General features: G+C 62.0%; 31 protein-coding genes (1 of these 31 running past the window's edge). 7 read left to right on the top strand and 24 right to left on the bottom strand.

All coding sequences use genetic code 11. The features are described from left to right. Window positions 1-638: 638 nt before the first annotated feature. Window positions 639-1,634, bottom strand: coding sequence for a pentapeptide repeat-containing protein (locus tag J3U87_RS04225; RefSeq protein WP_237381784.1), 996 nt, complete (start codon window positions 1,632-1,634; stop codon window positions 639-641). Between the two features lie 297 nt (window positions 1,635-1,931). On the opposite strand from J3U87_RS04225, the gene J3U87_RS04230 reads away from it, so the two are divergent. Both J3U87_RS04230 and J3U87_RS04235 read left to right on the top strand, forming a co-directional pair. Next, window positions 1,932-4,076 (top strand): thioredoxin domain-containing protein, encoded by a 2,145-nt coding sequence (locus tag J3U87_RS04230; RefSeq protein ID WP_237381785.1) that lies wholly within the window; start codon window positions 1,932-1,934, stop codon window positions 4,074-4,076. Between the two features lie 126 nt (window positions 4,077-4,202). After that, window positions 4,203-5,405, top strand: a complete 1,203-nt coding sequence (locus J3U87_RS04235; protein WP_237381786.1) for a tetratricopeptide repeat protein — start codon at window positions 4,203-4,205, stop codon at window positions 5,403-5,405. On the opposite strand, the gene cas6 is transcribed toward J3U87_RS04235, so the two are convergent. Both cas6 and J3U87_RS04245 read right to left on the bottom strand, forming a co-directional pair. Further along, a complete protein-coding gene (gene cas6, locus J3U87_RS04240; RefSeq protein WP_237381787.1) occupies window positions 5,368-6,432 on the bottom strand; it encodes a CRISPR system precrRNA processing endoribonuclease RAMP protein Cas6 in 1,065 nt (354 codons plus the stop codon). The genes J3U87_RS04235 and cas6 overlap by 38 nt on opposite strands. Before the next feature lie 424 nt (window positions 6,433-6,856). After that, entirely contained in the window at window positions 6,857-7,345 is a 489-nt protein-coding gene (locus J3U87_RS04245; protein WP_237381788.1) for a YybH family protein, read from the bottom strand. 200 nt (window positions 7,346-7,545) lie between these two features. Here J3U87_RS04245 and J3U87_RS04250 point away from each other — a divergent pair, with 200 nt between their 5' ends. Then, entirely contained in the window at window positions 7,546-10,131 is a 2,586-nt protein-coding gene (locus J3U87_RS04250; protein ID WP_237381789.1) for a hypothetical protein, read from the top strand. A gap of 1,061 nt (window positions 10,132-11,192) precedes the next feature. Here J3U87_RS04250 and J3U87_RS04255 read toward each other — a convergent pair. Then, window positions 11,193-14,096 carry an immunoglobulin domain-containing protein gene (locus tag J3U87_RS04255; protein ID WP_237381790.1) on the bottom strand — a complete coding sequence of 968 codons (2,904 nt, stop codon included), beginning with the start codon at window positions 14,094-14,096 and terminating at the stop codon, window positions 11,193-11,195. A 1,183-nt stretch (window positions 14,097-15,279) separates the two neighbouring features. Between J3U87_RS04255 and J3U87_RS04260 the strand changes: the two genes are divergently transcribed. After that, the gene (locus J3U87_RS04260; protein WP_237381791.1) at window positions 15,280-18,438 is read left to right on the top strand and encodes a M4 family metallopeptidase; all 3,159 of its coding nucleotides are present in this window, start codon (window positions 15,280-15,282) and stop codon (window positions 18,436-18,438) included. A 15-nt stretch (window positions 18,439-18,453) separates the two neighbouring features. Here J3U87_RS04260 and J3U87_RS04265 read toward each other — a convergent pair whose 3' ends face one another. The 15 genes from J3U87_RS04265 to J3U87_RS04335 all read right to left on the bottom strand — a co-directional run bounded on the left by J3U87_RS04265 (window position 18,454) and on the right by J3U87_RS04335 (window position 40,878). Further along, window positions 18,454-19,698, bottom strand: a complete 1,245-nt coding sequence (locus J3U87_RS04265; protein ID WP_237381792.1) for a beta-ketoacyl synthase N-terminal-like domain-containing protein — start codon at window positions 19,696-19,698, stop codon at window positions 18,454-18,456. 697 nt (window positions 19,699-20,395) lie between these two features. Next, the gene (locus J3U87_RS04270; protein WP_237381793.1) at window positions 20,396-21,349 is read right to left on the bottom strand and encodes a hypothetical protein; all 954 of its coding nucleotides are present in this window, start codon (window positions 21,347-21,349) and stop codon (window positions 20,396-20,398) included. A 576-nt stretch (window positions 21,350-21,925) separates the two neighbouring features. Next, window positions 21,926-23,386, bottom strand: a complete 1,461-nt coding sequence (gene der / locus J3U87_RS04275; RefSeq protein ID WP_237381794.1) for a ribosome biogenesis GTPase Der — start codon at window positions 23,384-23,386, stop codon at window positions 21,926-21,928. 67 nt (window positions 23,387-23,453) lie between these two features. Continuing rightward, window positions 23,454-24,593 (bottom strand): hypothetical protein, encoded by a 1,140-nt coding sequence (locus J3U87_RS04280; RefSeq protein ID WP_237381795.1) that lies wholly within the window; start codon window positions 24,591-24,593, stop codon window positions 23,454-23,456. Between the two features lie 435 nt (window positions 24,594-25,028). Continuing rightward, window positions 25,029-25,241 (bottom strand): hypothetical protein, encoded by a 213-nt coding sequence (locus tag J3U87_RS04285; RefSeq protein WP_237381796.1) that lies wholly within the window; start codon window positions 25,239-25,241, stop codon window positions 25,029-25,031. 304 nt (window positions 25,242-25,545) lie between these two features. After that, window positions 25,546-26,403, bottom strand: a complete 858-nt coding sequence (locus tag J3U87_RS04290; RefSeq protein WP_237381797.1) for a UbiA-like polyprenyltransferase — start codon at window positions 26,401-26,403, stop codon at window positions 25,546-25,548. Next, a complete protein-coding gene (locus J3U87_RS04295; protein WP_237381798.1) occupies window positions 26,400-27,059 on the bottom strand; it encodes a UbiX family flavin prenyltransferase in 660 nt (219 codons plus the stop codon). Before J3U87_RS04295 ends, J3U87_RS04290 begins: the two co-directional genes overlap by 4 nt. A 121-nt stretch (window positions 27,060-27,180) precedes the next feature. Continuing rightward, on the bottom strand, window positions 27,181-28,581 hold the full coding sequence (gene lpdA / locus J3U87_RS04300) for a dihydrolipoyl dehydrogenase (RefSeq protein ID WP_237381799.1): 1,401 nt from the start codon (window positions 28,579-28,581) through the stop codon (window positions 27,181-27,183). 214 nt (window positions 28,582-28,795) lie between these two features. Next, the gene (locus J3U87_RS04305) at window positions 28,796-29,593 is read right to left on the bottom strand and encodes a hypothetical protein (protein ID WP_237381800.1); all 798 of its coding nucleotides are present in this window, start codon (window positions 29,591-29,593) and stop codon (window positions 28,796-28,798) included. Window positions 29,594-31,382: 1,789 nt separating this feature from the next. Continuing rightward, the gene (locus J3U87_RS04310) at window positions 31,383-32,801 is read right to left on the bottom strand and encodes a sensor histidine kinase (protein ID WP_237381801.1); all 1,419 of its coding nucleotides are present in this window, start codon (window positions 32,799-32,801) and stop codon (window positions 31,383-31,385) included. After that, entirely contained in the window at window positions 32,776-33,468 is a 693-nt protein-coding gene (locus J3U87_RS04315; RefSeq protein ID WP_237381802.1) for a response regulator transcription factor, read from the bottom strand. The genes J3U87_RS04310 and J3U87_RS04315 overlap by 26 nt, the downstream gene beginning before the upstream one ends. A 113-nt stretch (window positions 33,469-33,581) precedes the next feature. Beyond that, window positions 33,582-35,897 carry a TonB-dependent receptor gene (locus J3U87_RS04320; RefSeq protein ID WP_237381803.1) on the bottom strand — a complete coding sequence of 772 codons (2,316 nt, stop codon included), beginning with the start codon at window positions 35,895-35,897 and terminating at the stop codon, window positions 33,582-33,584. A 110-nt stretch (window positions 35,898-36,007) separates the two neighbouring features. Further along, window positions 36,008-37,264 carry a sulfite oxidase gene (locus J3U87_RS04325; protein WP_420038280.1) on the bottom strand — a complete coding sequence of 419 codons (1,257 nt, stop codon included), beginning with the start codon at window positions 37,262-37,264 and terminating at the stop codon, window positions 36,008-36,010. Window positions 37,265-39,155: 1,891 nt separating this feature from the next. Then, window positions 39,156-40,127: a pyridoxamine 5'-phosphate oxidase family protein gene (locus J3U87_RS04330; protein WP_237381805.1), complete on the bottom strand. Its 972-nt coding sequence runs from the start codon at window positions 40,125-40,127 to the stop codon at window positions 39,156-39,158. 145 nt (window positions 40,128-40,272) lie between these two features. After that, window positions 40,273-40,878 (bottom strand): glutathione S-transferase family protein, encoded by a 606-nt coding sequence (locus J3U87_RS04335; protein ID WP_237381806.1) that lies wholly within the window; start codon window positions 40,876-40,878, stop codon window positions 40,273-40,275. Window positions 40,879-41,074: 196 nt separating this feature from the next. Between J3U87_RS04335 and J3U87_RS04340 the strand changes: the two genes are divergently transcribed. After that, complete coding sequence (locus J3U87_RS04340; RefSeq protein WP_237381807.1) at window positions 41,075-41,650, top strand: TetR/AcrR family transcriptional regulator; 576 nt, start codon at window positions 41,075-41,077, stop codon at window positions 41,648-41,650. A gap of 612 nt (window positions 41,651-42,262) precedes the next feature. Here J3U87_RS04340 and J3U87_RS04345 read toward each other — a convergent pair. From J3U87_RS04345 to J3U87_RS04365, 5 genes are all read right to left on the bottom strand, one after another. After that, window positions 42,263-45,211, bottom strand: a complete 2,949-nt coding sequence (locus J3U87_RS04345; RefSeq protein ID WP_237381808.1) for a serine/threonine-protein kinase — start codon at window positions 45,209-45,211, stop codon at window positions 42,263-42,265. A gap of 220 nt (window positions 45,212-45,431) precedes the next feature. After that, a complete protein-coding gene (locus J3U87_RS04350) occupies window positions 45,432-46,019 on the bottom strand; it encodes a sigma-70 family RNA polymerase sigma factor (protein ID WP_237381809.1) in 588 nt (195 codons plus the stop codon). A 118-nt stretch (window positions 46,020-46,137) separates the two neighbouring features. Further along, complete coding sequence (locus tag J3U87_RS04355; RefSeq protein WP_237381810.1) at window positions 46,138-47,910, bottom strand: class I adenylate-forming enzyme family protein; 1,773 nt, start codon at window positions 47,908-47,910, stop codon at window positions 46,138-46,140. A gap of 50 nt (window positions 47,911-47,960) precedes the next feature. Continuing rightward, on the bottom strand, window positions 47,961-49,178 hold the full coding sequence (locus tag J3U87_RS04360; RefSeq protein ID WP_237381811.1) for an ATP-grasp domain-containing protein: 1,218 nt from the start codon (window positions 49,176-49,178) through the stop codon (window positions 47,961-47,963). 84 nt (window positions 49,179-49,262) lie between these two features. Next, window positions 49,263-51,383 carry a S9 family peptidase gene (locus tag J3U87_RS04365; protein ID WP_237381812.1) on the bottom strand — a complete coding sequence of 707 codons (2,121 nt, stop codon included), beginning with the start codon at window positions 51,381-51,383 and terminating at the stop codon, window positions 49,263-49,265. Window positions 51,384-52,014: 631 nt separating this feature from the next. Between J3U87_RS04365 and J3U87_RS04370 the strand changes: the two genes are divergently transcribed. Further along, on the top strand, window positions 52,015-54,273 hold the full coding sequence (locus J3U87_RS04370; RefSeq protein ID WP_237381813.1) for an FdhF/YdeP family oxidoreductase: 2,259 nt from the start codon (window positions 52,015-52,017) through the stop codon (window positions 54,271-54,273). Window positions 54,274-54,561: 288 nt separating this feature from the next. Further along, a protein-coding gene (locus tag J3U87_RS04375; protein WP_237381814.1) for a trifunctional serine/threonine-protein kinase/ATP-binding protein/sensor histidine kinase crosses the window boundary here: on the top strand, window positions 54,562-57,671 show its 5' portion. The gene runs 2,743 nt beyond the window's last position; 3,110 of the gene's 5,853 nt are visible here — the first part of the coding sequence; its start codon is at window positions 54,562-54,564; its stop codon lies off the right edge, out of view.

Genomic DNA, 57,671 nt, shown 5'->3' on the forward strand with positions numbered 1-57,671 from the left:
ACTTGCTTGGAGTCCCCGAATGCCGAGAGATTCGTCGTGCCAGGTAGGTTCATCCGCCGGATGAACTTGTCGAAGCGATCCATGATCAGAGTTCCCGCATGCTTTGAGGATCGGCGCGGCAGTAGGTTGGCCGGCCCGGCCGACACTTCGAAGCGATCCACACTCCGCAGATGCGAGACGCCAAAGAGCGAAGCACCAATAGAAGCAGGAGTTTTGGAATGTGCGACCAGCGGTCGCACCTACCTGGCATGACAACCCTCTCAGGCAGCCGGGACCACCATGCTAGCTCACTCTGCCTTGTTTCATTCTCGAAATCGAGCGGGTTAGCCCGCTGGTGCGTGGCTCTTTTGTAACAAACTCTGTAAAGCTCGAAGATAAAGATAAAAACCTAAAAAAGCGGATGTGCAGGGAGTTCGTCGAAAAATGTCGGCCCGGCGCCCTGGGTGGGCCCGGCACTTACTGCAACGACGCCCCTCTCACAAATGCGGGAACTCCCAAACGATTCGCTTCGATTAGTTACCCACCTGAAACTCGGTGGTCCGGCAATCCGGCCCCCGGCCTGGGCGGCGACTCCGTGGTGAAAAAAGCTGTTGTATAAAGATCACGACACCTATGAAGCAACCACCTCCACCCTGCGATCAGTACATGTCGAGGCGGCCGCGGCAACGGGCGAAGTCCTCCATGTCCGGCTTGGCCCGGTAGGCCGGCACCTGACCCTGGAAATTGGAGGCGACGGGGGCCAAATCGCGTTTGGCCAGAGATTCCAACAGGGTGTCCCGGTAGGTGGTCATCGTGTCGGGTAGATGGGTCGACTCGTCGATGAGCGCCCCCTTCAGTTGGTCGATGGTCAAATTCTTGGCCCCCGACAGTTCGGCCCCGCGGAAGTCGCAGTCCGCGATGATCGCGCCGTTGAAATCGGCGCCCATCAAGTTGGCGCGGTGGAACAGCGATCCGGAGAGGTCGGCGCCGTCGAATTGGGCACCGGCCAGATTGGCGCCCTCGAAGTCCGACTGCCGCGCTTCGGTCTGAATGAACAGGGCCAATTCCAGATTGGCGCAGACCAACTTCGCCTGGGAGATGTTGGCCTCGCGAAAGTCGGCCATACCGGCGTAGACCTTGGTGAGGTTGGCGCCCTCCATGTGCGCCTGCTCCAGGTAGGTCCGCTCGAGCACCGCGCGCTCCAAGGAAGTACGCGTCAGTTTGGCTTTCCATAGGAAGGCCTTGCACAAATTGGCGTGATCCAGAATCTGGCCGCGCAGGTCGAAATCTTCGAGGATCGCATGCTCCAGTTCCATGCCCTTGAGTGACGGCAGCGGCTCTTCGAACTCCTTCAACCTGCGCATGATGCCGACCTTGCGCCAAACGCCCTCCTCGCTGCGCCAAAATCGGAAATCCTCCAGTTGTTCCAGATAGGTCTTCGTGAGGCGCCGCCTGCGCTGTTTCTTGTCCAGCCAGACCAGGACGATGCCGAACACGAAAATGTTCATGAAGGTGTTGTTCAAGACCAAGACGAAGGATCCCCATTCGGTTCCCACGGCCTTGTTGAAAAAAGCGATCACCACGCCCAGGACGGCAAACAGGGAGAGGCTGATCGACAACTGAGGATCGATGCGGAGTCCGGACGTTTTTTTCAAGAGGGAGCCTCCCATGTTTTGGTCTTTGGATGTGAAAATGCGACTATTATAACTGAGTTACGTCAATCGCTCACGAAAGCCGCGAACCCCCCGTTCGCGAAATCCCGCTCGGTGGCGACACCCGCCGTGAGGGCGGACGGTCGCCGATTCCCCTACCGCCGGACCACCTGGCATCGACGCGATATTTCAATGCGCGTCCCTCCCGATGTCGCCCCTGCAATCCGTCCCTTCGATCCGCGTCCTCTCGCGTGCGCGGCACTCGTTTCCACGTCCCAACCGATGTACCTAGGAGCCACCATGTCCGATCAACCTCGCCAGAGACCGACGCTTCCCTCGCAGGAAGAAATCGCCGCCCTGCCCGCCGATGGCGGCTCTCGTTTCAACCGCCTCATCTTCGAATCGAGCCCGTACCTGTTGCAGCATGCGGCAAATCCGGTGGATTGGTATCCCTGGGGCGAAGCGGCCTTCGCCGAGGCGCGCCGTCGCGACGTGCCGGTCTTCCTGTCCATCGGCTACGCCACCTGCCACTGGTGCCACGTGATGGAGCACCAGAGCTTCGAGGACGAGGAGGTCGCGGCCCGCCTCAACGAGGTGTTCGTGTGCATCAAGGTCGACAAGGAAGAGCGACCCGACATCGACGACATCTACATGACGGCCTGCCTTGCCATGAACGGGCATGGTGGATGGCCGTTGACCGCCTTGCTGACCCACGACCGCAAACCGTTTTTCACGGGAACCTATTTTCCCAAGCACGGCGTGGGTCAACGGCCCGGCATGATGGAACTCACGCCGCGAGTGGCCGAGTTCTGGAAGGAAAATCGCGAGGACGTGGAGACCAACGCCGAGCAGTTGACCCGGTACGTCGCCGGCCAAAGCAGCGCCGAACACGCCGAACTGGACGGCATCGATATGCTCCAGCGCGCCGCCGAACAATTGGAAAGTGCCTACGACCCGCGCAATGGCGGATTCTCGGGGGCGCCCAAGTTCCCCACGCCGCATAACTTCTCGACGCTGCTGCGTCATTGGCGCCGCTCGGGCGCGGAAAAATCGCGCGACATGTGCCTCACGACCCTCCATCACATGCGCCGTGGCGGCGTGTTCGACCACGTGGGTTTCGGGTTCCACCGCTATGCCACCGATCCCTTCTGGCTGCTGCCCCACTTCGAGAAAATGCTCTACGACCAGGCGCTGATGGCGATCGCCTGCTGTGAAGCCCACGCGGCGTCCGGTGATACGGCGCTCTGCCAGGTCGCCCACGAGATCTTCGCCTACGTGCTGCGCGACATGACCGCGCCCGAGGGCGGCTTCTACTCGGCCGAGGATGCCGACAGCGAGGGGGTCGAAGGCAAATTCTATGTCTGGAGCCCCAGCGAGATCGTGGCGGTGCTGGGCGAGGCCGATGGCGCGCTGTTCAATCGGGTGTTCAACATCGTGCCCGAGGGGAACTTCCGCGAAGAGGCGACCGGTCGCAAGACGGGCGACAACATCCCCCACCTGATCAAGACCTGGCCGGAACTCGCCGCCGAGCTGGAACTGGATGAAGCCGATCTGCGCAGTCGCATGGAGGCCTGTCGACAAAAACTGTTCGATCACCGTGAGACGCGCATCCACCCGCTCAAGGACGACAAGGTCCTCACCGACTGGAACGGTCTCATGATCGCCGCACTGGCCATGGGGGCTCGCTACCTGCAAACGCCGAAGTATGCGGAAGCCGCACGGCGCGCCGCCGATTTCCTGCTGACCCATCTGCGCGACGAGCACGGGCGCCTGCTGAAGCGCTGGCGCCTGGGCGATGCCGGGCTACCGGCCCACTTGGACGACTACGCCTTCGTCGTTTGGGGCCTGCTGGAGCTCTACCGCGCCACCTTCGAGACCCGTTACCTCGCCGAGGCATTGGCGCTCACGGAAACGACGCTCCACCATTTCCGCGGAGACAACGGCGGCTTTTTCCTGACCGCCGACGATGGCGAGGAACTGATCGTCCGCAGTCAAAAGATCTACGACGGCGCGCTGCCCTCAGGCAATTCGGTGATGATCTGTAACCTGGCCGCACTCAGCCGTTTAACGGGACGGATGGAGTTGGATCAAGCGGCCCGCGAGACGGCTGCGGCATTTGGGCAGTCGCTGCGCACGGGGCCCTCCGGCCACAATCTCGCGATTTGCGGTTTCGACTTCCTGGCCGGCGGCAGTCGCGAAATCGTCATCGCCGGTGCGCGCGATGCGGCCGATACGCAGGCCTTGATCGAGCGCGTGAATCAGGGATTTCGACCCTTCGAGGTGGTCCTGCTGCACGATCCCGACGACGCGGCCCTGGCCGACCTGGCGCCGTTCGCTGCCGGCCAGAAGCCCATCGACGGCAAAGCCACGGCCTATGTCTGCGAGCAGTTCAGTTGCCGGGCGCCGGTCACCGAGCCCGAGGACCTTGCCGCCCAGCTCGGCTGACCTGCCCGGTTGGGCTTTCGGAAAGATCCGGAGGACCCGTTTCGAAAATCCTGCGTTTCCGGTTGGAACTTGCTAGAATCGCCATTCACAGTTCCCTTCATTTCGAAATACATCGAGGAGTGCTGCATGCTTTCACCCTCCGTCCTGCTCTCCGGCCTGTTGCTGTTTCAAGGTGACCGCGAGAAGTCTCCCTGGCAGATGATCGTGAGCGGCGAACTCGACGCCCTGATCGGCAATGTCGTCAACATCGTCATGATTTTGGCGATGCTCTACGTGATTCGCCTGGCTTTTAAAAGCGGAGGCCTGACCTCGACACCGGGCGCGGATGTCCAGAGTCTCGCGGAGGGGCAGAAAACACTCATCGAACAGAACCGTCAGATCATCGAGTTGCTGGACATGATCAACGACAACGGCAACGTGAACACCGACTACCTGCTGGAGGCCCTGGGGGGCCGGTCACCCAAGGGCGCCGAATCCACGGGCGTACGAAGCGGATCGGCCAAGACCGCTCATACCGCCCCGGCGGCCTCGTCGCGCCATACCGGCCAGGCCAAGGCCTCCGCGCCAGTCCCCAAGCCGGCCGCGCCCAAACCGGCTGCGAAGCCCGTGATCGCGGCGGTGGCGCAACCCGCCGCACCCGCGCCCAAGGCCGCATCCTCCGGACTGGAACAGGGCCTGAAATTGTTGGCCGAGCGCGACAGCGATTACCGCGGCCAGCTTCTCAAATGTCGCGATCTCCTGGTTCCCGAACTGAACGGTTCGCGGGAGGGTGAGGTCGCGACGGCGTTGTCGGAGGCCCTCTTCTGGTTGGGCGACGTCGCCGTGGACGACGCCGACAAGGAGACCTACCACAAGGAGGGTGTGGACTACGGCAAGCGGGCGGTAGCGCTGCTGCCCCAATCGGTCGAGGCCAATCTGTGGTACGCGGCCAACATGGGCTCCCACGGCGTGGCCCGAGGCATCATGTCCAGCCTGTTCTATTTGGACGACATCTTTAAATTCGGCAGCAAGTCCATGGATTTGGACAAGCTCTTTTTCCATGCCGCGCCCCTGCGCCTGATGGGCCGTTTCTATCACCAATGCCCACCGTGGCCGGTGGGCAAGGGCGACAAGAAGAAGGCCGAGCAACTTCTGAAAGAGGCGGTGCGCCTGGGACCCGATTTCTACCTGAACCACCTCTATCTGGCGGAGCTGTATCTGGACCAGCGCAAAAAGCGCGAGGCCCGCGAGCTGTTGACGCCCATCGCCGATGGCGAGCCCAACCTCTTGCCGAATTACCAGGCCCTGGTGCTCAAACAGTGCCGCGAGATTCTTCGGAAGGTGACCTGACGGCGTCTTCCACCTCCAAGCGGTAGCGTCCCAGGCCGATGGGCGCGCCCTTGCCCACACCGACGAACTGACCCAGCCAAAGCCAGGGCCAAAACGGTTCGAGCCGATCACCTTCGAGGGTCAGGATTCCGACCAGGCCGCCCATGGCCCGTTTGTGCTTGCCCGGGAAATCGCCGTCGCGCCAGGACAGATCGGCCGTGACGCCGCGAATCGCTGCGGCCTCCTTGATCAGGGCCCGGAAGTCGGCTCGTGGTTGCCTGCCGCCGTGGCAGGCGCAAAGCATGGAGATCCGTCGCGTCAACACCCGGAACATCATGTGGAAGGCAAAGGTGTCGGGATACACCAGTTCCTTGGCGAATTTCAACCGGGTCGGCGTTTCGAAGACCAGCCGGACACGGCGCGGCGCCGGTGGAATCACCATCGCGTCCGGAGTCTGAGGCGGCTCCTGCCAGGCGCCGTCCCAGGTGGCCAGCCGCTCGCCGCTGAGGGACAGTTGGATCACGCGTCGCAGCCGCAGACGGCCCGACCCGAACTGAAAGCTGCGTGCCTGCATCGATTGCAGGCCGTCGAACAGTCGCGCCACGTCGTAGGGGCCCGAGCCGAACAGTGAAAAGTCCACCTCCACCGTGCGGCCGACGAGCAACTGGTGCCAGTCCGCCTTGAGACTGGGCCGGATCACCCAGGGGTTGGGCGGCTTCGAACCGCGGACCAGCGGCATTTGAAAGTCGCGATCTTGATTCTCGAAAAGTTGGCCGAACAGGCAGGTCCGGGGGTGTTCGCAGCCCACGCAGGTGCCGTGGCCCAATTCGCAGAAGTGGTTGCGCCAGTGGCGGGTCAACATCGAGCGCCACAAGTGACCGGGAAAGTGTGGCGCTTTCGCGCGCCGAAGCACGGCGAAACGCATGCGGAACCGGCTCATGGGGAGGCCCGGTTCCCGCGGGTTTGGGGTTGGGGAGGTCGTGTCTTTGGATTCCTTCGTTTTGTCGTGTGCCGGTTTGGGATCCTGGTCCCAAGGAAGAGAAGTCATGAATCAAACTCGTCGCAATAGAAATGAAAAGGCGGCGAGCGGACGAACCGGGCCCATTCCCGGAAATGCGTGTCGCGATCCTTTCAGGCTGTTCCTGGGGGTCGCGGTGTCACGAGATCCTGGGCGCGTCGGGTCGAACCGGGCGAACTGCCATTCGCCGCCTTTTCTTTCTAGGGCGTGAGTTCTCGGAAAATGATTTACATATTTTTTGAAGACGTGAATTGCAGAGAATGTAGCTGCATTCTTTCACTTCAGGTTTTTATTCGCGAAGCTCCATTTTGTTCTGTTTCGCTCGTCGCGCGGTGACGCCGGGTCACCCATTCGGTCCAGCAGGCTCCCATAAGAATCGCGAACCATCGAGGTGGGCGGCCAGCTCGGTTTCGAGGACGTCCTTTCGGTCGTTTTCTGTGGTTTCCTCGCCGGGTCAGCCCTTGCTCGGTTCGGCGGGGATTTTGGTGCACTGATCGAAAACCAACACCCAGCCCTTCTCGGTCCGGCGAAAGATCAACGAGACAAACAACTGGTTGTGATAGGGTTTGCCGCCGCGGTCGGCCTCGTGATAATCGGACTTGACCAGTGCGTAGCCCATGCCCTGGGATCGGTGTTTTTTGAGGACCTCGTGTTTCATGGTCCAGCCGCTTTGAGCGAACCAGCTCTTGTGCATGGTTTTGTAGGCTTCGGCGGTGTCCGATTTCTGACCGCTGGGCAGGATCAGGATCAGTTCGCCCTTGTCGGGCAGGGTCGCCACCAGATTGTCGAAGTTTTTATCGCGAACGGCGGCCAAATGCTTTTCGAGCGCTTTGTCGAAGCTGGAGTCGTCAGCGTCGGCGGCATGGAGCTGGGCGGCGAGGGCCAGCGTGAGGAAGCAGATGATCAAGGTACGGACGATGCGCGTGGCGTTGCGGTGATACATTTCGGATCCTTTGAAAGTTTGTAAAAGGGTGAAACCATTCTAGCAGGCGTCGGCTGAGCGGGACCTCGGCGAGTTCGGCATTCCCCAATGGCAGCGCCAAGCGCGGCGGGCCGACCGCCTGGATCTACCGCCTGAACGCGGAGGGAAGCCAGATTACCGCCTTCCGGGGAATTCCCGACCCCTTTGCGAAGGTGTTCGATATGGCCCTGGGTTCCGATGGCCACCTGTTCCTGACCGGACAGGCCAGCGACGGCTTCGCAACGACGCCTGGCGCCTTTCTGCAAGAAATGTATGGTCAATCCGCATTTGTCATGAAGGTCACCTCGGACGCATCGGAGGTGGTTTACGCGACCGGCGTGGTGGCCCAGGGCAATTCCGTGGGCCAAGCACTGCTGGTGGACGAAGCCGGCCAAGTGATCCTGGCCGGTCAGACGAGAAGCCAAAACGGAACCCTTCCCGTGCCGGCCGGCGCGTTCGACACCGTATCGGAAGGGCGTAACGAGGGCTTTGTCTGTCGCTTCGATGCTGCCGGTGCCAATCTTTTGGCGGCGACCTGGTTGGGCGGTGACGACCTCGACATTCCCTATGGTATCGCCGCCATGAGCCAAGGCGAGATCGTCGTGGTCGGAGAAACGCGGTCGACGGAGTATCCCACCAATCGCGATTGGGGCACCCAGTTCGGCACCACGGAAGGCGATCATTGGTTTGTTACGCGGCTCGACGCGTCCTTCGGGACATCGCCCTTCAGTACGGTGCTCGAGATGTATGGGGACGAGTCCACTGCGGACGTCGCCGTGGACGAAACCGGTGCCGTGTACCTGTTGGGCCAATCCAGAGCCCCGGATTTTCCTACCTCTGAGGGTGCCTATCAATCGGATCTCGCGAATACTTACGACATCGTCGTCAGCAAGCTGAGTTCGGACGGCTCGCAACTGCTGTTCTCCACCTATCTCGGTGGGAACGCCTGGGATTTCGGGCAGGCCATCGCCGTCGCTCCCGATGGTCGGGTGATCGTCACCGGCAATGTCCGCTCCACCGATTTTCCGACCACCGACGGTGTCATCGACCCTACGCCGCCCGAAGAGGACCGCGAGGACATCTTCGTGGCGAAGCTGAGCGCCGACGGTACCAATTTGGACTACAGCACCTTCCTGGGCGAAGCGCGGGGAGAGGTCCGCGACCTGACAGTCGACGGTGAGGGCAACGCGCTCATAGCCGGCCGTGGTTTCAACTGGCCGGTGACACCTGGCGTGTTTACCGGAACCCGTTCGGGTTCTGGACCGGTCCTGATGCTGATCTCGTCCGACGGCTCGACCATTCTGAAAGGCACCCATCTGGGATTCGGTGATGGAGGCGACCTGGCCTCCAGCGTTGCACTGGACGCTTCGGGTGCCGTCTACATGGCGGGGACGACGTTCTATGGCGACAATTTTCCTCATACCCAGATCGTGGGAACCCTCTACGAAAACGATGGCTGGTTTCTGAAGCTCTCGCCCTCCTGGGAAACGATGGAGTACGGCTTGTTGTTGGGGAGTGACCACGGCGATCAGGATGAAATCGTGGATCTCGCCCTGGATGGCGAGACCAGCGTGTATCTGACCGGAAACACCCAGTACATCGGGGGTTCCGGGGAGCCTTGCGGTGAAACCAATTACCTGGACCGGGCCTTTGTGGTTCGAGTCGATCCCGAGAACGGCGGCCTGGTCTGGAACCAGTGTCTTGGCGGTAACAGATCGGAAGAGGCCCGCGATATCGCGGTAACCGGGACCGGGCGGATCTTTGTGTCGCTGGACACGTCGTCCAACGAATTCGCCCTGTCCGAGGATGCCTTCGACACCACCTTCAACGGCCTGCGAGACGCCTTGCTGGTGGAACTGGATCAGGACGGCAATCAGGTCTACGCCACCTACATCGGCGGCGCGGACGAGGATTATGCCGATGGGCTCGCCGTGACAACGGACGAAAATCCGGTTCTGGCCGGGTTCACCCGTGGCGACATGCCGGTGACCGCGGGCACGGTGCAACCCGCCCCGACCGGATCCTACAACATGTGGGTCATGAAACTCCTGATCGGCTGTAGCGCACCGGGTCACCTGCGGCCACCTTCGCGCTTGCAGGCTTGCATCGGCGACAACCTGGAACTCCAGATTCCGGTCACGGGATCGCAACCGATGGCCTTCCAGTGGTTCAAGGACGACGTTCCGATCGAGGGCGCGACCATGGCGACCCTGGTGCTGACCGACCTCGATCTCTCGGACGCCGGTTCCTACACCCGCGAGGCTTCCAACGACTGCGGCACCTCGACGAGCCAGGCCATCGAGGTCCTGCTCGAAACGCCGTCCGAGGAGGATCGCGTCGTGCTGACCCCTCCGGTTCAGAGCCTGGGTTTGCGACCTTCCACCTTCTCCTATTGGCTATCCTGCGAACGCGCGGACGACAGCACCCGGTGGATCGTTCCGGAACAGGTTACCGCCAGCGAAGAAGGTAATTACCTGCTCGTTCAAAGCGCGGAGCCGGGCCGCCATGCGATTGGCTTGGAAGTGACGGCCGCCGGGGAATCGGGTACCCTCCTGCGCCAAGCGATGCTTTTGGTGCCCGCCCAGGACGCGTTCCGCGACTACAACGGCGACGGCATGAACACCCTGGCCGACTGGTGGTCCTTGGCGACGCACTGGAACACCGATTACGCGCTGGATCCCAACGACGACGGGTCGATCGACGTTCTGGACTTCTTCTACCTGGCCATCGATCCGGTAGATCAGGCGGCGAGTCAATCCGGCGAGTAGTCGCCTCCACGACGGCTCGGTTTTCCGAGCCGTCATTTCCCCATCTTTCTTTGAAAATGTCACCTGTCATGCTCGGAGGCCTGCGGCGGCAAAGGTTCAGCAGGGGCGGCAAGCCGGCCCGGCCGACACTTCGAAGTGCGTACATCGGGAGTGCCCGCATCTTGGAGATGGTTGCCATGCCCGGTAGGTTCAGCGGCCCGCTGAACTTGTCGGAGTGACATAGTCCAAGGTACCCGCATCTTGGAGAGAGCCGTCGCCGCGGTAGGTTGGTCACGGGCGGTATGCCCGCTGGGCCGACACGTCGAAGTCGTTCCTCTCGGAGTGCCCGCATCTTGGAGAGAGACGTCGTGCCCGGTAGGTTCAGCGGCCCGCTGAACTTGTCGGAGTGACATAGTCCAAGGTACCCGGATCTTCGAGAGAGCCGTCGTCGCGGTAGGTATGCCCGCTGGGCCGACACTTCGAAATCGTTCCTCTCGGAGTGCCCGCATCTTGGAGAGAGACGTCGTGCCCGGTAGGTTCAGCGGCCCGCTGAACTTGTCGGAGTGACATAGTCCAAGGTACCCGGATCTTCGAGAGAGCCGTCGTCGCGGTAGGTTGGCCCGCTGGGCCGACACTTCGAAGGTGACGTGTGTAACAGAGAAGAGTCCCGCCAAAGAGCGAAGCCGATACTTACCTTGGCCACGGGTCATCCAAGCGAGCCTGCTCAGATCAAAAACGATGGTCGAGAAATCCAGGGACGCGACCAATCTGCTTCGCTCTTTTCCAGCTCGATTTTGCGAAGACTGGGCCGCTTCGAAGTGTCGGGCTGGCAGCCATACCGGCCGTGCCCAACCTACTGCAACGACGCCGCTCTCGTAAATGCGGGAAGGCCCACGCGATTCGCTTCGATTAGTTACCCATCCGAAAACCGAGCCCCGGCCTGAGCAACGACTCAGGGGCGGTTAGCCCGCCTTCGCCCAACGAAAAAAGCGGCGCGATGCACTGGGCATCGGCCGCTTTCGCTTGCCTCGTTCGTGGGAAGGACGGGCGCGTCGCGCTTTTGGCGTCCGCACCCGCGCGAATCAGTTGTCGCAGGGATAGGAATCGTCGGTGTTGATGTACTGGTAATCCAATACGTCGATGAAGCCGTCGCCGTTGGGGTCGCCCACGTAGGTGTTGCGCCACTCTTCGGCCAACATCCACAGGTCGGCCATGGTGTTGCACCCGTCGCCGTCCAGGTCGTCGAAGGCGCTGTTCTCCGAGACGAGCACCAGTGCCTGATCGCTGACGGTGCTGCCCGCGGAGGGCTGCTCTACCTCGATCTCGACCAAGGTGGTTTCGGCGAGACGTCCCGAGAATGCGTAGTCGGTGTTGCCCGTGCCCAAGACACTGCCGTCGTTCATGTTGTACCAGGTCACGTTCAACGAATCGCTGAAGCACGAAATGTTGGAACGCAGGGTGATCGGCAAGAGACCCTGGGCGATCACGGGTGGCGAAAGCGTGACACCCAACTCGCCGTCGAGGGTGAGGGTCACTTCGCGGGAACGGATCAGGCCGCAGGCGTTGCGCGCGGTACACTCGTAGCGACCCGCCTTGTCCGGCGAGTCCAGGTTGACCGACAGGGTGTTCGAGTTGGTGTTGGGCAGGTCGTTACCGTTGAACCGCCACATGTACACGATCTCTTCGCTGCTGGTGGCGTCGGCCCGCAACGTCACGACGTCTCCCAGACATTGGGAGGAACTCTGGGGCTCCAGGGTGAAGCGCGGCAGGTCGCGAACCAGGACCACGGCCACGCTGGACGTCGCCGAGCCGCACGATTCGGACGACACCACGAGATCGTAGGCGCCGGCATCTTCGGGCTCCACCCGGTTCAGTTCCAAGATTCGGGAGGTCGCGCCCGGAATGTTCTGGCCGTTCTTGCGCCATTGATAGGTGAACCCGGTTTCGTTGACCGTCGCGCTCAGGGTCACGTCTTGCCACTGACAGATGGTTTGACCCTCGGGCTGGCCCGTGATCAGCGGCCGATCCAGCACGGTCAGAAAGGCGCTGGAAGAGGTGACCTCGTTACAGGAATTGCTGACGACACAGGAGTAACTGCCGAGGTCCCCCGGCTGAACGTTCGTGAGGTTCAGGGTCGCGGTGTTGGCGCCCTGGATATTCTGGCCGTTTCGGCGCCACTGATAGGACAGCGACGAGCCGGTTGCCGCGACCGAGAAGGAGATCGAGGCATCGGTGCAGACTTGGGTGCCCTGGGGGTGGCTGGTGATCGCGACCCCTTCGCCGACGCTGAGCGACACGGCCGAGGTGGTGACCGCATTACAGTGGCCGGTGACCAGGCAGTCGTAGTTGCCCGCGTCGGCCAGGGTGAGGTTGCTGAGGTGCAGGTTCGCGGAAGTCTGTCCCGCCATGACCTGGCCGTTCTTGCGCCATTGGTAGGTCAGGCCGCTGCCGTCCGCGTCCACGCTCAGGGTGACGTTCTGGCCGGTACAACTGTTTTGCGAGACCGGCTGGGTCGCGATGCTGACGGATTGGTAGACCGTCAAGAAACCCGAATTGGATTGGACCGAGCCGCAACCGTTGGAGACCGTGCAGGAGTAGTTGCCGGACTGGCTGACCTGTAGATTGGGGAGGGACAGGCTGGCCGAGGTGGCGTTGGCGATCGGCTGACCGTCCTTGTACCACTGGTAGCTCAAACCGCTGCCGGAGGCGGTCACGGTCAAGGTTCGGTTACCGCCTTCGCAGGCGGCTTGTTGCAGGGGATGCACGCTGATCGACGGCAGGTCGCAGGCCTGGGGCAGGCAGGAGGGATTGCTGCTCGCGCGGCTGACGACGTGATCGCTCATGCGTGAGGCGACCCGTTGGGGCTCCACCCCGTGGGCGTGATTCACGCCGAAATTCATCGCGATGTTGCGAATGCCGCCGCTGAGCAGGTGACAGTAACTCATGATGGTGCCGCATCCGGCGCCGGTCTGGCCGCAGGGCAGCGATGCGGCTCCGCTGTAACAGCCGCTTTGCGAGCCATAGCACTTGTCGATCGGTTCGCTGTTGCCGCCGATGCCGCCGTAACAGTGGGTGTGGGGAGAATTGAAGTTGTGGCCGATCTCGTGGGCGACCACCACCGTGTCCCAGAGGACTTGGGGGTTGTCGATGTTGAAGTTTCCGTTCAAGGAGCCGCTCAGCCCATAGGCGCCGCCGTAGTTGTCGGTGGCGTTGCCGGAAATGGAGCAACTTCCTTTCGGGTAGTTGAAGCCGCCCCGGCACAGGACGCCAACCCAGGCGATGCCGCCACCGCTGCGTTTGCCGCTCATGAAGTGCGCGATGGTTCGGGTGGTTCCGGAATGATTGTCGTTCCAATACTTCCCGAATTCGTAAAGGCCGCAACTGGTTGACGTGGCTGACCAGGGGTCGCTGCTCGTCTCCCAAATGGATACGTCGCCGACCACCAACGCGGTGTTGACGTCGCGTTCGTAGATGCCGCTCAGGTAACCGAAGATATCGCCGATGTAGTCCAGCGCGTCCTGGCGGTTGCCGAACATTTGAAAATACTCGTAGTCGGTTTCGACGGCGATCGTGGCGAAGTAGGCGCCGCCGCGTTTGCCCAGGCTCGGTTGGTTGCCCGGTACTTCGTGGTCGGGCCCGGCGTTCCGTTTGTCGGCGGGAACCGCGATGTCGTCGGTACCGCACGCATAACCATTTTCGTTGCCCGCCAGAATCTCGTCGCCGGATACCTCGCGATAACCCAGGCTCTGGCCGCGGCGTTGGGCGTCGCCTCCGTCGTCCAGGACCCAGTAGCGACCGCCTCGAGTCACCAGGCCGCGAACGCCGCCCTGCTCCCGTACCGACAGAAACGCGTAGGAATTCGGTTCGCCCGCGATCTGCCCTTTGAAATAACGGTGACCCGGCATGGGCTCGCGGATTTCGCCGGCATCGGTGTGGACGATCAGTTGGGCGTCGGGTGCAAATACTTCGAAGCGGGTAAGTTCCAAACTGTCCAGTGAACGATTGAGGCCAAATTCAAAACCATGAATATGTAATTCTTCTTCAAATGAAACATTTTCGGCCACACGGCCGAGATCCTGGTTGGAAATATCTATATCCACTACCTGGAAATCGTTGGACCACGCCAACGTAGTGGAGCAAGCGAAAAAAATACAAACAAGCGCGCGCATCGAGCGGACCAAAGGTCTACCTCCCCCCCAAATTACCGAAGCGCAAATAGCCTCGTACGACGAAGATATCAGGATGCCGAACGGCCTGGATCAAGGGTTGGGACTCAGTGATCGGCCTCACGTGGCTGTGCTTTTTTTGCAATTATGTCTCGGTACAGACGGCTTTGTAACGATGCTCACGTAAGATTTCTTGGGAAAATGTCTGAAATACGCCTCGAAAATGACAAAGAGACCGACGAATGCCCCGGTTTTGAATTTAATCGGGGTTGATTTTTTGCGGTTTGGTGACGGTTCTTTCATTTGGGAATGATCGGCCGGGTGTGAAAAAGAGAGGCCGCAAAGGTTGACAGCACTCGTTCTCCGATTTTAAGGTAGAGACATTCATTCTTTTCAAATGTAGCCGACTTTCTCTCGCACCGTCATGCCGAACATCTTCGCGGACAAGGGTTCCGTTCAGGCGAAGGTCTCTCCGTGCCCCAGCCTGTCTCATCCTCGTCCCCTCAACGACGCACATCTCTTCGAAAGAATCCCTTTCTCGAAATTCTTGGCGGTAACCGCAGCGCGGGCCTGGTTGCCCTCGGTGGCGGATACCTCGATTCCGGTGTTCGAGCACCGACTTCCGTAATGTGCACGCCAACGCCCACCCTGAACGGGGAAGTGCCCGGAATCGGGCATGTCGACGGGTTGGGCCGGACGACCGGTTTCTGGGGGCGGGTTTGGGCCAAGGACGGACCTTTGGAGAATTGGCTGAAACCCGATGCCCGGCGCCGGTCACTTACCTAGAGGGGGGACGGTGCGTCGTCCAGGCGATTCGTTCCAAAAAACTTCGATTCTGGATAGAGATTATTTTAGGTGGTTAGGTATGGTTTTTCGTCATGTCCATGCGGGTCTCGACCTTCGAAGAGGACCCGTCACCACGATTGCGGCCGATCTCGGATCCTTGGGGTCCCATCGATCGAGCGGGTGCGTTGGAAACCGTCGACACATCGTATGGCTCGCCATGTCGTTGCTGTTGCTCTCGGCTCCGGTCCTGGCTCAGTTGAATCACAACGGCCAGGCTTTTCAACCCGTGAACGCCCAGGGCCTGTTGCAACAGGCGCAATCCCAGGTCATTTCCCTCGATCGCGATTTGGCCCACCTGGCGCTGGCCAGCAAGACCCGGGGAACGCCGTTCCGCTTTCAGATGCACCCGGATTTCGCGACCCCCCGCTTCATGACCGGCGTCCTGAGCGAGCCCAGTGACGCCAAACCCGAGGAACTCGCGATCGCCTTCCTCGAACGCCACCGGGCCCTGTACAAGCTGGCCACCGAGGAACGGTTCGTGGTCGCCGACGTGACCCGCGACGAATTGGGGTTCAGTCACGTACGGCTCAATCTCTATCGCGGCGATCTCGAAGTGTGGCCGGCCCAGGTGATGGTGCATCTCAACCGCGCCGGCCAGGTCGAAATGGTCAACGGCAACGTCCGTTCGGCGGGCTTGTCCCACGCCAAAGCCGCGATCACCGATCGCCAGGCGGTGGCGGCGGCGATCGCAGCGGTCAATCCGCGGGTGCGGCACGAAACGGAGACCCGATTGATGATCTACGACTGGCAGGTCGCCGAGCCACGGCTGGTCTATCGAGTCGAAGTCCGGGCCAAAGGCATCAATCCACTGCACACGGAAGTCTATGTGGACGCTGCAGATGGATCGATCGTGAATCGTATCGATAACATTTGCAATTGGAATCCTCACGCGGTCGACAAAGAGCCTGCCCACATTCTCGATCATCCTCCCGTCGCACCGGGCGACCTGCTCGGCTCGCCTGAAAACGAAGCGGAAGCGCGCAAACGCGCCGCCGTCAACTGCACCGTGTTCCCGACGTTGGCCGGCGATCAGACCGCCACCGTCAGCGGTTACAACTCGAACGGCGAGATCCTGCTGATCAACACTTCCAAGGCCATGTTCCCCGGTAACCTGGATACCAATACCCTCGCCGGCACCATCTACGTTCTGGAATCGAACCACACCAACCAGCCGATCGGGGTTTCCAAGGATCCCAACGGCGACATGGTTTTCAACGACGCCACCGAGACCCATGCGGCCGGTGCCGTCGCCTACCTGATGAGCAAGACCTACGATTGGCTGCAGAGCACCTTCAACCGCAACAGCTACGACGGCAACGGTTCGGCCATGCGCATCTTCGTCAATTTCCGGCAGGATCCCAACCAGGGATTCGACAACGCCTATTGGAACAATCGCGAGCTGGTTTTCGGGGACGGCGGCCAGATCACCCGCAACTGGGCCTTCGCGCTGGATTTCGCCACGCACGAAATTTGTCACGCGATTACCTCCTCCTCCGCGAACCTGATCTACCAATTCCAGTCCGGCGCACTGAACGAATCGTTCTCCGACATGTACGCCACCACCCATGACGACGCCAACTGGCTGATCGGCGAGGCGATCACCATCCAGGAAGTGTTCGGTGCGCCCGCCCTGCGGTCCATGTCCGATCCCAGTCAGGGCCTGGCTCAGGGCAGCAACGGCTGGCAGCCGAGCCATATGAACCAGTTCCAGAACCTCCAGGCCAACTTCGACAACGGCGGGGTCCACATCAACAGCGGCATCATCAACCAGGCCTACTACCAGATCGCCCAGGCCATCGGCCGCGACAAGGCGATTCAGATCATGCACCGCGCCTTGACCAATTACCTGACCCGCAACAGCGAGTTCGTGGATGCCCGGGCGGCGGCCGAGCGTGCCGCCGGCGACCTCTACGGGGACGCCGAGCGGAACACCGTCAGCACCGCGTTCGGCAACGTGGGCATCGGTACGGGCGGCAGCGACACGGGCGGGCAGGCGACCGCGACGACGCTCTACTATCCGTTTACCGCGCCCTTCGAGCGCTATGGCCTGAATTACAACAACACCTTCACCATTACCAACGTCACCGGCCAGACCGTCAGCGGAACCGTGACCTGGTACGCCGCCAACGGCACCGCCACGGCCAGTACCCAATTCAGCCTGAATCCGCACGCCTCGACGTTCGGGTTCTCCGAGGCCGGTGATCACTGGATCAAGGTCGAGGCCGACAACCAGATCGTGGGCAGTTACATGCACATGACCAGCGACGGCAGCAGTTGGTCGCTGATTCCCGCCACGCGCTTCATCGCCAACGGCATGTTCATTCCCCACGTCGCCACGGGCGCCAATTTCTGGACCGTCGGCGCCGTCGCCAACGTGGTCGACACGCCCTCCAACGTGCTGTACCTGGACAACCTGGATCAGCCCTGGACCGTCGCGGTCAATACGATCAACAACGGGCTCGCCTTCGACTTCGAACAGGATCTCTACGGGACCTTCCCCGACGTCAGCCAGGTGGGCGGGCTCTGGGGCTTTTTCGTCAATTTCGATCTCACCGCCGAGAAGGTGCTCGAACACAACATGACGGGCGCCGAGATCTTCGGTCGCAAGGATGCGGCCCAATCGGCGGGACTGATCATGGACGCCACCAGTGGACGCAACCTGTTGTTCACTCACGTGGCGGCGGATACTTCCACCTTCTGGACCGGATACTCGATCGTCAACCTCACGGGTGAAAGCAGCGCGGTCAACTTCCTCTCGTTCAACGACCAGGGCCAGACGCTGGCCAATCAGGTGGTGAACATCGGGCCCTTCGGCAAGTTGTTGGCGGTGACGGGTGACTCGCTGGTGCCCACCGGCACCTCGTGGTTCATGGTGTTGGGTCTGTCCGAGTCCACCTCGCTGGCCGGAATGGAGTTGTTCGGCACCCTGGACAACCGCAGCTTGGCGGGCTTCCAGGCCACGCCCAATACCAGCAAAAAATTCTACTTCCCGTTCGTGATCAGCGGCAGTGTCAGCCAGCCGACGGCTTTCGCCAACCTGCCCGCCATGTTCACGGGCATCTCGGTCATCAATCCCAACTCGGCGCCGGCCAACATCACGATCCGGGTCTACAACCACGAGGGCGGCACCGCGGCGGGCACGGCCACGCTGCAGCCGGGCAACAAATTGCTGGGCCTCCTGCAGACGCTGCTGAATGTCACCAACTTCTACGGCTACGTGGAAGTGGAATCCGATCTGCCGGTGGCCGGCTTTTCCCTTTCCGGCTACCTGAACGGACAGGAGCTGGCGGCCAACCCGATGGTCTCTTTCGAGTGATTTCGGGCGCGGGCGTCAGCGGGCGCCCGCCTCGGCGTGCCGCATGACCAGCGCGGTGTTGATACCGCCGAAACCCATGCTCAGGCTCAGGGCGTGCCTCATGTCGTGGGGTCGCGCCCCGTCCCTGACCCAGGCGAGATCCGGACGGATCGGATCTTCCAGGTTGCGACACGGGTGGAGCCGACCGGCATCCATCTGTACCAGGGTGGCGATGACTTCCACGGCACCCGCGGCCGTCAGGCCGTGACCGGTGACCGACTTGGTGGTGTTCAGGGGGGCATGACCGAGTCCGGCGGTGGTGAGGGCCGCGAGTTCGGTTTCGTCGCCGATGGTGGAACCGGTGCCGTGGGGGTTGACGTAATCGATGTCCGACGGTGCGAGGCGTGCGCCTTCGAGTGCTTGCCGAATCACCCTGAGTTCGCCGTCGAAGGAAGGGTCCGGATTGCGGTTGGCGTCCATGGTGACGGCCCAGCCCGCCAGGTGGGCATGGGGTCGGACACCGCGGGCTTCGGCCGATGCGGCGCGTTCGATCACGACGACGCCACAGGCCTCGCCGTAGATGAAGCCGTCGCGCAGGCGGTCGAACGGGCGGCAGGCACGGTCGGGATCGTTTGCGAACCGCTCGGATCCCATGGCGCCCAGTGCCCGAAACCCGGCGCACTCGAAGTAGGAACAATCCATCAAGGCACCGACCGCGATGCAGGCGTCCACCAGCCCCGAGGCGACCGCCTCGGCGGCCCGGATGATCGCCAGTTGGCCACTGGCGGAGGCCCCGCCGACCGTTTGGGCGAAGCCCCGAATGCCGAATTGCTGGGTGCAGAGGCCGCAGATGTCGCTGTCGAGGAAATTGAGGGCGTAGGTGGGACGGAGAAAGGCGAGGCGATCGGCGTAGGCCGTCTGAGTGAGCACCAGCTCCCGTTGTTGGACGTTCGAACCGCCGATCACCAGGCCGATGCGATCGGGCCCGATCTCGTCCAAGCGGGCGTCGCGCCAGGCTTCGCGAAGCGTGATCAGCGCGGTTTTGCCGGATAGGGTGGCGGTGCGCCAAAGCTTGCGCGAGAGGTCGTCGGGCATGTCGAAATCCGGAAGTTCCGCACCGATGAAGCGGGTTTCGCCACGTTGCCGGCCGTCGCGGGCCATGATCCCGAAGGCGTGGTCGCCGCGCAGCAGCGCGGCCGTGAAGGCCGGGATACCCATACCCACGGCCGTGCTGATGCCGATGCCGGTGACGACGGGCCGGTCCTGCCTGGTGGAATTCATCGAATGCACCATCCTTTGCAGCATATGGAAAAGGGGAGAACGGCGCACACTTTAGCACGGGCACGGCGTTCGCGAACATGCGAAGCACGCGATTTTCACCGACTTTGGCGGGCCGGGCGAGACTCGGGGATGAGCTCTCTTGAGACAAATTCGCCTGGAGTTCCCGAATGCCGAGAGATTCGTGGTGCCCGGTAGGTTCAGCCGCCGGCTGAACTTGTCGAAGCGATCCGCGCATCGCAGGTTCGAGACTTGAAAGAGAGAAGCACAGCCCATTGCGGGAGCATTGGAGCATTCGGCTTCGGAATGTGCGACCAGCGGTCGCACCTACCTGGCACGACGACCCTCTCTGACAGCCGGGAACAGCATGCTGGCTCGCTTCACGTTGTTTCTTTTTAGAAATTGAGCCGGGTATGCCCGCTGGTGCGTGGCTCTCTTGAAACAAATTCGCCTGGAGTTCCCGAATGCCGAGAGATTCGTGGTGCCCGGTAGGTTCAGCCGCCGGCTGAACTTGTCGAAGCGATCCGCGCATCGCAAGATCGAGTGGTAAAAGAGCGAAGCGGATAAGTTGGGCCTCAAAATCTCTCGATGATCGATGTTGAACCTACCTAGGTCGCTTCGATTGGTTTCTGACCTGAAACCCAGTGGCCGGTGTACCGGACCATCGACATTCCGACCGGCCCCCGGCCTGGGTGGCGACTCAGTGATCCAGGCAACGCTGCCAGAGGGGGTCGTCCTTGCTGCGCAGGAAGCCGAACGACTCGGCCTGGCGCATGTAGTTGCAGGCCTCATCCACCTGGTTCATGGCCATCAGGATGCGGGCGTGCACCAGCAGGTCGTTGGGATTGTGGCGCTGGGTCAGCAGGGCGGCGCTGGCCGTGAGCGCCCCGCTGTAGAAATCCTTTTGAAAGAAGCGGTCGCGCCACAACATGAGATCCTGGGGATCTTCGAGTTGTTCGGACGGATTGCCGAACAGGTCGACGAACTCGTTGAGCAGGGCGTAGCCGGCGCGGTCGTGCAGGGTCAGGCGTTCCATGATGCGGCGCGCGACCTCGGTGTCGTCGGCGAAGTAGGTGGAGGCCCAAAGCCGGTAGAAATCGAAGGGTTCGACGCGGGCGGTGGCCAGGCCGATTTCGTCGGCCAGCAGGTAGGGCAACGCCTCCCAGCCGGATTGCATGCCCACGATGCCGTGCTCCAGGACACGGCCCTCCTGAACGTCCAACAGGGTCCAGATCAGGCGTTGGTCATCGACCTGACTGGTGAGCAGGTGATCGGCGCCCAATTCGCGGCTGGTCTTGATCTTGGTGGCCAGGGTCACCGGCTGGACCAGGGACATGCCATACTCGTTCATTTTGCGGCGCATGGCGGTGAAGGGGACCAGATTCCCGCCGGAGACCAGGCCGTCCTGGAGGGCGAGGATCGCGGCGAGGCCTTCCCAGCGTTCGGCCTGGACCGCGGCCATATCGGGAGGCCAGACCGCGAAGTGAATCAACCCCGCCTGGGCGGCGCCATGGGGTTGGGCCGGCAGGTCCTCGTTGGGCAGCCCGGCCGATTGCGGGTCCCCGGCCGCGAACGCCAAGCTGCAAGCCAAGCACAAAATGAAGAAACCCAGGCGTTTCGCGAGCTCGAAGGGCCGTCCATTGTCCAGAGCCATGTGCATGTCCTCCGTCCCCTGGGCTCGATCGGGAACCGTTCGGCCGCCGCGGTCTGGGGTGGGGCACCGTTCGAGGGGGTTCCGAATCCGGGGTATACCGGTAAAACGATTAGCTTCCCATGGTCCCACATCTTGGACGCGGCTTCCAATCTTTCGTGAGACGCGGGTGCCGCGACAACACGGTTCGGCGGCAGCCCCGGAGGCGAAAGAGGGGGGGGTGCCCGGTAGAGACAACAGGGAAGGTAAGCCAGCCCGGTGTCCAACACGCTCTCAAATCGGAGTGAGCTGTGGAGCCGGGAGCGAAGCGTGATCGTGCCGCAATTGCCGTCTCTCTCGAGTTGCGGGCACTGCGGCGATCGTGACTTCGATGAGAAGTGAGGGGCGGGGATCACCGCTTCGCTCTTTTGCCGTTCGCTGGACTGAACCGCCGTCGCTTCGACGTGTCGGGCCAGCGGCCTTACCGGCCCTGCCCAACCTACTGCGACGACGCCCCTCTCGAAATTGCAGGGACTTCGGAAATCATCGCTTCGAGGTACCGCGAAGCCCATCGCGTAGAAGCGGGAACGCCGTCGACGATCAGTCTTCGCGCTCCTTTGCCGATCGGGGCTTGGCGATCAACCGAATGGGTACACCTTCCAGTTCGAAGGCGTCGCGGATGCGGTTGATCAGAAAACGCTCCTGGGTGAAGTGCAACTCTTCCTTGGTGTTGACGACCGCCACGAACGTCGGCGGGCTGCTTTCCACCTGGGTCATGTAGAAAATCTTCAGGTGGCGACCCTTGGCCCGCGGGACGCGGTACTTGGTCTTGACGTCCTCCACGAAGCGGTTCAGGACGCCCGTCGTCACGCGGCGCGAGGCACGCTCGTGGAGCTCCGTAGCCAGGTCCAGAATCCGCGTCACGCGTTGGCCCGTCAGCGCCGAAATGAACACGAACGGACTCGTTTCCAGGAACTTGAGCCGCCGCCGAATGCGCTCTTCGAAACGTTTGACCGTGTTGGTTTCCTTGTCTTCCACCAGGTCCCACTTGTTGACCACCACGATCACCGGCTTGAAGGCCTTGTTCGCGATGCCCGCGATCGCCGCGTCCTGGGCAGCCTCCGGTGCCGACGCATCGATCAGCAGCGCGATGACGTCCGCATCCTCCACCTGGCGTTTGGCCATCAGCACCGACAAACTCTCCTGGCTGCCCTGAATGCGGCCCCGCTTGCGAATACCCGCCGTGTCCACCAGGCAGAAGGTCTTTTTCTTGTAGTTGAGGTAGCTGTCGATGGGGTCGCGCGTGGTGCCCGCGATGTCGCTCACCATCACCCGTTCCTCGTTGAGCATCTTGTTGACCAGCGAACTCTTGCCGGCGTTGGGGCGGCCGATGATGGCCAGGCGGACCGGCCGTTCCTCCGCCGATTGGCGCGGTTTGCGCCATTTGCCCTCGAGGTGGCGATCGATCGCTTCCAGCAGGTTGTCGATACCCTCGCCGTGAGCCGCGGTGCCGGTCAGCATCTCGTTGAAACCGAAACGGAAGAAATCGGTGTCGATGTCCTCCGGCGCACGGCCCTCCATCTTGTTGACGAACAGGATGATCGGCTTGCTGACCATGCGCAGCGCCTGGCCGATTTCGGTGTCGGCCGCGCTGAGGCCCGCCCTGCCGTCGACCAGGAACACGATCACCTCGGCTTCTTCGATCGCCTGGTGCGTCTGATTCTTGATCATCTCCGCGATCAGGTCCGAGCGTTCTTCGATGCCGCCCGTGTCCACCAACCGGAAACTTCCGTTGTCCCGCGTAATGGTCCCGTAGAGCCGGTCGCGCGTCATGCCCGGGGTCGGGTCGATGATCGCGCGCCGCGAGCGGGTCAACCGGTTGAACAGGGTACTCTTGCCCACGTTGGGCTGACCGATGACCGCCACGACCGGCAATTCCCGATCCTCGATCCCGCTCAGCGATGTCTTGAAATAGTTTCTACGCGCCCCTTTGGCGCCGGACGGCCCGGACTGGCCGCTCTGCTTCGGTCTCTGGGGACCGCTTTTTTGTTCCTCTGTCATCATCCATTCCATACGGGTCCGTGTGACCCGATCCTGCCGCGCCGCTCGTCGACGCGGCCCGGCGGTCTCAGTTTCCTTGGTCTTGGGACGTTTCGTTTGCGGTGTCACCGCTTTCCGCTTCGGCCGGCACGGCGGGTGCCGAGGTTTCTTCTCCCTCGAGCGGCTGCGCCGGAGCTTCGTCGGTTTCCGTGTCGATCGTATACTCCTGCTCGAGGAGACGATCCAGATCCGTCACGCGGTAGCTCACGCGGTAGCCCGATTCGATCACCATGACCTGTGCTTCGAGGGTGGGGCCAAAGCGCTCCTTGAAATCGGCGCCCCACTGCTGCAACATGCTTTCTACCTGTTCCGATGGGGTGCAGTCTACAAAAATATTGCCCGAAAGCGCTTCCTGGGTCTCGACGCGCAAGTCCACGGCGACCCGCGTAATGACCGTGTCATAGATGTGGAAGCCCTGTTCGTCGGTGAAGGCGTTCTCGTCGGTGTTGCGCTGCCAGATGAGGAGATCCGGTTGGATCGCGTTTCCTATCAGATACATATAAAAAGGATGATCCTGGTTCAGACCGTCCAGGGGATTGTCCATGGCCGAGATTTCTTCGCGTTTGATCTGGTTGGTCAGCATGCGGCCCATGTACTCGCTGGTCTTGCTGAAATAAATGATGCTGTTTTGCAGGCCGATGAAGAAGGCGTTGTCCGGATTGTGGTCGTCGGCGAGGCGCAGGAATTCGCGACCCTGGTACTCTTCGACGAGGCCCTCGCCGCGCATGCTCATCTTGGCCACGCCGAACATGATGCGAACCAAGTTGTTGTAGTTGGAAATGCCGATGGCGACACCAAATTCTTCGCGCGAGGTCATGGCCGTGAATTCCAGGGACATCGGCAGCATCTTCTCGACGTCGCTCCGGGCCTTCTCGTCGTTCCAATCCTGAATCGGGAGCCACGGCAGGGCTTCCGCCATGGCCTGGTTCTGCTGGGTGTTGTGCTTGCGAATCTGCTCGACCAAAAAGTCCACCAACACCTTGTCCTCGGAGCTGATGGTCATCTGCCCGTACATCTCGGATTCGGGAAAGTAGATCGTGTCGTTGACTTCGAATTCGCCTTTTTTGGTCAGCCACCAGGTCGTGGTGCCGATGAACAGAAGGCACATGACGAAGGTGCCCAGGCACCCGAAAAGACAGCAGGACCACTTGTTGCGTATTTTTTTCATGGTAATTTCTCCATCCGTTTCCCGTTACACCGGTTAATCAATGCCAATCCAAAAAATGCGGGTCATTCGAAACGAGTCCTCCGGATCGCTGCCGTGGACCGTGTGGATCGTATCGGCCGTTGCATCCCAGGGGTTCACTTCACGACGCGAAGGCCTTTGCCTGCCCCGTGGCCGCACCAGGAAATCCGAACCCGTGCGCGTCCGGAAGGAAACCCTTCCTGGCGTGACGTCGCCGAAAAAACGGAACGGAGGCGCCGGCGCCCTGAATCGAGGGACGCTCGCCAACCGTCGGGATCCAATCCGGCCAGGACACCCGGGCGTCCCAAACCCATGTCAAAGCCCTGAAGGCCAATGGCTTGGTGCGATCCGTGGCCAAGCATGACGCAAATCGGGTCAAAGCGCAATAGACGAACGACCGCACTTCCGGTCGGCTCATCACGGCCCCACGAAGCCGGATATGTTCGCGGCCTCGTTCCGTTTGTCTTCGTCGCGATCCTTGGCCAGATCGGCCACCGCTTCCAATGGTTGCGCTGCATCCAATAGATCCGCGGTATCTCCGGTCATCTCGCCACAGGTTTCCGCCGCGGCCTTCACCAACTCGACCGCAGCCTCCGCAACCCCGGCGACGACCTCCACGATGTCTTCCATGAGCCCTCTCCTTCGCGACCCGCGATATGAACGAAGTTTGTCTTGTCAGGTGGGGCGCAGGCTAGGAGAAAAGGGGCCGTAACTGCGGGGCGGCGTCCATCCGAAAGCGGTGACCTGGCAGCAACCCAAGCGCTCCGGTTTGGTGGGCACGGTATCGGTTCCCTGGCGTACGTTCTTGGCAAGGTGCTTGTTATTAAATGGTTATGGGAAAGGAGATGTCCGCTGACACAGACCCGGGTGCATGGGAGCCCGGGCCGGTTCGGAGGATCTCTTTTAAAAATCGCCGTTTCCGGATGGGTACGGATCAGGCGTTGAACACGATGGCGGCCGAGGTGGTCAGGCCCCAGACCAGGGACACGATGCCGTTCAGGGTGAAAAAGGCGAGGTCGACCCTATCCAGGTTGCCGCCGCGCACCAGGGAATGCTCGTAGATCAGGCAGCCCGCCACGATCGCCAGGCCCAGGGTGTACAACCAGCCCAGCTCCAGGTACTGACCCAAATAGACGAGGATCGCGAACATGCCAAGGTGCAGCAGGCGGGCCAGCCACAGCGAGCGCAGGACGCCGAGCCGTACGGGTATGCTGTTGAGCTTTTCGTCCTTGTCGAAATCGAGGTCCTGGCAGGCGTAGATGATGTCGAAGCCGGCGGTCCAACCGGTCACGGCCACGCCCAGCAGCAGCGGCAACCAGTGAATCTCGCCGCGCACTGCGACCCAGGCGCCAAAGGGGGCCAGTCCCAGCGCGACACCCAGCCAGACGTGACAGAAGGAAGTGAATCTTTTGGTGAAGCTGTAGCCAAGCAGCCAACAGAGCACCAGCGGCGAGAGGTAGAACGCCAGCGGGTTCAGGAACCAGGCGGTGGCGATGAACCCTGCCGAGCAGGCCAGGGTGAAACCGAGTGCGTAACCGCGGGTGAGCCTGCCGGCGGGAATCGAGCGAATCGCGGTACGCGGATTGCGCGCGTCGATTTCCGCGTCCAACCAGCGGTTGAAGGCCATCGCCGCCGAACGGGCGAAGACCATCGCCAGCACGATCAGACCCAACACCCGCGCCGGCGGAAAGCCGTCGGCGGCCATGAAGGCCGCGGCCAGTGCGAACGGCAGCGCGAAGATGCTGTGCTCGATCTTGATCATTTTCATCGTTTCGACAAAGGCACCGGTCATGTGGATTCCTCTCTGCGGAGTTGGTTTTTGATGGCGCCGGGTTGCGGATTCCAGCGGAAGATCGTTTCGTCGGCGAGCTGCAGGTGATCGATGATGCGGTCGACTACGGTGTCGACGAGGTCGGTCACCGTTTCGGGCTGTTGGTAGAAGCCCGGACTGGCCGGCATGATGACGGCGCCGGCCTCGCGCAGGGTCACCATCGCGCGCAAGTTGATCAGCGAGAGCGGCGTTTCGCGGGGGACCAGGATCAGGCGTCGCGATTCCTTGAGCTGGACGGCCGCGGCGCGGTGGACCAGGTTCTCGGCCAGGCCGACGGAGATCGCCGAGAGGGTGCTCATGCTGCAGGGGACCACCACCAGCGCTTCGAGACCGAAGGAACCCGAGGCGATCGAAGCGCCGATGTTCTTGAGGGGATGGACGATACAGCCCCGGGTCTCGACTTCCGACCACTTCATGCCCAGTTCGTCGTGCAGGACCCGTTTGCCGCCCTCGGAGGCCACCAGGTGCAATTCCACGTCGTCGCGGCCGCGCAGGCGCTCCAGGCAGCGAAGGAAATAGGGCGCCCCGCTGGCGCCCGTCAAGGCCAGGGCGATTTTGCGACGCGGCGGCGTCGGGCGGGGAGTGGAAGCGCGGGGGGGTTGTTCTGATTGCGTCATATTTCGCTTTCGGCTCCGTACCTTTTCCCGATCGACTCGATGATGGCACGAAGCGGCGCGGAACCCACGCGCGAGCCGCGGCCCGAAAGCCTGCGGTGTGGCGCGCGGGAACGCGCCGGAATCAGTTAAGTACGTGGATGGCTTGGCCTTTCGCTTTTTTGGCCGCTTCCATCAACGATTCGGTCAGCGTGGGGTGTGGGTGAATGGTGAGGCTCAAGTCGTCCAGGAAAGCGCCCATTTCGATGCCGAGCGTGGCTTCGCCGATCAGATCACCGGCGTTGTGGCCTACGATGACCACTCCCAGGATTTCCTCCGACTTCTTGTCCGCAATGATCTTGACGAAGCCTTCGGTATCGGCGCTCGCCTTGGCCTTACCGAGTGCCGCGAACGGGAATTGGCCGATCGTGAGCTCGTGGCCGGCGGCGCGTGCCTCGTCCTCGCTCATGCCCACCGTGGCCACTTCCGGATCGGTGAAGACCACCGCCGGACAGGTCTTGGCCGAGTCCTCGGCGTGATGGCCGGCGATCACCTCGGCCGCGACCTCACCCTGGTAGGAGGCGTGGTGGGCCAGCATCGGTTGGCCGGCCAGGTCGCCGATCGCGTAGATGTTGGGGACATTGGTGCGCATTTGTTTGTCCACGTCCACGAAGCCGTGGTCGTTGACCGAAACGCTGGCGTTCTCCAGGCCCAGGTTGCGCGAATTCGGGCGACGGCCCACCGTGACGCACAGGTACTCGGTTTCGATCTCGACGTCCTTGCCCTTGTGCTCGACCGTGATCGCCAAACCGTTTTCGGTCTCGCGGTAGGATTTGGCCTTGGCACCGGTCATCACCTTGAACTTGTCTTTCTTCAGCTTGCGGGTCATGGCCTTGACCACGTCCTTGTCGAAGCCCGGCAGAACGGTGTCCATCATTTCCACGACGACGACCTCGGTGCCCAGCTTGCGGTAGACGAAACCCAGCTCCAGGCCGATGTATCCGCCGCCGATCAGCACCATGTGTTTGGGAACCTCGGTCAGGTCCAGCGCGCCGGTGGAGTCGATGATGCGGCCGCCGACCGGGAAGGTGGGAATGTGGATCGGCGAAGAGCCGGTGGCCAGGATCAGGTTCTCGAAATGAACCTTGGTTTCCGTACCGTCCGCGGCCAGGACGTTCAGGGTGTTGGTGCCCAGCAGGGTGCCGGCGCCTTCCAGCACCTTGGCGCCGTTTTTGGTGACCAGGATCTTGATCCCGCCGGTAAGCTGTTTGACGACGCCGTTTTTCCATTCCTGGGTCTTGGCCCAATCGATTTGGCGGTTTTCCGCGGTGACGCCGAAGACCGACATCTTGTCGATCGACTCGTAGGATTTGGAGACATGGATCAAGGCTTTGGAGGGAATGCAGCCCACGTTCAGGCACACGCCGCCGTAGTATTCCTTTTCCACCAAAAGCGTATCGACGCCCAGTTGAGCGAGGCGAATCGCGGCGACATAACCGCCCGGGCCGGCGCCGAGAACCACCGTGTTGACCTTCATTTCATTCATGCACTGTTCCTCCGCATTAGCTGGGCCTGGCTCGCGGAATCGCCTGGGCGCGAACGGGGAAAAAAGCAGGTGTTCACGCGATTTCCGAAACGGGGTCAAAGGCATACCGTGGTGGTTGCCGACAGGCGAAAGCGATCGGTCGCGACCGGCCGACCGCCATTCTAGCGCAATTACCGCGGCTTGGGGATGCCAATGCGGCATCGAGGGCGTGCCCTCATTCGAAGCGTTGGTTGTAGGGGTTTTCCGGGTGGGTCGTCTCGATTTTGATGAATCCGTGTTCGGTGCGCATGTGGCACTGGTTACAGCTTTTAATCATGTCCACGAACACCGACTCGGCGCGCTCCCAGTTTTGGGATTGCACGTCTTCGCGCAGCGTGCCCAGGTGCGGTTCGGTCATCGTGGACGTCCATTCGGCGATGGGGTAGCCCTCGTGTTCGCCCACCGAGCGACGGATCCGAGCCAATTCACGGGACATCGCTTTCAGGTAGTAGTCCGCCAGTCGCTGATTCCGGTTGTGCAGCGACAGTTCCAGCTTGTGGCTGTGGGTTTGGAGGGCGGCCATGGCCGTGCTCAATACTTCTTGGGCGTTGGGAACGGTGTGGGCCACGCGGCGGCGAACCGTCACCTTTCCGGATTCGGTATCGGAGGTGTCCAGATCTTCGAACGTGGTGTAGACGCCCGCGAAGCGATGGGCGGGCGTGGGTGCATAGGCAAGGGACGTTTGTTTGTCATTGATCAATAGGAGGTTCAGGCAAATCGAGATCGCGAGGACGACCCAGATTCCGATCCATTTGACATTCATGTACTCAGCCTCGCTGACTAGGGTGGCGACAGCCCGTTGACGCTGCTCGGGGCTTCGGGAAACGGTGGCACGCCTGGCCTGGCGGCAGGGGCGACCGTTGCCGAGCCCATGTGACCGGTTGTCAACCTCGTTCGCGGTCGTGGCGTACGCGCGCCGCTTGGTGTGCGCATCGCGGGCGCCGCCGTGCCGCGCGGAGGATGCTACGGTCATGGTAGGTCGGAAATGTTGAGATGCAGTTTTGTGTCCGTGAATGAATCAAAAAAACCGACGAAGGGTTCACGCAAGGTGCACGGGGAACGCACGACCTTGGGCCTGCGGTGCGTGAAGGGACGGACGAAAATGCGAGCGGAGAGGGAAAGTTGACGACTCGTTTCCGTGAACGAATCGTAGAAGCCAAAGAGATTCAAGCATGGCTGCTTCGTCGCGTTCAAGATCAAACTCTGCGGGGGAAATTGAGAATTGGTGGAAAGTGACAAAAGTTTCATTGTGACGTCAGTTCCCGGCCTAGGTGTATTTTTGAGCGATACACGAGCCTGCGTGGCGCCTGCGCCGAAGCGGCTACCTCGGGAGTACCCGCATGCGGAAAGAGGCGTCTGGGCGGTAGATTGGTCACGGGCTGTATGCCCGCTGGGCCGACATTTCGGAGTGGTTCCTCTCGGAGTACCCGGATCTTCGAGAGAGTCGTCGTCGCGGTAGGTTCAGCGGCCCGCTGAACTTGTCGGAGTTACATAGTCCAAGGTACCCGTATCTTCGAGAGAGTCGTCGTCGCGGTAGGTTGGTCACGGGGGGTATGCCCGCTGGGCCGACATTTCGGAGTGGTTCCTCTCGGAGTACCCGTATCTTCGAGAGAGTCGTCGTCGCGGTAGGTTGGCCCGCTGGGCCGACACTTCGAAGCGACGACCAACCGGCCCTGCGAACGGCAAAATAGCGGAGCGCAGGTTTTCGCCCCACATCTGTCCCCGAAGCGGCGATGCCAGGAGTGCCAGTAAATCGAGAAGGGTGTCGTGCAGGAAAGACAGGGCCGGTAAGACAGAACCGCTGACCCGGTCTTACCGGCCCTGCCAGTCAAACGATTCGATGCGGCAGGGAGGCCACCATTACAAGACCCAACCCGCAGCTTTTTCGGTTGGCAATCACTTGTGACAGCATTGTTTCGAAGTACATCCGGCGGGCTTACCGTCCCTGATGTGCCTATCTGGCACGACACCTCTCTTGTCCGTCTGGGCACTCCGCAGATTCAAACTTCGGCGAGCGCCATATCGCAACCACCGCGCTTCGCTCTTAGACCGGTTTCTTCTGCGTAAGGGCGTGGCTTCGAAGTGTCGGCCGGGCCGGCCAACGTACCGCGACGACGCCTCTCTTTGTAATCGGGGAACCCCCTGAATCCGCACTTTGGCGAGCGCCTTTTCGCGGAACCGAGGACGCTCCGCTCTTTTGTGGCGATCAAGATGGACCAGGCGTGGCTTCGAAGTGTCGGCCGGGCCGGCCAACGTACCGCGACGACGCCTCTCTTTGTAATCGGGGAACCCCCTGAATCCGCACTTTGGCGAGCGCCTTTTCGCGGAACCGAGGACGCTCCGCTCTTTTGTGGCGATCAAGATGGACCAGGCGTGGCTTCGAAGTGTCGGCCGGGCCGGCCAACCTACCGCGACGACGCCTCTCTTTGTAATCGGGGAACCCCCTGAATCCGCACTTTGGCGAGCGCCTTTTCGCGGAACCGAGGACGCTCCGCTCTTTTGTGGGGATCAAGATCGACCAGGCGTGGCTTCGAAGTGTCGGCCGGGCCGGCCAACGTACCGCGACGACGCCTCTCTTTGTAATCGGGGAACCCCCTGAATCCGCACTTTGGCGAGCGCCTTTTCGCGGAACCGAGGACGCTCCGCTCTTTTGTGGGGATCAAGATCGACCAGGCGTGGCTTCGAAGTGTCGGCCGGGCCGGCCAACGTACCGCGACGACGCCTCTCTTTCCCTCCGGGGAACCCCGTGGAATCGTGCTTCGTCAGGTGGCGGGCGTAGCCTGATGCGCGTCGTCGAAGATCAGCGTGGCGCGGGTACCCTTGCCCGGTTCGCTTTCGATCTCCAGGCACCAACCGTGGCGGCCGCAGAAGTCCTCGACGATCGAGAGACCCAGGCCGAAGCCCATCTCCTTCGGTCGCGGAGCGGCCTTCTGCGCCTCGCGGTTCATGCCGCGCCCGGTGTCGATGATGTCCACTCGGCCAGGATGGATGCAGACCCGCACCATGCCGCGATCGGTGTATTGGCAGGCGTTGCGGAACAGGTTGCCGATGGCGATCGAGATCACCGGCTCGGGCGCCGCCACGGCGAAGCCCTCGATCACCTCGAGGCGTGCCTCCACCTCTTTCTCCTCCAGCAAATAGCGGTTGGCGCCCATCAAGTTTTCCACCACCGGAACCACCGCCGTCGCGTCCGTCTCGGCTTCGGCCGCCACGCGATGTTGCACCGTGCCCTCGCGCCCCAGGTAGAGGAAGGTGACGATGATGTTCTCCATGTCCAGCACCGCCCGCTCGATGCGGCGCAGTGGCGCCTGGATCGGCTGGCCCAGCTCGGCCCGGTGACGGACCAGTTCGGCCGCGCCCTTGATGACCGTGACCGGTGTGCGCAGCTCGTGGCTGGCGTCGCGAGTGAAGCGACGCTCGCGATCGATGAATTCGGCGATGCGGTTCATGGCGCGCTGTAGCGCTTGCGCCAGGGCTCCCACCTCGTCGCGATAGAAGGGCCCGGTCAGGTGTACCGGCATCGCGTCCGGATCGGTGCGGCCCACCTGGTCGGCCAGGTTGACGATCGGTGCCAGCACCCTTCTGGCCAAGAGGAAACCCGCCCATCCGTTCAGCAACACCACGAGCACGAGGCCCACCAGCAGGATTTCCGTCAAGTAGGATTTGTCCAGCGGTTCGATCTCGCCGACGAAGTGGTAGAGGTAGAGCAGGGACCCGTTCTCCAGGGGATGGATCTTGATGTGCATGTCGGGCGTGAACAACTCGTGTTCACCGGGCCCGCGATCACCGGCCCATTCGTCGAAGGGGGCCGGCAGGTCGGCGGTAGTTTCGCCCTTGGCCGGGTCGACCAAAAACCCGCGCAACAGCCGCGTGTTCGGCAAGGTCGCGCTCGGGTTGGTCGCCATCTCTTTTTCGAAGTGCTCCGCTTCCAGTCGAAGCAAGTTGATCGCGACCTGATCTTCCATGTCGTGTAGATAGATGCCCACCACGCCGGCATAAACCAGACCGAGGATCAGGCCCGCCACCAGGAAACTGGTCGTGACGCGGAAGCGCAGGCTGTGGCGGAGTGCGGAGGGCGCGCGAGGATCGTCCGTCGCCGCCTCCGGCTCTGGCGGTTCGGATGGGACGGGATCGGCGGGGTCGATGGCGGCGGGTTCAGAAACTTCGGGGATGGGACTCATGGGATGACACCAGGCGGTAACCCACGCCACGCAGGGTTTGCAGCAGGTGGCTGGGAAAGGGTTTGTCCACGACTTGTCGCAGGTGGTAGATGTGGGAGCGCAGCGCATCGGAACCCGGCGGCTGGTCCTGCCAGATCTGCCAGGTCAGTTCGTCTCGGGTGACCACGTTGGGACTGGCCTCCATCAAACAGCGCAGGATGCGAATGCCGACCTTGTTCAGTTCCAGCGGGTGTCCCGCGCGGGTGACCTCGAAGGTGCCCAGATTGAGTTCCAGATCGGCCACGCGCAGGACCTGGCCCGAGCTGCCTCGATTGCGTTGGCCGAGGGCCCGCACCCGAACGAACAGCTCCTTGAGTGCAAAGGGTTTGACCAGGTAATCGTCCGTGCCCGCGTCGAAACCGGCGACCTTGTCGGGCAGGGTGTCGCGTGCGGTCAGCATGAGGATCGGCGTGTTGTCGCCGCGTTCCCGCAGGTGGCTGCAGAGGGTCAGGCCATCCATGCCGGGAAGCATCAGGTCGAGCACGATGACGTCGAAATGTTGGGTCAGGGCGAGGTGCATGCCGCAGATGCCGTCGGGCGCGTGATCGGGACTGTACCCGGAGGCCTCCAGAAAATCCATGATGTTGGCGGCAATGTCCAAATTGTCTTCGACCACCAAGATGCGCATCGCATGCCTTCCCGTGTTTGGCGTATTGTAGCAGGCGGAAGAGGCCGCGGGCACCCGATCCCGCGGCCATGGACGAGGCGATCTCTGCCGGCCGGTGGGCCTCGTCGCTGTACTCAGAAGGTCCATGTGAGGCCGAAAGTCGGCAGAACCGGCAGCCATTCCTCGGTTTCGTAGGTGGCCACGGGGTTCCCGGTCCCGTCGTCGACGATCTGCCAATCCTGGTAACCGCGCACGTTCTTGCGGTTGTAGAGGTTGCTCACGTCCAGAAACAGCTCGAAACTGCGGCGGTTGGCGGTCTGTACCCGTCGGTTGATGCGCAGATCCAGGCGGTGATAGGCAGGGAAGGTGTCGCTGAAGAAGTCGCCCGGCACCAGTTCGAAGCCGCCCTCGCCGTCCGACGCCAACGTGACCGGCGTGGTGCGCCAGCCGGTGTGGTAGATCCAGGCCGCGTTGAAGTTCCACTTGGGGCCGGGGCGGTAGTTGGCGCTCAGGTTGAGGGTGTGCTCCTGATCCCATTGGCGGGAGATGGTCTCGTCGCCCAGGCGATCTTCGGCCTTGGACCAGGCGTAGTTGAGGAACCAACTGAAACGCTCGCCGGAGTTTTGTTTGAGAACCAGTTCCACACCGGTGACCTCGCCGCTATCGACCGGAAGGGCGACCCGGTCGGCGCTGAGCCCCGGATACTGGACCATGGACCGCGTCAGGTTTTCGAAGCGAATTCGCGGATCTTCCAGGTCTTTGTAGTAGCCCTCCAGGCGGAAATCGAGGCCGTTGCGAAATCGGTGATCGAAACCCAGCAGGTATTGCGTCGTTTTCTCCGGCAGGCTGAACTCGCGCACGCCGTCGGCGACTTGCAGCTCGTGCGCCCGTTCGGGCTGGTGATAGGTGCCGTAGGCGAAACGGACGGAGGTGGAGGGGTCGATTTTCCAATACATGTTGAGGCGCGGGCTGACCTGGCTGTCGCGCAACAGGGTTTGGCGATCGTAGCGCACCCCCAATTCTCCGTACCATTTCTCCGACAGCTTGAACCGGTTGGTCAGATAGGCCGCGTATTCCTTGCCCTCCGGTTCCAGGTAGGTATCCACGAACGACGAACCGTCGTTGCCGATGGGGACGTCGACTTCGGTGATCCCCTGGTAGTCGTACTCGGCTTTGACGTCGGCCGCTTCCACGCCCCAACGCAGGAAGTTGCCGGCGTTCAGCGAGAACTCCCAATTCTGCCGCACGCCGGTCCGCCGCAGCGAGCGATTGTCGAAGAAGTCGTAGTCCTCGGCGCCGCCGAAACTGGAAGCGAGGCGGTCCTGGTCGATGCGGGTGTGGTACAGCACCGTTTCCGAGGAGAGCCGGTCGGTCCAGGCCGAGTTCAAACGCGACCAGAAATAGAAATCGTCGTAACTGCTGTCGGCATTCTCGATTTCACCGTCTTCGTTCTCCTTGGACAGGAAGCTGTCGTTGGCCAACAGGTAGTTGATCGACCAGTTGTGGCGCGAGCCGAGCACGTAGGTCAACTTGCCGTAGGAGTCGTAGTAGGTGATGTCGCTTTCCTCTTCTTCCTCCTCGTCCTCGGTGAACCCCAGCAGGATGTCCAGATAACCGCGCCGGCCCGAGAAGTAGTAGGTGCCCAGGCCGCCGGAAAAGGTGCCCTCGGTGCGAAAACTGACGTTGCCGAAACTGACGCTGGCCGAGGTGCGGCGTTCGGTGGGATCGACCGAGCGCATTTCCATCACGCCGCTCATGGCGTTGCCGTATTTGGCCGAGTAGCCGCCGGTGGCCAGGGTGAGGCCGCCCAGCGCTTCGGGATCCAGAATGCTGAACACGCCGGTGTAGTCCTTGAGGTGGAAGGGGTTGATCAGTTCCATGCCGTCGAGGCTCACCTGGACTTCGCGATACTCGCCGCCGCGCACGTTGAAGGAGGCGGAAAAGTCGGTGCTGCTGGTTCCCGGCAGGGCACCCAGCGCGCGATAGACGTCGTCGCCGAAGTGGGGCGTGTTGCGAATGGTCTCGCGATCGAGATAGGTGTTGCTGACGGCCGGCTCCGAGAGCAGGGAAAAAGTACTCGGGGCGACCACCACGTCGCGCAACGTGAGTGGCTGCGGTTGGAGCTGGAGGGTGAGTTCGGTGGTTTGGTCGGTGTTGATGGTGATGTCTCGTTTGAGGGTGGAGAAGCCCGAGACCGAGACTTTCAGGCGGTAATCGCCCACGGGGATCTGGGTCAGTTGGAAGCGTTCGTCCACGGTGACGGTTCGCTCGAAGAGTCGGTTCTTCAGTTCGATGGTGACTTGGGAGAGGGGTTGGTTGGTGCTGGAATCCGTGATGGTCCCGCGAAGGTTACCGGAGTCGGCCGCGATCAACCAGATCGACAGGATGGGGAGCAGGAAAAGCAGAAGCGTTTTCGAAAGGATGCTGAGATGAGCACCGATGGGGTGCATGAGTTCCTCCTTCTTCGCCGAGTGATGGACTCATTTGTCGTGAATCATAGAAAGGCGAAGCTGAAGGCTGCGTCGTTTGCGCGTGAAATCCGCGTGAAATCGGTGCGCCGCTACCCGATGCGCACGCCGATTCGGTGGCAGGCGTTGTTCAGGTAACCCTTGGGATTCCAGCCTGGTACCACCATCGGCTGGGCATGGCCGGCGTCGTCGGTGGCGCGGGCCCAAATCTCGTAGTAGCCGCGCTGGGGAAACTGGAGCTGGACTTCCCAGTGTTGCCAAGCGTGGCGATTGACCGGCTCGCTGATCCGAATCTGGCGCCAGGTCTGCCCGAAATCGATCGAGATCGCCATGCGGTCCACCTTGCCGGAGCCGGTCCAGGCGTGGCCGCGCACCGTCAACGGCTTGTCGAAGGGATGCAGCGTGGCCGTTCGCGGTGCGGTGATCAGCGATTTGACGGGCATTTCCTCGATGATGCACATATCGGATTCGGGAACCGTTTCGCCGGGCGCGATGGGATGACAGGGCAGGCGATAGGCGGTGCCGCCCATTTTGGCGCCATCGTGGACGCGATCGCGGATCACGATCTTTTTCAGCCATTTACCGGATGTGGAGCCTGGCCAGCCGCCGAACACCAGGCGCAACGGATAGCCGTTGTGAAGCGGCAGATCCTCTCCGTTGAGCGACCAAGCGATCAGCGACTCGGGACGCATGGCCTTGGCGATGGGCACGCCACGCGAAATCGTGTCCTTGCCAGGTTTTCCGCTCAGGTGGGTGTCGGCGCCGTAGTATCCCACGTAGACCGCCTTCTCCGAGACCCCGCACGCTTTCAGGACATCGGCCAACCGCACGCCGGTCCATCGAGGGCAGCCCACCGCGCCCAAGGTCCATTGGTTGCCCGAGGCAGGTGGGTGGAATTCGGCGCGGCCATTGCCGCCGCACTCCAGGACCAACTGATAGGTCACCGTCTCGAATTTGCGAGCCAATTGGCCGAGGGTGAAGGATTGCGGATTGGTACAGGCCTCGCCCTCGATGCGCAGCTTCCAGGTGCGGCGGTCCGGGTCGACCGGCGGGTGGCCGTTGTTGCGTACGAACAGCCGCTTGGCCGGGGTGACGTCGTCGTCGAGCAGGTGCGGCGGCGTTTCCGCATTGAGGGGGCGGTCGTTGAGGACGATCAGGCCGGGATCTTTTCCTTCGATGCGGAAGGGTTTCGTTTCGTTCACGAGCGTGGCGGGAATCAGGCCGGCGGGCATGAGGTCGGCGAAGACCGGCGTCGCGCCCAGGACGGCGCTCATCTTCGCCAGCCCGGTCAGGAAGCCACGGCGACTCAGCGGGTGGCATCGACGACCGAAAACCAGGTCATCCGCCATTTCGGGATCCTGGCCATAGAGTTCATGCAGACCGAGCTTGCGTTTGTTCACCGTCGTACCTCCGGGGAGCGTGAATCGCTGGATCGGGCGGGGATGTCGTGGGAAAAAGTGTCCCTATTCTAGCCTGACCTGGCGGAGTTCCGTGGATAAGAACAATTTCTACCACGGAGTGCGCGGAGTTCACGGAGAGTGGCGGGTGATCCTTCCTTCGAGACCCGCACTCATAGGGAGCATTTGGGAGAGGTTTGGAGAGAAAGTGAGAAACCGAAAGCCGATGTCCCTCGAGCTTTCGAGATCTCTTTGTTTGGATCGCGTTTTCCAGATAGCCAATGCTTCTTCCGTCGGCTCGTCATCATCCACGCCAGGAAATCGACTCCATTTGCCACACCAAACTGCCGCGTGCCAGGCGATGCCGTAGTTTTAACTACCGGAAAACCTCATTCCGGTGACAAGGCGCTCTCCCGGGATGGGAACCCGTGACGCGCAAAAAACCCCCGCGATCTCCGTGTCCTCTCTGGAAACAAAGTGGTGCATTCAACCTGAGCTGGGTCTTGCCGTCGTCAAATCTTGATCAGGAAGGCAGAAATGATGGAAACCAGGAAAAGCGGGGCCATGATGTGACACCAAATGCGGATCCATTCCAGGTTTCCGATGTTCCTGGGTTCCCGCTAAATTTTTCGGATGAACGACCCATGGCCCTTCGCGAGAAACCAGGTGGTCTGTTTCTTTCTCGAAATCGAGCTGGGTATGCCCGCTGGTTCGCGGCTCTTATGTGACACACTCTGTAAGGTTCAAAGATAAAGATCAAAACCTAAAACGACGGATGTGCTCGGAGTTCGTCGAAAAATGTCGGCCCGGCGCCCTAGGCGGGTACGGCCGGTATGGCCCGGCACCTACTGCCACGACGCCCCTCTCACAAATTCGGGAACTCCCAAGCGTTTCGCTTCGATTGGTTAGCCACCTGAACCCTGGTCCCCGGCCGGGACGATGACTTAGTGATAAAAAATAGATATAACAAACTTAATATCAGTAGTTTACGTTGAGAGATGCTCATTCGACTAGATTGTCGGGGATCAATTCTTTATATGGAGAGTCATCGACCAACGTCAGGACCGACACACCACAAAATTGAAAAATCGGATTCCGGATGGCGGGTAGTCCATGGGCTTTGACTGCCGAAAAACCTCATACCGGTGACGAGGTGCTCTCTCGGGATGGGAGTACATGACGCGCAAAAAATCTCCGCGAACTCCGTGCCCTCAGTGGTGAAAGAACAGCACAACACTCGAACTATCAGTCAGTTAACTAAAAAAACCTCCACAAAACTCCCAAAAACAAAAAAAGGGGAACGACCCATGACGTTCCCCAAGAAGTCCGCGAAGGGACCTCCGATTCACTGAATCAGAATCTTTCGCGTTTTGTGCTTATCTTTTCGAGACTTCTCTGTTTTGACTTCGAGTTAAGGATTTGCTGGAATTCGTGCGGCCGGAGCCACCGGGTTGACGGTTGGGCGGGTGCTCGTACCACCCGCAACCTTCCGCTCCATTTCACGATCGGACATGAAGGGAAGGCGATCATTCACATGTACGAGAGAGCATAATTTTCTAGGGGTGACCTGGTGATCGCTGTGCATGTTCAAAAGGCGTCGAAACGATGCCGTGCAAAGAAGTCGCGTCCTGGGAACGGAAAGGCACAGAAGCACGCGCCACCGTCGATATCCCTGCGTTGAAAGACGTTGCCCCAAGAGGGCTGTGGTTCGGAGGTGACGCGCGTTCGGTGTTTGCGCCGCTACAGCGATAACTACTTGACCAAGCGCCAAGAAATCGGGATCGGGATCAAAAAATATGAAGAAAATGTCATGTTTGTTTTAAGTTGTTGAAAATAAAATGGTTCATCGCTTGGTGGGCTTTGGTTTCGGCGGCGCCCATCGAAGCGGTAACGCGTTCTCGATGCAGATTCCGCGTGTCAATTCGAAACGCAACATGCGCTCGGCGCCCGCTGGAAATCCCGTTCCCCCTTGGTCCCATTCGATGCTCGAAGTGCCCGTCAGCATCAGGATCCGACCGCTGCTGAAGTCCACGAACAGGTATCCACTCTTCGGATTGCAGACGAGGTTGCCCAGGGTATTGAAATGCTGGTTGCCGCGGTAATCGGGATAGTGGAAGGCGCCATCACCGGCGAGCGTGACGAAGCCGGGATCGCCGCCGCGATGGGAAACATCCACGCCATATGCCGACCGATCAATCGTTAGGGTATCGCTCGCGTGAAGGTTCGGCGCCTCGTGCGCGCTTGCGATGAAAAAGGTGTCGGCTTCGCTGATGAGCCGCTGTGCATCGCTGTCCAGGCGCTCGAAGTGGGAGATTTTCGGTGCGGTTTCCGGATCGAGCGGTTGAAAGATCGCCTCGCGGGGAACGATGAATTTAGGGCAGTTACCGAACGTTTGGTCTACTTGTACCCGAAATCCGGGCGCGGCACCATTTGCCGTCCGCTCGATTTTTCCGTTGAGCCGGTTGCGTCGGCGCGTGTGTGGTTCCAGTCCCAGCATTCCCACCGATGCCCCTGGCTTCAGATGCGTCGCCAGCGGATCTCCTGGCAGTGGTTGCGCCGACACCTGCAGGCGTGTCGCGTCGGGCGTTTGGGCGAATCCTGGCGGGCCGGCCACGATCGAGGCCCAGGGGTTCCCGGCCTGGTCCGTACTGCCGACGATCAGGAACGGGAGTTTGCTATAGAAGTCGCGGTGTTGATCGGGCATATAGGGCCGAATCATGCGGCGGCCGCGTTTCGCCAACTGCTCGTGAATGCCGTATCGCTCCTGAATGGCGCGTTCCCCTTCGTGAAAGGGGGTGCTCTCGGGTTCGGTCATGATGCCTCCTCGGCGCTGGTGGGTGAGATTCCCGTCGTGGTGGTCGGTTGGGTCGAGCCCTGGATTCGGCCGGATCTGGAAAAGCGGGAACGGATCTCTCGATCCGCTCCCGCCAATTTTGGTCAACATGCCTGTTTCGAAAGTTTTAGACTCTTGCCAAACCAGGCATGGGAATGAAGTTCCGCAAGTTCCCGAAGCGTTTCAGCCAGGCGCGGATGTGGCCGAAGGGTTCCAACGAAATCTCGCCGTCCCCGCTCAGGGCCACGTAGGGATAGATCGCCACGTCGGCGATCGTTGGTCGATTGCCCACCAACCAATCGCGCTCGGCCAGGTGTGCTTCGATGAGCGGCAGGATCTTGTCGGCCTGGGTGCGGGCCCGATCGTAGTCGAGGGGGAACCCGAAATGCTTGACCAGGCGCGCCGTGGCGGGGCCGTGGGCGATTTCGTTGGCCGAGGTCGAAAGCCATTCGTGAATATGGGCGCGTGTCAAGGGATCGCGAGGATACCAGTCCTCGGCTTCTTCCTTTTCCGCCAGGTAGATCAGGATCGCCTGGCTGTCATAGATGACCTGATCCCCGTCGCGCAGGACGGGGATCTCGCCTTTGGGATTGAGCTCCAGGAATTCGGGAAGACGGTGTTCGCCGGCCATGAGGTCGACGGTACGTCGTTGGTAGGGCAGGTCGAGAAAAGCGAGGAAGAGCCGGACCGAGTAGCAGTTACCGGAGAGTTCGAGATCAAAAAGGGTGTACATGATACCTCCGAAGGTAGGAAGGGGCGGCACCGCGGGAAGGGTGTCGCGATGAATTGCATTATACCGATCGTTCGGTTGAATGCACGCAAAGGTGCGAGTGATGAGCCGTATGTGTGATGAATGTCACTTGTTTCGGGTGTGACTTCGTGTGGATGGCTACCGATCGGTATAATGAAGTGACTTTCTGGAGGTCTCCATGCCCGCTCCCTTGCTCCCTCGCGACCAGGTTCTCGCCAAGATCATCGAAGAGTTCCGCCATTGGGGCTACGATGGGACCACCCTTTCCCGGCTCTCCCAGGCCACCGGCCTCGTCAAGGCCAGTCTTTACCACTACTTCCCCAAGGGAAAACCCGACATGGGGCGTGCGGTGTTGCGCGCGCTCGGCGATCAGATTGCGACCCTGGTGCTTCAGCCCTTGGCGGAGGAGGGAAGTCGCGAGGAAAAATTGGCGCGGATGAACGCGGGTTTGCTCGAGTTTTATGCGGAGGGCAGCGCCTCCTGCGCGCTCGAGATTTTCTCGTTGGGGACCGCCAAGGAGTTGTTCGGGGAGGAGGTGCGGCAGAAAATGATCGGTTTGCGCGATGCACTCGCCTTTTTCGTGGTCGAGTCCGGGGTCGACCTCGCCACGGCCCTGAAGCGTGCCGAGTACGGCGTGTCGTTGGTTCAGGGTTCCCTGATCATGGCGCGCGGGTTGGACGACCACCGCGTGTTCCAGCGCGCGGTCGAGGCCTTGCCCGGCTTGCTGTTCCCGGAGATTCCCGTAGCTCCGTGAGATGCGCCTGGTGTCGCGATTGCGCCACGATCGAAGCATGACCGCTCACAGTGCCCGCATTTCGAGAGATTCGGAGGGTCCGTAGGTTGAGCAGCTTGCTCGACCAATCGAAGCAACCTAAGTAACGACAATTGATTACGTTAATGAGCGTAGCACGCGATCTCGACCGTGACCTCCCATCGAAGTGATATTCTCCAAAGTTCCCGCATATCAAGAGGAGAAGCCGCGGCAGTGGATAGAGCAGGGCCGGGAAAGCCGCAAACCCGACCACTCTGAGTAACCCAAATGGCAACAATCAATTGCGTAACCTACATTGGCAAACAGCCATTCACAGGACATACCTCTCAATATCCGAGATACTTTGGGGCACAACGCTTCGGTGGTCACGTTGGGGGGAAGGTTTTCCGCTTCGCTCTTTTGTGTAACTGACGATTGCTATTTGAGTTGCTTCGATTGGTGGAGCAAGCTGCTCCACCTACAGGCTTTACGCATCTCTCGTGATGTGGGTGCTGTCGGCAATGGGACTTCGGTGAAGGGTACATGCCGGCCTGGGCGGCCCTGACCAACCCGCGACGGGAGCTCTCAACTGATGCGGTGACTTCGTGGAGATGATCAGTTGAGGGCGTCGCGTTGGGCCCTCAGCTCTGCCGCGCGTTCCTCGTTGCCGTGCTCCTCGTGGAAATGGAGCAGGCGCCGCAGTGCGTCGCGCGAATAGCGGTGGTCCGGTCCCATTTGGTTCCACAGACGTTCGTAGCTCAGTTCCAGCAGCTCCAGCGCCTCTTCGTCCTCGCCCAGGAACGAGAGCGTGTGGCCCAACGAGCCCCGCGTGACGCTGATCCGAAAGTGATCGTCGGGAAAATGCTTGAGGTACCTTTTTAATACCTCGCGGAACATGGATTCGGCGTTCGCGTAGTTGCCGCGATGATGCTCCACCGCCGCGAGGTTGTTGTGCAGGACCGCGGTGTTGATGTGCTCCGGTCCGAAAATGTTGCGGAAGCTGTCGTAGGCGCGCAGGTAGTGCTGGTGCGCGCCCTCCAGGTCGCCGACGTTGAGGAGCAGGGTCGCCAGGTTGTTGCGACTGATGGCGGTGTCGAAATGCTTCTCGCCCAGGCCGCGCAGGCGCAGGGCCAGCGACTGGTCGTAATAGTCGTAGGCCGAGGCCAGATCGCCCATGTCCTGGTAGAGCGCACCCAAGTTGTTCAAGGTCAGGGCGATATCGGGATGGTCCGGCTGCAGGATGTTGCGTTGAATGGCCAGGGCTCGGAGGTAGTGGTAGCGTGCCTGGCCCAGTTCGCCGCGTTCCTGCAGGAACACGCCCACATTGGAGGAGCACAGGGCCGTATCCAGGTGCGATTCGCCGAACACCGTCTCGTAAATGTGCAGTGCCTTCATCAGGTGTTCGTAGGCCGGTTCCATTTCGCCCATGTTCTGGAGGAGCACGGCGAGATCGTTGTGGCGCTCGGCGGTCGAGGGATGGCCGTCGCCCAGGGTCTCGATGCTCAACGTCAAGGACTTCTCGAATAAATGGCAGGCTTCGTCGAATTCGCTGATCGTTTGAAGGTATTGCCCCAAATCGTTCAGGCTCGTGAGCGTGTCCGGGTGGCGCGGGCCGAGCACCTGTTCCCGGATTTCCAAGGCGCGCCGGTAGTGGGGCCCTGCCTGGTCCAGGTCGCCCTGGTTGGCGGCCAGTTGACCCAGTTTTTCCAGGCTGGCGGCGATCTTTGGATGGTTTTGGCCGTAGAGTTCCGCGAACTGGGTGCGCGCCTGTTCCAACAGCGGCTTCGCCAGGTCCCAATCGCCGCGTTTGAAGAAGGCGCTCCCTGCCGTGAGCAGGACCTCGGCGCGGCGGTCCGGATGATCGACCGCCAGGGCCTCGCTTCGCGTCAAGACCCGTTGGACGCGTTCGACGGCCTTGTCGTATTCGCTGCGCAGGATGGCGAGGTGCACGAGCGAGGCCTCGATGTCCAACCGGAGGAGCTCGGCGTCGGGGGGCGCCAGGGCGGCGGCGCGGTTCAGGGCCGGTGCGGCTTGCTCGGAGAGGCCGAGATTCAGGTACACCTTGCCGATGGTGTGCATCAGCCGGGCCTTGACGGGTGCTTCGAGGCGCGGGTCGGCCTCGATCTGGTTGGCGCCGCGGTCGAGGATTTCCTTGGCCGTAATCGTTTCGCCCAGCGCCTGGGCCGGATCGGCGATCGCGAACATGTCGACCAGAAAGGAGACGGTGCGTTCGGCGGTCGCTTCTTCCGACTCGGCGCGCAGCCGTTCGCGTCGGGTGTTGAGGCCTTCCAGCCAGGTGGCGGTGCCGAAACTCAGCAGGGCGACGATGGCGCCGGTCGCGAGCCATTTGTGGCGTCCGATGAACTTACCGAAGGCATAGAACCGGGCCCCCTTGCGGGCCGCGATCGGGAAGCCGTTGAGGAAGGCGCGGATGTCCTCGGCCAAGGCGTCCACGTCGGCGTAACGTTGCTCCGGTTCCTTGCGCAGCGCCTTCATGACGATGGCGTCCAGGTCGCCGCTCAGGACGCGCTGCAACCGCTTGGGGGCGATGTCGCGGTTGCGGCAGATCTCCTCGAGCGTGAAGCCGGTGTTGGCTTCCTGTCCCGACTTGCGTCGCTGCAGCAGGGTACTGGGCCGGCGCGGGTCCTGATCGAGCACGGCCCGTTCCAAGTCGTGGCGGGCGTTGGTGGTGAAGCGGTAGGGGGAATGGCCGCAAAGCAGTTCGTAGAGAATGACGCCCAGCGAGTAGATGTCCGAGGCGACGGTGATGGGCAGGCCTCGGATCTGTTCGGGGCTGGCGTAGCGCGGGGTCATCAGGCGCAGATCGGTTTGGGTTTCGGCCAGGGCGACGGGAAACTCGGGGTCCAGCACCTTGGCGATGCCGAAATCGAGCAGCTTGGGTTCGCCCGCCGGCGTGACCAGGATATTGCCTGGCTTGAGGTCGCGGTGCACGATCAGGCGGCGGTGAGCGAAGCCGATCGCGTCACAAATCTTGAGGAACAGCATCAAGCGCATGTAGACGGAAGATTGCTCCTCATCGCAGAACTGGTCCAGGGGCAGGCCTTTCACGTATTCCATCGCGAAGAACGGGCGACCGTCCGGTGTATTGCCGCCCTCGAGGATTTGGGCGATGTGGGGATGGTTCATGCCGGCCAGGATTTGTCGCTCGCTCAGGAAGCGCTGTTCGAAATCGACCTTGCCTGGCGTGGAGTGCAACACCTTGAGGGCGACGAGGCGTTGGATCGGCTCCACTTGCTGGGCCAGGTAGACCGTGCCCATGCCACCCTGACCGATCTCGCGCATGATGCGGTAGGGACCCAGCTCTTGACCGCGTTCCAGTCGAAGCTCGCGCAGGAGTTGATTCTCGGCCTGGGCCAGGGCTCGCTCCGGCAGGCCGATCGCCGTTTCCGAAACCATGGCCTCCAGTTCGAGCAGCATGTCGGTATCCAGTTCGGGGTGGTTTCGCAGGAAATCGGCGCGGGTTTCCGGGGGCTTCGTCAGCGCTTCGTCGAGCAGCCGAAGGATCTTGCGTTCGCGCTCCAGATCGTCGGTGGTGTCGGTCATGGTGGTGGCCTCGAGATCGAGATATAGGTGTTTTTCAGGGAGCGAATCAGCCGTTTTTAGGATAACTCTATAATATTCAGGGTACTGTGTAGAAATTTAAAAAGAGTGGTGTGAACCACGGATCTCGATGGTCCGACCCGGTGTGCCGCGAAGACACCGGTTCATCTGCGGCGAATGGGTGTCGAATCCCTCCCGTGTCGTATGTTCGCATTCGATGGATTCAGCAGGTGCCGACCTTGGCTTGTGAGAGTCGGTGCCCGACCCAGGCTCGCGCGGAGCGCAGTTCCCGTTTGGCGGTGGCCGTGGAAATCGAGAGTTGCTCGGCGATTTCCTCGACGGTCATGCCGCCGAAGTAGAAGAGTTCCAGGGCCGCATTCTTGCGCGGATCGACCCGTTTCAGGCGCTGCAGGACCTCGTCGAGCGCCAGGACCAGTTCCGGTCGTTCGTTGGCGTCGGCGTGATCGAAGGTGTCGACGATGGGGACGGGGCTCTGGTTGCCACCGCGTTTCTGCCGGCCGCGGGCGCGGGCGTGTTCCACCAGGATGCGGCGCATGACCTTGGCGGCGAAGGCGAAGAAGTGGCGACGGGAGGGGAAGGAGAGGTTGTTGTCGCCGAGAAGGCGCAGGTAGACCTCGTGGATGAGGGCGGTGGGTTGAAGGGTCAGGGCGCCGTTTTCGCGGCTGAGGTATTGTTTGGCGGTTTTGCGCAATTCGGCGTAGACCAGCGGAAACAGGTTGTTGAAGGAATCCTGTTGCCCTTGCGACCAGTTGCGCAGCAGTTCGGTGATGGTGCCGGCGTCGTTGTTCATGGTCGGGGGCCTCCTCCGCGTCGCGGCCGGGCGAGAGCGAATGAATCGCCCGGATGTCCAGAGCCTAGCGAGCAAACGTGACGGGCACAACCGAAAATCCATGACCAAGGACGAACCTTCACCCCTTGCGTGTCTCGCCTTCGGAAACCTCCAGCCAGGCCTCCACCGCCTCCATCAACGCCGGAACCTGGACCGCGCCCTTGAAATTCCGCGGGATGGGTCCGAACCGGACCAAACTCGGCAATGCGCCTTTACTCACCTTGCCGCGCATGGCCCCCGGCAACGCTTCCGCCATCTCCCGCTGCCGTGATCTGGCCCGCTCGCCGTGCAGCGACAGGGTCGCGATGCAATCGTCCTCGTGCTCGCTGTGGAGCCGCTTGCCCACCACCGCCACCTCGAACTCGCTCTCGGCCAAACCGAAACGATCCCCGATGAACGCCTCCAGCTCGGCGTTGATCTGGTCGTAGGCGTAGTTGGCCCCGCCGCGGATCAACATGGTCGACTCGCGGCTCATCCAGAAGAAATCCCGTTCGCCGTCCTCCGGGTGGATCAGGTAATATCCGATGTCCTTGAACCCGCTGTACCACCCCGATCGAAGCACCGCATCCGTCGCCTCCGGTTGAGCCAGGTACCCCGCCATGACGTTGCCGCCGCTACAGACCAGGTAGCCAGGACGGCCCGGTTTGCAATCTACCCAGTGGTCGGGGTTGCCGTCGCCCAACGACTTGACCACCCGCACCCGGGTGTGGCCCTCGTGGGGCCGGCCGATGTAATACCCCACCCGGCGACCGTTGTCGAAGTGCCAGCCGCGCTCGAACAGCGCGATCACCTGTGCTCGGTCCAACCGATAGGGAATGCCCATCACCTGCAAACAGGTCTCCGTGGAGCCGAACCGCACCAGCGGCGGCTTGCCGGCGTAGTCCAGCATGCGCTTGATGGTCGTGGGCCCCACCGGCGCCGAGCCCAACAGAAAGTCGATGCGGGCCATGCCGGCGCGCAGGTGGGTCGCCGATACGGGCAGCTTCTCCGTGGCGTCCAACTCGGCCAAGAAATCGAAATGGCGCGAGACCATCGGCGCCACGATGCGACCCGGGCGCAGGCCGACCCGGGCCATCACCCGCCAAAAATCCGTGGTGTAGCGCTCGATCAGGTGAATCTCGCCGTCGTCCCGTCGCAGGCACCAATCGGTCATGGCCGAGGCGTTGGCGTGGTGCATCGGGTTGACGACCAGGGCGGCCAAACCGGTGCCGGGCGGGATTTCCAGGAACTGATCGAAGGTGGCCGCGTTGGTTCGGTAGTTGGCGTGGGTCAGCACCGCGCCCTTGGGATGTCCCGTCGTGCCCGAGGTGAAAATGACCAACCGCGCCCCGTCGGGATCGCGCGCCGGCGTCCACGCCGATTCGGACAGGGGTTCGTGGTCCGCGACACTACCCGCGTCCAGGCAGGGCAGTTCGGGTCGGTGTTGGCGCAGCGCGGCCAAGGCCGTCTCGTCGAAATCCCGTTGGTGGATCACCAGGCCCACCTCGGCCAAGTCGGCCTTGAAACAAAGGCGTTCGACCGTGTCTGCCTGCCAATTGACCGTGACCGGCACCGTGTCGACCAGCAGGGCGGCCAATCGGTAGACCAGATCCAGGTAATGGTTGTTGCCGAAGGCGTGCAATTGGCGATCGCCCGCCTTCAGGCCGTGGGCCCGCAAGGCGGTGGCCCCACGGCAGGCCAGCTCCCAAATGGTGCCGGCGGTATAGGTACGACACTGCAGCTTCTTGAAGGGATCGATTCGGTAACTGAACACGAGCGGGCGGTCGGGATTGGCGAAGGCCGCGCGGTACGCGGCCAGGGCGTTGAATCCGTCGCGCGATGGGGCGTCGGAAGGCGCTGGTGGGGAGGTCATGGGGGTTTCCTCTTCGATGAACGGAGGCCCCGCGGGCGCTCCGGACTCGGTCATTCCGCGTAGAGTTGGAGCGTCTCGCCGATGTCGTCGGCGATGGCGCAGGTCGTCTGCAGGTCGGGATGGCGCACGATCAGATAGCCGTCGGAAATCAGGGTGGCCTTCCAGTCGCGTCGCGGTGCGCCGATGGGCGAGAGGTTGTTGCACACGATGGTCTCGCCGTAGCGCCGCTCGACCCGCTCCAGACCCTCGATGCGGCTGATCCGCCCCTGGCCGCGAGCACGCTTGAAGATGACCGCGGCGTTGTAGCGCCGCTTGATCGGCTGGCTGATGCGTCCGTGGATCAGGGCTTCCGCCCAACCGTCGAACACGTCGATGTCGCAGCCGTAATTCATCAGCTCCACCGAGCGCCCTCCCGGGGGACGTGCCGCGATTTCGCCGAAGACGGCTTCACCGTCCGGTTTGAGAAACCATTCCATGTGGGTGAATCCGGTTTGGAAATCGAAGGCCCGCAGGACTTGCATCCCCAGTTCGTAACCGCGTTGCAGTTCGGGCGTGTCCAGGTCGCGCAACGTCACCGTTTGCGGGCTGATCCACTCTTGGGTGCGTGCGATGAGCGGATTGGGCCGGTACCAGGCGATGTTGTAGTAGAGCACCTCGCCGCCGGCGCAGATGGTGTCGAACGTGTACTCGCGACCCTCGATGAATTCCTCGACCGAGACCTCTGCTACGTTGCGAAGGCGAGGCAAGAGCCGTGAAAGCTCTTCCGCGTCGTCGACGCGGTAGGTATGGGCCGAACCCGCGCCGGCGATCGGCTTGACGATGATCGGGAAACCGATTCGCTGCGCCGCCTCGGCCACCTGGCGGGCGGTCGTGGTGGCCTCGTGGCGCGGCGTGCGGACGCCGGCGCGATCGAGCGTGCGTTTCATGGCCTCCTTGTCGCGGAAGAGCTGGGTTTGGGCGCGGTCGAGACCGGGCAGCGCGAAGCGTTCGCGCAGCGATGCGGCCAGCGACATGCCTGGCTCCCAAAGGCAGACGATGCGGTCGAGCTTCACCGGCAGGCGCCAGGCCCGCAGCGCTTCGTAGGCCGCCGTTTCGTCCCAGATCGAAGGAAGGTGGAGATAGTGATCCAGGCCTTCTTGCGCCACTTCCGGCAGGTGCGATTCCGGATGGTCGCCCACGCCAAGGACGCGCGCACCTTGCCGGGCCAAGGCGCGCACGAAGTAGGGAATCTCGGCGGGGAACCCGGGCTGAATCACGAGCACGTTCACGTCATGTCCTCCGCGGTGCCGTCACCTGTCCGTCAATGATGGGTGTACTGCGTGGGCTCTGCACCCGCGCCGTGCCGGTTCGGTTCATTTGGATCGGCTCGGCACGCGGTGCTTGATGTGCGACAGCTCGAGAATGGTGAGCAGAAACGCCGTCTCTCTCGCGATGTCCTTGAACCGTTGGAACCGCCCGGACGAACCGCCGTGGCCGGCGTCCATGTTCGTGTGCAGCAGCAACATGTTCATGTCGGTCTTGTTGGCGCGCAGCTTGGCGACCCATTTGGCCGGTTCCCAATATTGGACTTGGGAATCGTGCAGGCCGGTGGTCACCAACATGTGCGGGTACTCCTGGTGTTTGACCTGATCGTAGGGCGAGTAGGAGAGAATGTAGTCGTGGCAGGCTTTCTTGCGCGGGTCACCCCACTCGTCGTATTCGATGGTGGTCAGCGGAATCGTTTCGTCCTGCATGGTGGTCAGGCAGTCGACGAACGGCACGATCGCCAGGATGCCGCGATAGAGATCGGGTCGCTTGTTGGCGATGACGCCCATCAGCATGCCGCCGGCCGAACCACCACGGGCGAAGAGCCGGTCGGGGCGGGTGTAGTGGTGGGCGATCAGGTAGGCCGAGCAGGCGATGAAGTCGTCGAAGGTGTTCCACTTGCGGTCCAGCTTGCCGGCCTCGTACCAGGCCCGACCCAGCTCCGAGCCGCCGCGCACGTGGGCGATGGCGAAGATGAAGCCGCGATCCAGCAGGCTGAGCCGGCTGGAGGAGAAATGGGGATCACAGCTAATGCCGTAGGATCCGTAAGCGTATTGCAGCAGGGGGCTGGAGCCGTCGCGCGGGGTCTCCTTGTGGTACACGATCGAAATCGGGACTTCCGTGCCGTCCTGGGTCTTGGCCCAAACCCGCTCGCTGCGGTAATTTGCGGGATCGAAATCACCCACGATCGGTTCGCGCTTGAGCAGGGTGCGCTCGCGCGTGTCCATGTCGTAGTCGTAGATCGACAGGGGCGTCGTCAGCGAATCGTAGTTGAAGCGCAACACCTTGGTATTGAGGTCGGGGTTGAAATCGAGATGAACCAGGTAGACCGGTTCCTCGAAGGCGATGCAGTGTTCGGCACCGTCGTCCTGGCGAATGATGCGGATGCGCGGCAGGGCGCGCTCCCATTCCAGGATCACCAGGTGATTGGCGAACCCGTGAATGTTGTCCAGGTAGACGTTCTCGTTGTGCCCGATCACCACTTGCCAGTGGTCGCGGCCGGGCTGGTCCAGCGCGGTCCGCATCACCTGGAAGTTGGGTGCCTCGTAGTTGCTCAGCAGGAAAAAGGCGTCGCCCAGGTGAAACGGATAGTAGCGGTGATCCCATTCGCGCGGCTGGATGACGCGGAAGTCCGCCTCGGGACGGTCGGCCTCGACGAAGCGGTACTCGTTGGACATGGTGCTGGAGGAGCCGACGAAGATGAACCGCTTCGAAGTGGAGCGATAGACGTGCACGTTGAAGGCGCTGTCCTGTTCGTGGAAGATCAAACGATCTTCGGACTGGGCCTGGCCGAGCACGTGGTGGTAGACCCGATCGCAACGCAGCGTATCCGCATCCTTGTGCACGTAGAAAAACGACTGGCCGTCGGCTGCCCAGGCGATGTCGCCACCGGCGCCTTCGATGCGGTCCTCGAAGGTCTTTCCGGTGGTCAGGTCCAGCACGCGGATCTCGAAGAGGCGGCGCCCGACGATGTCCTGCGCGTAGGCCAGGCGGCTGTGATCGGCCGAGATGCTGCGACCGCCGATGCTGAAGAACGAGCAGCCCTCCGCCAGTTTGTTTTCGTCGAGCAGGAGTTCTTCGTCGGCTTCCATCGAGCCGCTGCGACGGCAGAACAACCCGTATTCCCGACCCTTTTCGTAGCGCGTGTAATAGTAGTGGTCATCGATCCGATAGGGCACCGAACTGTCGTCTTTCTTGATGCGGGCGATCATCTCGTCGTAGAGCGAATCGCAAAGCTGTGGTTCGAGATGGGCGTCGGTGAAGGCGTTCTCGGCTCGCAGATAGTGGCGCACATCGGGTTCTTCCCGCTGCTTCAACCAATAATACGGATCCTTGCGGCTGACGCCGTGGGCCTCGTGGACCTTGGGTATCTGTTTGGCGAAAGGCGGCATGCGAATCGTTGACAGCATCGGTTCCTGAGGGGCGTTGTTCTGCTTGGCGTCGGTCATCGTGGAACATCCTACTCATAGAGGTGGGCGGCGAGGCCGAAGCCGTTCCGAGGCGCCTCGCGGGGAGCCGACGGGGCGTGGAATGGCGGGCCCGCCTGGTGGCGTGGCGGTGGTCCAAAACGGAAGATCGAGCGTGCCTCCATTGGTACACATCATCAATAGGTGCCGGTTAGGGCATCCTATGACGTGACCGCCACGCTGTCAATCGCCCACGACGATGGAATGGCCAATTCCTTTTTCGAACCCGTGCGCAAGCGCCGCCTGGTGGGGGGGAGGTGGCACCCCCCGGCCGATCCGTTCGGCACGGTGCCTTCTACGATAGGGTGAAAAGAATCTAACGGTTTGTAATAAATGGAGTTGTTGGTGCTGGGCTCGAGGCTGGCGGGAAGGTGCGCCTCCAACCGGAGCCCCTGATGTGCCGAGCGGCCGCCGATTCTGAGCGCCTGGCCCTTTTTGTCGGATCGGTCCGGATCCGGAGGCGCGGCGGTGCCCCTCGGGAGACCCCGAAAATTCTACTGGCGGACTTCCGGCTCGCGGTACTAGACTGGGGGCAACGATCTGATTTCAAGTGCGTTCGTTCCGAGTCTCGCGGAGGTGACGCACGTTGCACAGGTTCCAGGGGGGAATCCGCATGACCGGTAAAGAATCGGTACGTCCGCCGGCCAAGGCCGCGGGTGGTTTTGGCGCGCTGCTTTCCAGCTTTCATCAGCTACGGGTACACGGGGTGGTTTCCGATTGGGCCTCCTTCCTGAAGGCCAATCGCCCGGATGGGTTCGATTGCCCCGGCTGCGCCTGGCCCGAGCCGAAAGAGGCCTCGCGCATGGAGTTCTGTGAAAACGGCGTCAAGGCCATCGCCCACGAGATCACCAGTCACCGGGTCGATCGCGCTTTTTTCGAACGCCACACGGTCGGCGAACTCGCCCAAAGGGATCACTATTGGCTGGAACGGCAGGGACGCTTGACCGAACCGATGCGCTACAACGCCGAGACCGATCGCTACGAGCCCATCGCCTGGGCCGACGCCTTCCAGTTGGTGGGCGATCGCCTGCGCGCCTTGGAGCATCCCGATCGGGCCGTGTTCTACACCTCCGGACGCACCAGCAACGAGGCCGCCTTTCTCTATCAGTTGTTCGGTCGCCTGCTGGGCACCAACAATTTTCCGGACTGTTCCAACATGTGCCACGAATCCTCGGGCGTGGCGCTCGGCGAAGCGATCGGGATCGGCAAGGGCACGGTCACGATCGAGGATTTCGAGAAAGCCGATGCGATTTTCATCTTCGGACAGAACCCGGGCACCAATCACCCGCGCATGCTGGCCGAACTGCAGAAAGCCGCGCAACGGGGCTGCACCATCGTCAGTTTCAACCCTCTGAAGGAGCCGGGGCTGCAGCGATTCACCCATCCCAAACACCCCGTCGCCACCTTGGTGGGCTCCAGCACGCCCATCAGTTCCCACTACTACCAACCGCTGGTCGGCGGGGATCTCGCCGCCGTCAAGGGCATGATCAAGGTGGTTTTGGAACGCGAGGCCGCCGCCCCGGGCACGGTTTTGGACCAGGCCTTCATCGAGACCCACACGCGAGGGTTCGAGGCCGTGCGCGCCGACGCCATGGCGACCGCCTGGGAAGACATCGAGGCCAACAGCGGCTTGACCCGTGCCCAAGTGACCGAGGCCGCCGAGCTCTACCTGGCCGCCGATCGGGTCATCGCCTGTTGGGCCATGGGCCTGACCCAGCAGAAACAGGCGGTGGGCAGCATTCAAACCTTGGTGAACCTGTTGCTGTTGCGCGGAAATATGGGCAAACCGGGTGCGGGTGCCTGCCCCGTGAGAGGCCACAGCAACGTCCAGGGTGACCGCACCGTGGGCATCGTCGAAAAGCCAAAACCGGAATTCCTCGATGCGCTGGGTCGCGTCTTCGACTTCGATCCACCACGCGAGCACGGTCTCAATACGGTGGAAGCGATCAAGGCCATGGACGAGGGGCGCGTGGACGTCCTGTTCTGTATGGGCGGCAATTTCGCGGCCGCCACGCCCGACACCGAATTGACCGAAGCCGCGATCAAACGACTGGACCTCACCGTGCACGTCAGTACCAAGCTCAATCGCAGCCACGTGGTGACCGGCAAGGACGCCCTGATCCTGCCCTGCCTGGGTCGTACCGAGCGGGACGAACAAGCCGAAGGCCCGCAAGTGGTGACCGTGGAGGACTCGATGAGCATGGTGCACGCCTCGCGCGGCCATCGGCGACCGGCAGGGGCGATGCTGCTCTCGGAACCGGCGATCGTCGCCGGGGTGGCCAAGGCGAGCCTGACCCACGAGGGGATCGATTGGGATGCCCTGGTCGCGGATTACGATCGCATTCGCGCGAAGATCGCCGAGGTGTTGCCGATGTTCGCGGACTACAACCGCAAGATTCGCGAGCCCGGCGGGTTCTATCTGGGCAACAGCGCCCGCGACCGAGTGTGGCGGACCCAAGGCGGCCAGGCGCGGTTCAGTGTCCATCCCCTACCGGAAAACCATTTGGAACCCAACCAGTTGCGCTTGATGACCGTGCGCAGCCACGACCAATTCAATACCACCATCTACGGCTTGGACGACCGCTATCGCGGCATCAAGGGCAAGCGCATGGTGGTCTTCCTCAACGGCGAGGACATGGCCGACCGGGCCCTGGAAGCGGGGATGCGGGTCGACTTGATCAGCCAGGGGGCTGATGGCCGGAAACGCAAGGCGGAAGGCTTCGAGGTGGTGCCCTACGAACTCCCCAGAGGTTGTGCCGCGGCCTATTTTCCCGAAACCAACGTCCTGGTGCCGATCGATAGTTACGCGTCTCGCAGTTTCACGCCGGCTTCCAAATTCATTCCGGTTTGGCTCGAGCGCTGTGACGTGTGATTTTTCATGATTGCCCTCGTCTGGTGAAACGGTTCGGTGTCCTGTTGGAAAACGGAGCTTTGGGAAAGTAGGCTCTTGATGAAAAAAAATTGCGTCCAGCAGTGAATGATCCGATATTTCTGGATGGACCTCTTAGGTAAATTCGATTTTTGGCGTATGATGTCACTATCCTCACCCTAAAGTCATCGAGCCGTCGATTTTTGGTCGATTTGGTGTCCGAGTCTCTCTGTCGTCGAGGCCGGGCCCATGTTCCCGCGCACGGCTTCCCGACGCTGAAATGGACGTTCTATGCACCAGATTCCGGGCTATCACATTGTGGAAACCCTTCACGAGAGCACGCGCCATTGGGTATTCCGGGCGCGTGCCGACAGCGATGGTCGATCCGTCATCCTCAAAACGCTCAAGTCCGGGGATCCCACGGTGGAAGAATTGGCCCAATTCCGACAGGAGATGAGCCTGATACGGGACCTCATCCAGAGCGGGGAGGTGGAGGGCATCGTTCCGGCCCTGGCACTGGTGACCGACGCCGAGCGACCGACCATCGTGTTGGAGGACGTCTCGGGTGTTTCTCTCGCCCATCGTTTGGGTGGTAAACCCTTGAGCATGGACGAGTTTTTGAGTATCGCGCTGCCCTTGACACGCACCTTGGGGCGATTGCACGAACGGGGCATCGTCCATCGCGACGTCAAGCCGGACAACATCGTGCTCGATGCCGACGAGCATCCGCTCTTGACCGATTTCGGCATCGCGGTCCTGCTCGAGAAGGGGGTGTCGCGATGGCCCGGCGAAGACTACCCGATCGGATCGCCGGCCTATCTCGCGCCCGAACAATCGGGTCGTTTGGATCGTGGTCCCGATCACCGCGGCGATCTCTACTCGCTGGGTGCCACCTTTTTCGAAATGCTGACCGGCGAGGCGCCCTTTTCCGGCGAAGACGAGATGGCGCTGATCCACGCCCACCTGGCGCGTCAACCCGGTGCACCCCATGTGGTCAACCCGGCCGTGGCACCGCTTCTTTCCGCGATCGTCCTGAAGCTGTTGGCGAAAAACCCGGATGAACGCTATCAGCACGCCCTCGGGCTGGCGGCCGATCTCGAACGGTGTCGCGAGCAGTTGGATGCCACCGGAGAGATCGAGGCGTTCCCGCTCGGCGAGGCCGACCGGGCGCCGCGCTTCCTCGAATCCCACACGCTTTGGGGCCGAGATGCGGCTCTGGCCCGCATCGGCGAGGCCCTGGCTCGCGCCGGTCAGGGATCGGTCGAGGTGGTGGCGATTCACGGCGAGGAAGGGGTCGGCAAATCCGCGTTGATCCGCGCGCTCCGGCAATTGGGCGCCGAACGGCGGGCCCACGTGGCGGAAGCGGTGTGTCTTCCGGATATGAAAGGCATCCCTCACGGCACGCTGGTCGCCGCGTTCGGGTCGCTGCTGCGCCAGATTGCGGCCGAGGACGATCAGCAGGTGGCGGCGTGGCGCGATCGCCTGCGCCTGGCGCTCGGCGACGCCCTGCTTCAACTCGGTGCCGTGATCCCCGAATTGCGCTACATCCTCGATGGCGAGCCCAGCGGCGAGCGCGTGCCGGCGCCTCGAGCGCCCGGACAGACCCACCTGCTGTTGGAAGGTCTGGTCCTGGGCCTGCGCAACAAACAGCACCCGCTGATCCTGGTGCTCGACGACCTCCAGTGGATCGACACGGCGAGCCTCGCGTTTTTGCAGAGCGTGGCGGTATCGGCGGGACAACACTATCTGATGCTGGTCCTGGTGTTTCGGGATGACGTGGTGCTGACGACGCCGCCGCTGATGGCCGCGCTCTCCACCCTGGCCGATCAAAGCCAGTGGACCGACGTCCTGCTGGAGGGCCTTTCCCAAGCGGACATCGCCCAACTGCTCGCCGCGCGAACGGGGCACAACCCCGCCGCCATGACCCCGCTGGCCGAAGCCCTTCGGATCAAGACCCGGGGAAACCCAGCCCACATCATGCACCTGCTCCAGCATTTGGAAGAAACGGACCTGTTGCGTCACGAACCGGGTGTCGGCTGGTCTTGGGATTTGGAGGGGATTCGCGCCCTGCCGATCCACGACCATTTGGCCGAATCGCTGGCCCGCGGGGTGGCCGCCCTGCCCGACGATACCCGCGAACTCCTGGAGCGCGCCGCCTGTATCGGGCCCCGTTTCAGTCTCGCCGAATTGGCCGATATCTGGGACGGGGAGCCCGCGGGCCTCTACGGCCAGTTGCGGCCGGCGATGCTCGCGGAGTTGATTCAACCGATCGAAGGCGGATTCGGATTTCACCATGCCCGTGTCCATCAGGCGGTATACGAAGGCATCGACGAGCAGACGCGGGCCCGCCACCACTACCGCATCGGATGTTATCTTCAGACGCGCGGCGAGGCCTCGTCCTCCCTGGAAAACCTGTTTGCGATCGTGCGCCAGTTGAACCGTGCGGTGACCTGTCTCGGCACGCGGCAGGAACGCATCGATTTGGCTTCCCTGGATTTGGAGGCGGGGCGCAAAGCCCGGGAATCGATGGCCCCGCGCGAGGCGGAAACCTATCTGGAAGCCGGGTTGGCGCTTCTGCCGCCCGAGGCGGGGGCGGCGGACGCCTTGTGGTACCCCCTCAACCTGGAGTTGTTGCACGCGGTGTTCGCGGCCGGCAACGCCCTCAAGGTTCGCGACCTCGCCGAAACGCTGCTGAGCCGGGTGGACGTGCCTTCCCGCCAGGCGGCGATCTACGAGGTGCTGATCGCCCAATGCACGCGCGAGCAGGATTACGAGCGAGCCCTCGTCCTTGCGGATACGGCCCTGCGCGTTCTCGAATGGTCCCTGCCCGCCGGACCGGGCGGCTTGAGCCTGGAGGTGGCCGAGGCGACCCGGACCCGCCTGGAAGACGCGCTGGCGGGCGAGCCCGCTCGACTCGAAAGCGGGCGCATCGCCTCGGTCTTGGCGATCCTGGCTGCCGCGGTCCCGGCCGCGATGTGCTGCGACATGCGCCGCTATCGGCTCTTGGTGCATGCCATGGTCGACCTCTCGCTGGAGCACGGCTTCAACGGGGATTCCGCCTTCGGAGCGGCGTTGTTCGCGGCCGTCTGGGGCCGGTTGACCGGCGAAGAGGGGAGCGGTCTCGCGCTCGGCGAACTGGCCCGAAATCTCGGCCAGCAGCGAGGCGACGCCAGGACCCGTTGCCGGATCGACGTGGTTCACGGCCTGATGAACATGCACTGGGGACGGCCCTTCGACGCCTGTCGCGAATTGTTGCTCACCGGGTTTCGCGCCGGGGTCGCCTGCGGTGAGTGGCTGTTCGCCTCGCTGGCCGCGGTGGGCCGGCTTCATCTCGCCTGGCATGACGGCGAGCACCTCGATGATTGGATTCGGGAGGCCCGTGCCCGCATGCCGTTTCTCAC

This window comes from Sulfidibacter corallicola, assembly GCF_017498545.1.
GTDB classification, from domain to species: Bacteria; Acidobacteriota; Holophagae; order Acanthopleuribacterales; family Acanthopleuribacteraceae; genus Sulfidibacter; species Sulfidibacter corallicola.

Bases quoted from the DNA above. Each gene is read 5' to 3' on its own strand.
- J3U87_RS04270 (WP_237381793.1), bottom strand. From the start codon at position 21,349: ATGGCTCTGGACAATGGACGGCCCTTCGAGCTCGCGAAACGCCTGGGT.
- J3U87_RS04305 (WP_237381800.1), bottom strand. From the start codon at position 29,593: ATGACCGTAGCATCCTCCGCGCGGCACGGCGGCGCCCGCGATGCGCAC.
- J3U87_RS04230 (WP_237381785.1), top strand. From the start codon at position 1,932: ATGTCCGATCAACCTCGCCAGAGACCGACGCTTCCCTCGCAGGAAGAA.
- J3U87_RS04245 (WP_237381788.1), bottom strand. From the start codon at position 7,345: ATGTATCACCGCAACGCCACGCGCATCGTCCGTACCTTGATCATCTGC.
- J3U87_RS04320 (WP_237381803.1), bottom strand. From the start codon at position 35,897: ATGCACCCCATCGGTGCTCATCTCAGCATCCTTTCGAAAACGCTTCTG.
- J3U87_RS04365 (WP_237381812.1), bottom strand. From the start codon at position 51,383: ATGACCGACGCCAAGCAGAACAACGCCCCTCAGGAACCGATGCTGTCA.
- J3U87_RS04265 (WP_237381792.1), bottom strand. From the start codon at position 19,698: ATGAATTCCACCAGGCAGGACCGGCCCGTCGTCACCGGCATCGGCATC.
- J3U87_RS04285 (WP_237381796.1), bottom strand. From the start codon at position 25,241: ATGGAAGACATCGTGGAGGTCGTCGCCGGGGTTGCGGAGGCTGCGGTC.
- J3U87_RS04355 (WP_237381810.1), bottom strand. From the start codon at position 47,910: ATGACCTCCCCACCAGCGCCTTCCGACGCCCCATCGCGCGACGGATTC.
- J3U87_RS04235 (WP_237381786.1), top strand. From the start codon at position 4,203: ATGCTTTCACCCTCCGTCCTGCTCTCCGGCCTGTTGCTGTTTCAAGGT.
- J3U87_RS04315 (WP_237381802.1), bottom strand. From the start codon at position 33,468: ATGCGCATCTTGGTGGTCGAAGACAATTTGGACATTGCCGCCAACATC.
- J3U87_RS04345 (WP_237381808.1), bottom strand. From the start codon at position 45,211: ATGACCGACACCACCGACGATCTGGAGCGCGAACGCAAGATCCTTCGG.
- J3U87_RS04340 (WP_237381807.1), top strand. From the start codon at position 41,075: ATGCCCGCTCCCTTGCTCCCTCGCGACCAGGTTCTCGCCAAGATCATC.
- J3U87_RS04330 (WP_237381805.1), bottom strand. From the start codon at position 40,127: ATGACCGAACCCGAGAGCACCCCCTTTCACGAAGGGGAACGCGCCATT.
- J3U87_RS04370 (WP_237381813.1), top strand. From the start codon at position 52,015: ATGACCGGTAAAGAATCGGTACGTCCGCCGGCCAAGGCCGCGGGTGGT.
- cas6 (WP_237381787.1), bottom strand. From the start codon at position 6,432: ATGACTTCTCTTCCTTGGGACCAGGATCCCAAACCGGCACACGACAAA.
- J3U87_RS04295 (WP_237381798.1), bottom strand. From the start codon at position 27,059: ATGACGCAATCAGAACAACCCCCCCGCGCTTCCACTCCCCGCCCGACG.
- J3U87_RS04325 (WP_420038280.1), bottom strand. From the start codon at position 37,264: ATGGCGGATGACCTGGTTTTCGGTCGTCGATGCCACCCGCTGAGTCGC.
- lpdA (WP_237381799.1), bottom strand. From the start codon at position 28,581: ATGAATGAAATGAAGGTCAACACGGTGGTTCTCGGCGCCGGCCCGGGC.
- J3U87_RS04310 (WP_237381801.1), bottom strand. From the start codon at position 32,801: ATGAGTCCCATCCCCGAAGTTTCTGAACCCGCCGCCATCGACCCCGCC.
- J3U87_RS04250 (WP_237381789.1), top strand. From the start codon at position 7,546: ATGGCCCTGGGTTCCGATGGCCACCTGTTCCTGACCGGACAGGCCAGC.
- J3U87_RS04335 (WP_237381806.1), bottom strand. From the start codon at position 40,878: ATGTACACCCTTTTTGATCTCGAACTCTCCGGTAACTGCTACTCGGTC.
- der (WP_237381794.1), bottom strand. From the start codon at position 23,386: ATGACAGAGGAACAAAAAAGCGGTCCCCAGAGACCGAAGCAGAGCGGC.
- J3U87_RS04350 (WP_237381809.1), bottom strand. From the start codon at position 46,019: ATGAACAACGACGCCGGCACCATCACCGAACTGCTGCGCAACTGGTCG.
- J3U87_RS04260 (WP_237381791.1), top strand. From the start codon at position 15,280: ATGTCGTTGCTGTTGCTCTCGGCTCCGGTCCTGGCTCAGTTGAATCAC.
- J3U87_RS04280 (WP_237381795.1), bottom strand. From the start codon at position 24,593: ATGAAAAAAATACGCAACAAGTGGTCCTGCTGTCTTTTCGGGTGCCTG.
- J3U87_RS04290 (WP_237381797.1), bottom strand. From the start codon at position 26,403: ATGACCGGTGCCTTTGTCGAAACGATGAAAATGATCAAGATCGAGCAC.